52 protein-coding genes and 2 riboswitches (1 of these 54 cut by a window edge) are annotated in these 57,671 nt (G+C 37.8%); of the genes, 18 read left to right on the top strand and 34 right to left on the bottom strand.

All coding sequences use genetic code 11. The features are described from left to right. A protein-coding gene (locus MHB51_RS02660) for a 3-phenylpropionate MFS transporter (protein WP_107942755.1) crosses the window boundary here: on the bottom strand, positions 1–688 show its 5' portion. The gene continues 455 nt to the left of window position 1, outside the view; only the first 688 of its 1,143 coding nucleotides appear in the window; its start codon is at positions 686–688; the stop codon falls past the left edge of the window. 82 nt (positions 689–770) lie between these two features. Between MHB51_RS02660 and yeiL the strand changes: the two genes are divergently transcribed. Continuing rightward, positions 771–1,430, top strand: a complete 660-nt coding sequence (yeiL, locus tag MHB51_RS02655) for a transcriptional regulator YeiL (RefSeq protein ID WP_066163059.1) — start codon at positions 771–773, stop codon at positions 1,428–1,430. Positions 1,431–1,623: 193 nt separating this feature from the next. Here yeiL and MHB51_RS02650 read toward each other — a convergent pair whose 3' ends face one another. The 6 genes from MHB51_RS02650 to MHB51_RS02625 form a co-directional block, all read right to left on the bottom strand. Next, positions 1,624–1,830 carry a hypothetical protein gene (locus MHB51_RS02650; RefSeq protein ID WP_342558919.1) on the bottom strand — a complete coding sequence of 69 codons (207 nt, stop codon included), beginning with the start codon at positions 1,828–1,830 and terminating at the stop codon, positions 1,624–1,626. A 194-nt stretch (positions 1,831–2,024) separates the two neighbouring features. Further along, entirely contained in the window at positions 2,025–2,336 is a 312-nt protein-coding gene (locus tag MHB51_RS02645) for a multidrug efflux SMR transporter (protein ID WP_066163055.1), read from the bottom strand. After that, on the bottom strand, positions 2,336–2,668 hold the full coding sequence (locus MHB51_RS02640) for an SMR family transporter (RefSeq protein ID WP_066163053.1): 333 nt from the start codon (positions 2,666–2,668) through the stop codon (positions 2,336–2,338). The genes MHB51_RS02645 and MHB51_RS02640 overlap by 1 nt, the downstream gene beginning before the upstream one ends. 58 nt (positions 2,669–2,726) lie before the next feature. After that, positions 2,727–2,826: riboswitch (guanidine-I (ykkC/yxkD leader) on the bottom strand. 69 nt (positions 2,827–2,895) lie between these two features. Continuing rightward, positions 2,896–3,288, bottom strand: a complete 393-nt coding sequence (locus MHB51_RS02635) for a hypothetical protein (protein WP_066163051.1) — start codon at positions 3,286–3,288, stop codon at positions 2,896–2,898. A gap of 1 nt (position 3,289) precedes the next feature. Beyond that, positions 3,290–4,147 (bottom strand): aminoglycoside 6-adenylyltransferase, encoded by an 858-nt coding sequence (gene ant(6), locus MHB51_RS02630; RefSeq protein WP_066163049.1) that lies wholly within the window; start codon positions 4,145–4,147, stop codon positions 3,290–3,292. A gap of 42 nt (positions 4,148–4,189) precedes the next feature. Continuing rightward, the gene (locus tag MHB51_RS02625) at positions 4,190–5,170 is read right to left on the bottom strand and encodes a site-specific integrase (protein ID WP_342558918.1); all 981 of its coding nucleotides are present in this window, start codon (positions 5,168–5,170) and stop codon (positions 4,190–4,192) included. Positions 5,171–5,480: 310 nt separating this feature from the next. Here MHB51_RS02625 and MHB51_RS02620 point away from each other — a divergent pair, with 310 nt between their 5' ends. After that, entirely contained in the window at positions 5,481–6,269 is a 789-nt protein-coding gene (locus MHB51_RS02620) for an enoyl-CoA hydratase/isomerase family protein (protein WP_066163047.1), read from the top strand. A gap of 23 nt (positions 6,270–6,292) precedes the next feature. On the opposite strand, the gene MHB51_RS02615 is transcribed toward MHB51_RS02620, so the two are convergent. Beyond that, a complete protein-coding gene (locus tag MHB51_RS02615; RefSeq protein WP_066163043.1) occupies positions 6,293–7,108 on the bottom strand; it encodes a hypothetical protein in 816 nt (271 codons plus the stop codon). A 307-nt stretch (positions 7,109–7,415) separates the two neighbouring features. Here MHB51_RS02615 and MHB51_RS02610 point away from each other — a divergent pair, with 307 nt between their 5' ends. Together MHB51_RS02610 and MHB51_RS02605 are read left to right on the top strand one after the other, a co-directional pair. Then, positions 7,416–8,396 carry an S-layer homology domain-containing protein gene (locus MHB51_RS02610; RefSeq protein WP_342558917.1) on the top strand — a complete coding sequence of 327 codons (981 nt, stop codon included), beginning with the start codon at positions 7,416–7,418 and terminating at the stop codon, positions 8,394–8,396. A 174-nt stretch (positions 8,397–8,570) separates the two neighbouring features. Beyond that, positions 8,571–9,728 carry an aminotransferase class I/II-fold pyridoxal phosphate-dependent enzyme gene (locus MHB51_RS02605; protein WP_066163038.1) on the top strand — a complete coding sequence of 386 codons (1,158 nt, stop codon included), beginning with the start codon at positions 8,571–8,573 and terminating at the stop codon, positions 9,726–9,728. 103 nt (positions 9,729–9,831) lie between these two features. Here MHB51_RS02605 and MHB51_RS02600 read toward each other — a convergent pair whose 3' ends face one another. Beyond that, positions 9,832–11,037 carry an AI-2E family transporter gene (locus MHB51_RS02600; protein WP_342559458.1) on the bottom strand — a complete coding sequence of 402 codons (1,206 nt, stop codon included), beginning with the start codon at positions 11,035–11,037 and terminating at the stop codon, positions 9,832–9,834. 163 nt (positions 11,038–11,200) lie between these two features. Then, positions 11,201–12,139 (bottom strand): LCP family protein, encoded by a 939-nt coding sequence (locus MHB51_RS02595; RefSeq protein ID WP_342558916.1) that lies wholly within the window; start codon positions 12,137–12,139, stop codon positions 11,201–11,203. 583 nt (positions 12,140–12,722) lie between these two features. Here MHB51_RS02595 and msrA point away from each other — a divergent pair. The 4 genes from msrA (at position 12,723) to MHB51_RS02575 (ending at position 14,835) form a co-directional block, all read left to right on the top strand. Next, positions 12,723–13,241, top strand: a complete 519-nt coding sequence (gene msrA, locus MHB51_RS02590) for a peptide-methionine (S)-S-oxide reductase MsrA (protein ID WP_066163026.1) — start codon at positions 12,723–12,725, stop codon at positions 13,239–13,241. Between the two features lie 14 nt (positions 13,242–13,255). Beyond that, positions 13,256–13,969 (top strand): AzlC family ABC transporter permease, encoded by a 714-nt coding sequence (locus tag MHB51_RS02585; RefSeq protein WP_066163023.1) that lies wholly within the window; start codon positions 13,256–13,258, stop codon positions 13,967–13,969. Continuing rightward, complete coding sequence (locus MHB51_RS02580; protein ID WP_066163020.1) at positions 13,966–14,292, top strand: branched-chain amino acid transporter permease; 327 nt, start codon at positions 13,966–13,968, stop codon at positions 14,290–14,292. The genes MHB51_RS02585 and MHB51_RS02580 overlap by 4 nt, the downstream gene beginning before the upstream one ends. A gap of 237 nt (positions 14,293–14,529) precedes the next feature. Beyond that, positions 14,530–14,835, top strand: a complete 306-nt coding sequence (locus tag MHB51_RS02575) for a hypothetical protein (RefSeq protein ID WP_066163015.1) — start codon at positions 14,530–14,532, stop codon at positions 14,833–14,835. A 148-nt stretch (positions 14,836–14,983) separates the two neighbouring features. Here MHB51_RS02575 and recQ read toward each other — a convergent pair whose 3' ends face one another. The 3 genes from recQ to MHB51_RS02560 all read right to left on the bottom strand — a co-directional run bounded on the left by recQ (position 14,984) and on the right by MHB51_RS02560 (position 19,032). Next, entirely contained in the window at positions 14,984–16,753 is a 1,770-nt protein-coding gene (gene recQ / locus MHB51_RS02570; RefSeq protein WP_066163012.1) for a DNA helicase RecQ, read from the bottom strand. A 30-nt stretch (positions 16,754–16,783) separates the two neighbouring features. After that, positions 16,784–17,638: a hydroxymethylglutaryl-CoA lyase gene (locus tag MHB51_RS02565; RefSeq protein ID WP_342558915.1), complete on the bottom strand. Its 855-nt coding sequence runs from the start codon at positions 17,636–17,638 to the stop codon at positions 16,784–16,786. 227 nt (positions 17,639–17,865) lie between these two features. Next, positions 17,866–19,032 (bottom strand): MFS transporter, encoded by a 1,167-nt coding sequence (locus MHB51_RS02560; RefSeq protein ID WP_066163006.1) that lies wholly within the window; start codon positions 19,030–19,032, stop codon positions 17,866–17,868. A 180-nt stretch (positions 19,033–19,212) separates the two neighbouring features. Here MHB51_RS02560 and MHB51_RS02555 point away from each other — a divergent pair, with 180 nt between their 5' ends. After that, a complete protein-coding gene (locus MHB51_RS02555; RefSeq protein WP_066163003.1) occupies positions 19,213–20,817 on the top strand; it encodes an ATP-binding cassette domain-containing protein in 1,605 nt (534 codons plus the stop codon). Between the two features lie 770 nt (positions 20,818–21,587). On the opposite strand, the gene MHB51_RS02550 is transcribed toward MHB51_RS02555, so the two are convergent. Continuing rightward, complete coding sequence (locus tag MHB51_RS02550; protein ID WP_342558914.1) at positions 21,588–24,275, bottom strand: putative Ig domain-containing protein; 2,688 nt, start codon at positions 24,273–24,275, stop codon at positions 21,588–21,590. A 596-nt stretch (positions 24,276–24,871) separates the two neighbouring features. On the opposite strand from MHB51_RS02550, the gene MHB51_RS02545 reads away from it, so the two are divergent. Then, complete coding sequence (locus MHB51_RS02545) at positions 24,872–26,458, top strand: catalase (protein WP_342559457.1); 1,587 nt, start codon at positions 24,872–24,874, stop codon at positions 26,456–26,458. Positions 26,459–26,822: 364 nt separating this feature from the next. Here the strand turns inward: MHB51_RS02545 and MHB51_RS02540 are convergent, their stop codons facing one another. Together MHB51_RS02540 and MHB51_RS02535 are read right to left on the bottom strand one after the other, a co-directional pair. Continuing rightward, a complete protein-coding gene (locus MHB51_RS02540; protein WP_342558913.1) occupies positions 26,823–27,668 on the bottom strand; it encodes an MBL fold metallo-hydrolase in 846 nt (281 codons plus the stop codon). A 235-nt stretch (positions 27,669–27,903) separates the two neighbouring features. Continuing rightward, positions 27,904–28,104 (bottom strand): cold-shock protein, encoded by a 201-nt coding sequence (locus tag MHB51_RS02535; RefSeq protein WP_004225195.1) that lies wholly within the window; start codon positions 28,102–28,104, stop codon positions 27,904–27,906. A 220-nt stretch (positions 28,105–28,324) separates the two neighbouring features. Here MHB51_RS02535 and MHB51_RS02530 point away from each other — a divergent pair, with 220 nt between their 5' ends. After that, positions 28,325–28,966: a hypothetical protein gene (locus tag MHB51_RS02530; RefSeq protein WP_342558912.1), complete on the top strand. Its 642-nt coding sequence runs from the start codon at positions 28,325–28,327 to the stop codon at positions 28,964–28,966. A 245-nt stretch (positions 28,967–29,211) separates the two neighbouring features. Here MHB51_RS02530 and MHB51_RS02525 read toward each other — a convergent pair whose 3' ends face one another. From MHB51_RS02525 to MHB51_RS02505, 5 genes are all read right to left on the bottom strand, one after another. Further along, positions 29,212–29,412 (bottom strand): cold-shock protein, encoded by a 201-nt coding sequence (locus tag MHB51_RS02525; RefSeq protein ID WP_004230088.1) that lies wholly within the window; start codon positions 29,410–29,412, stop codon positions 29,212–29,214. A gap of 239 nt (positions 29,413–29,651) precedes the next feature. After that, a complete protein-coding gene (locus tag MHB51_RS02520) occupies positions 29,652–29,942 on the bottom strand; it encodes a DUF1033 family protein (protein WP_342472439.1) in 291 nt (96 codons plus the stop codon). Positions 29,943–30,027: 85 nt separating this feature from the next. After that, a complete protein-coding gene (locus MHB51_RS02515; RefSeq protein WP_342558911.1) occupies positions 30,028–31,185 on the bottom strand; it encodes an ATP-binding cassette domain-containing protein in 1,158 nt (385 codons plus the stop codon). A 534-nt stretch (positions 31,186–31,719) separates the two neighbouring features. Further along, positions 31,720–32,439 carry a hypothetical protein gene (locus tag MHB51_RS02510; protein WP_342558910.1) on the bottom strand — a complete coding sequence of 240 codons (720 nt, stop codon included), beginning with the start codon at positions 32,437–32,439 and terminating at the stop codon, positions 31,720–31,722. Then, entirely contained in the window at positions 32,432–33,142 is a 711-nt protein-coding gene (locus tag MHB51_RS02505) for a hypothetical protein (protein WP_342558909.1), read from the bottom strand. Before MHB51_RS02505 ends, MHB51_RS02510 begins: the two co-directional genes overlap by 8 nt. A 372-nt stretch (positions 33,143–33,514) precedes the next feature. Between MHB51_RS02505 and MHB51_RS02500 the strand changes: the two genes are divergently transcribed. After that, the gene (locus tag MHB51_RS02500; protein ID WP_066162972.1) at positions 33,515–34,138 is read left to right on the top strand and encodes a class I SAM-dependent methyltransferase; all 624 of its coding nucleotides are present in this window, start codon (positions 33,515–33,517) and stop codon (positions 34,136–34,138) included. Positions 34,139–34,339: 201 nt separating this feature from the next. On the opposite strand, the gene MHB51_RS02495 is transcribed toward MHB51_RS02500, so the two are convergent. After that, on the bottom strand, positions 34,340–35,035 hold the full coding sequence (locus MHB51_RS02495) for an RluA family pseudouridine synthase (protein ID WP_066162970.1): 696 nt from the start codon (positions 35,033–35,035) through the stop codon (positions 34,340–34,342). Positions 35,036–35,163: 128 nt separating this feature from the next. Continuing rightward, positions 35,164–35,709 (bottom strand): NUDIX hydrolase, encoded by a 546-nt coding sequence (locus MHB51_RS02490; protein WP_342558908.1) that lies wholly within the window; start codon positions 35,707–35,709, stop codon positions 35,164–35,166. Between the two features lie 390 nt (positions 35,710–36,099). Between MHB51_RS02490 and MHB51_RS02485 the strand changes: the two genes are divergently transcribed. The 5 genes from MHB51_RS02485 (at position 36,100) to MHB51_RS02465 (ending at position 40,794) form a co-directional block, all read left to right on the top strand. Further along, on the top strand, positions 36,100–36,360 hold the full coding sequence (locus MHB51_RS02485; RefSeq protein ID WP_342558907.1) for a hypothetical protein: 261 nt from the start codon (positions 36,100–36,102) through the stop codon (positions 36,358–36,360). Between the two features lie 389 nt (positions 36,361–36,749). After that, positions 36,750–38,465 (top strand): methyl-accepting chemotaxis protein, encoded by a 1,716-nt coding sequence (locus tag MHB51_RS02480; protein ID WP_342558906.1) that lies wholly within the window; start codon positions 36,750–36,752, stop codon positions 38,463–38,465. Positions 38,466–38,533: 68 nt separating this feature from the next. Beyond that, positions 38,534–38,812 carry an acylphosphatase gene (locus MHB51_RS02475; protein ID WP_107942780.1) on the top strand — a complete coding sequence of 93 codons (279 nt, stop codon included), beginning with the start codon at positions 38,534–38,536 and terminating at the stop codon, positions 38,810–38,812. Positions 38,813–39,094: 282 nt separating this feature from the next. Next, complete coding sequence (locus MHB51_RS02470) at positions 39,095–39,736, top strand: 5-bromo-4-chloroindolyl phosphate hydrolysis family protein (RefSeq protein ID WP_066162958.1); 642 nt, start codon at positions 39,095–39,097, stop codon at positions 39,734–39,736. A 2-nt stretch (positions 39,737–39,738) separates the two neighbouring features. Further along, a complete protein-coding gene (locus MHB51_RS02465) occupies positions 39,739–40,794 on the top strand; it encodes a toxic anion resistance protein (protein ID WP_235616024.1) in 1,056 nt (351 codons plus the stop codon). 383 nt (positions 40,795–41,177) lie between these two features. On the opposite strand, the gene MHB51_RS02460 is transcribed toward MHB51_RS02465, so the two are convergent. From MHB51_RS02460 to MHB51_RS02415, 10 genes are all read right to left on the bottom strand, one after another. Next, complete coding sequence (locus tag MHB51_RS02460) at positions 41,178–41,375, bottom strand: DUF6501 family protein (RefSeq protein ID WP_042475574.1); 198 nt, start codon at positions 41,373–41,375, stop codon at positions 41,178–41,180. Between the two features lie 547 nt (positions 41,376–41,922). Next, a complete protein-coding gene (locus MHB51_RS02455; RefSeq protein ID WP_066162952.1) occupies positions 41,923–42,657 on the bottom strand; it encodes an amino acid ABC transporter ATP-binding protein in 735 nt (244 codons plus the stop codon). Then, a complete protein-coding gene (locus MHB51_RS02450) occupies positions 42,654–43,385 on the bottom strand; it encodes an amino acid ABC transporter permease (RefSeq protein ID WP_066162949.1) in 732 nt (243 codons plus the stop codon). Before MHB51_RS02450 ends, MHB51_RS02455 begins: the two co-directional genes overlap by 4 nt. Before the next feature lie 144 nt (positions 43,386–43,529). Next, complete coding sequence (locus tag MHB51_RS02445) at positions 43,530–44,378, bottom strand: transporter substrate-binding domain-containing protein (RefSeq protein ID WP_342558905.1); 849 nt, start codon at positions 44,376–44,378, stop codon at positions 43,530–43,532. 117 nt (positions 44,379–44,495) lie between these two features. Beyond that, a riboswitch (Lysine riboswitch) is annotated at positions 44,496–44,684 on the bottom strand. 891 nt (positions 44,685–45,575) lie between these two features. Then, entirely contained in the window at positions 45,576–46,820 is a 1,245-nt protein-coding gene (gene odhB, locus MHB51_RS02440) for a 2-oxoglutarate dehydrogenase complex dihydrolipoyllysine-residue succinyltransferase (RefSeq protein ID WP_342558904.1), read from the bottom strand. A gap of 91 nt (positions 46,821–46,911) precedes the next feature. Further along, entirely contained in the window at positions 46,912–49,725 is a 2,814-nt protein-coding gene (locus MHB51_RS02435) for a 2-oxoglutarate dehydrogenase E1 component (protein WP_066162940.1), read from the bottom strand. A 414-nt stretch (positions 49,726–50,139) separates the two neighbouring features. After that, complete coding sequence (locus tag MHB51_RS02430; protein ID WP_107942783.1) at positions 50,140–51,525, bottom strand: HAMP domain-containing histidine kinase; 1,386 nt, start codon at positions 51,523–51,525, stop codon at positions 50,140–50,142. Between the two features lie 3 nt (positions 51,526–51,528). Beyond that, the gene (locus MHB51_RS02425; protein WP_082798916.1) at positions 51,529–52,197 is read right to left on the bottom strand and encodes a response regulator transcription factor; all 669 of its coding nucleotides are present in this window, start codon (positions 52,195–52,197) and stop codon (positions 51,529–51,531) included. Between the two features lie 245 nt (positions 52,198–52,442). Beyond that, positions 52,443–54,482: a diguanylate cyclase gene (locus MHB51_RS02420; protein ID WP_342558903.1), complete on the bottom strand. Its 2,040-nt coding sequence runs from the start codon at positions 54,480–54,482 to the stop codon at positions 52,443–52,445. A gap of 627 nt (positions 54,483–55,109) precedes the next feature. Then, complete coding sequence (locus MHB51_RS02415) at positions 55,110–55,295, bottom strand: hypothetical protein (RefSeq protein ID WP_342558902.1); 186 nt, start codon at positions 55,293–55,295, stop codon at positions 55,110–55,112. 88 nt (positions 55,296–55,383) lie between these two features. Between MHB51_RS02415 and MHB51_RS02410 the strand changes: the two genes are divergently transcribed. After that, positions 55,384–55,932, top strand: coding sequence for a GNAT family protein (locus MHB51_RS02410; protein WP_066162920.1), 549 nt, complete (start codon positions 55,384–55,386; stop codon positions 55,930–55,932). Positions 55,933–56,075: 143 nt separating this feature from the next. Here the strand turns inward: MHB51_RS02410 and MHB51_RS02405 are convergent, their stop codons facing one another. Further along, positions 56,076–57,155 carry an undecaprenyldiphospho-muramoylpentapeptide beta-N-acetylglucosaminyltransferase gene (locus MHB51_RS02405; protein ID WP_066162917.1) on the bottom strand — a complete coding sequence of 360 codons (1,080 nt, stop codon included), beginning with the start codon at positions 57,153–57,155 and terminating at the stop codon, positions 56,076–56,078. Positions 57,156–57,671 lie beyond the last annotated feature (516 nt).

The following is a 57,671-nucleotide window of genomic DNA, read 5'->3' as shown; positions in this document are numbered from 1 at the left end:
GCAAATAAATATAGCCATAATTATAATAAGAGGCATGTGCTCCTTGTAATAAAATTGCAATAATCAACACAATTAAAAAATTAGGGGTTTGCAATAGTTGCTTGATTGAAAATTTGCTAGCTCGACTTTCATTCGGCTTTTCTAATAATATCATCGGTGCTTGGCGCGTATTTAAAACAACAAAGAGCAGCAATCCTCCAAGCAACAGCCATACAATTGTTGTATCACCAAACTTCCCTGTGAGCAAGCTAACGATTAAAACCATTACAACAAATCCTAGTGAGCCATATGAGCGACTTTTACCATAGTGTAGTTGTCCATGCTGCACTAATACGCCTGCAACGCTATCCAAAGCCGGCATTAAAGCTGGATAAAAGAAACTAAACAATGATGTAACAATAAACAGGCTTGTAAAAGAGTTGGCTGGAACAAAAAGTAAAGCTGCTATCAGCGATACAACAGCTAATACATTTAACACTCGTTTACTGCTCCATCTACTTGCAATATAAGGGAAAGCAAACATTGTTGAAAGCCCTCTAATCACTAAGCCAAAGCTCATAATCAAGCTTGCCTCAGGTACAGTTAGCCCCTTTGCTGAAACTAAAAACCCTGTCCAATATGGTAAAAAGATGCCCCATGTCATGTAAAAAGTAAAAAATTTTTGCGACATCCAGCGCTGATTATTCATTTCGAATCCCTCCATCTGTCTTGCATCATAGCACGCTTTCTTTTAAAATAATGTGAGATATCTCATGTTTAGGTGGTTTTCTATGCAAAATTTACAAAATGAAGAGCAAAAATATTATATTAAGCACTTTCCGATTCAACATTTATTTTCTTTTGATATAACAGATTTAGTGGAGGTACATCGTTTTGCACGCGGCGAATGGATTATTAAAGAAGGTCATTTTCCACAATATTTATATTACTTAGTCGAAGGAAAAGCAAAGGTTTATATGACTCAGGAAAATGGCAAAGTTGCCTTAATTAGCTTCGCACAGCCAAACGCTTTTATTGGCGAGCTAGAGCTATTGGATGAAAATTATTATTCGAAAGGTGTGCAAACGATGACAACAACAATTTGTTTGGCACTGCCTATAGCAAAATGTAAAAGGGAGCTATTATCTGATGTCGTATTTTTACGCTATTTATGTACTTTTCTTGGTAATAAAACATCACAAATAACTGCCAAATTTTCAAAAAGCCTTGCTTATCCACTTGAAAATCGGCTAGCTGAATTTATTGTCCTTTCTGCAGATGCGGGAATTTATAAGGAAAAGCATACAGAGGTATGCGATTATTTAGGCGTGTCCTATCGCCATTTACTACATGTGCTCTCACAATTTTGTGAACAAGGCTTACTCGAAAAGCATGGACGTAGCTATATAATTACAAATATGAATGAATTACAGAGGCGAGGAATTATATAGAGAGAAGGAACTATGATTCGTCTAATTTGAAAATCAGGCTTCCATTTTGTGTTAATAAAGGTTTTCATCGCTACTTTTTGACTGTAGATAAACACCGTTAAAGCAAGTGTTCGTCACATTTTTAAAAGATACTCTCAATTTAGCTGCTGTCCAAAATGCTGTGCATAGCCCGCATTTTGGACAGCTCCATTTTCTAAATTTTTCGCTTTAATTTAAAAATCTCGTGTTCATGCCTTGCTAATTTATGCTCAAAAAACTCTAATTCTTGCATAGTAGACATCTGTTCAAAACGAGAAGTAATTTCAGCATGATATTCAGATAAGCGCCCCGTTTGCTCATAAACAATATGCAATTTTGCCTTCACACCATCTAATCGCTCATTTGTTCTTCTTTGCTCCACTTTGAATTCCCGGCATTTCCCTTTGTATCTCTCCTTGAATACCTTGTATGCTCGTCTGCATACTTGTTACCTTTTGTAGTACTGCCTCAAGAAGTTCTCGTTATGTTATGATGATTCTCTTTTTTGTAATATTTCTATTTATAGAATACTAAATTTCGGAATTTTCAGCTACATGTTTTCAATAAAGAGATAATTTACATTAATTTCAATCCGATTGTTGCGCCTAAAATCATGGAAATAAAGACGATACGTCGCCAGTCCTTCGACTCACCAAAAACAATCATGCCGAGGATTGCACCGCCAGCTGCGCCAATGCCTGTCCAAATCGCGTAGGCTGTACCCATTGGTAATGTTTCCATAGCAACTGCCAGTAATATAAAACTAAGTGCAAATGCACCAACCATATAAATAAAGGATGCGACATTGCGCTTTTGATACATGCGCCCAATCATAAAGACACCTAGCATTTCAAAAAGTCCTGCAAAAATTAATACAATCCAAGCCATTACGCATGCTCCTCCTTATCGCTAGATACAAGTTTAAGCCCAATAACACCCGCTAATAAAATGGCGATTAATAGTAGTTTACCTAACTGCACTGGTTCTCCGAATAACGCCATATCAGCTGTTACAGTTCCTGCAGTCCCTAGTCCAACAAATACTGCGTACACTGTCCCAACCGGCAGCTTACTTCCTGCCTGAATCATTAAGTAAAAGCTCACGATAATGCAAATGACTGTTGCAGTCCATTCAAGTGGCGTAGCTGCATGTTTTAATCCAATTACCCAACCTACCTCAAAAGCTGCTGCAATGATTACTTGAAGCCATGTGAAATTCATAATTAACTCCTCCTTAAAATGACAAAAAACCTGAGAGAACGGCTGTCGAAACAGCTAGTTCTCCCAGGCTTTTATCCTTCCGTGTAACACACATATATTGTGTGCGCCTTCTCTCGGACCAGGCTAGCAAATGCTACGGAACCCTAGAAAGCTTTCTGCAATTATTATCTCACAAAATGATGATTTTGCAAGTTTTTTTCAAAATCTGTGGCACTCGTTGAAAGAAGTTAAACAAAAATATTAATTGTCTGCCCTGAACGCTCGATTTTCCAATTAGATGAAACAAGTGCTGCAATTGCTTTCTCTGTTTCCTCATTTGCTGGTACGTTGTAGGCACCGAATTCTTGCAAATCATAGGTATTTTCTTCAATGCCAAAACGCATGCGCAAAATATTTTTCAAGCCATTGATTGTTAAAAATTTAACTTGATAACCTGTCGTGTATGCTTCTTTAAAAAGTTCCTTATTCGTATTGTAAAGCTGCTGTAATAATGAAAAATCCGATTTCATATCAGCAAATAATGTTAAGTCCTTTTTCTCTAGTTGCTCCGCCACTTGCTCATAGCCGTATTTTGGTCGTAAAGCTTCAATTAAATAAGCTTCCATTAATGAAATTGCCATTTCATCGTGCTCCTTTTTTGTATGTATTTTCAATCCATTTTGTAATATTTTCATCATAGTTTGGATAAGGATAGCCAAGCGCTTGTGCCACTTTACGAGAAGTTTCGCGAAACATTTCGCAGCAAAGCTCAAAAGCGGTCCATGTTTGCGCTATACTCGCCGTTGCATATGTGCTTAACAATCTTTCATATTGTTGTGCTGGTAAATGTTGATGAATAAATTTGTAGTTTTTTCCTACGCTGAAAGAAAAGCCATTTTGAATGCCGATATCCCATGATAACATGCGTAATAGCTCTTGTCTTATATTATGATGCAAATGGTCAACGGCAAATAGAAATTCATTGCGTGCAAGTCCCTTTGCCACATATGTTGCAACGCTCCAAAACTCATTGCAGCAGTCATCGAAGCTTCGAGCGCTAGGCTTAGTGAGCCAGTATTTTTCGTCCGAAGGGACTATTGCTTGCTCGATGTGTCCATCCTTATCGAGTAATACCTCTATTAAGCCATCTGATTTTTGCAAATAACTTGTTAACTCTGTTAGAGGAATCAAGCTTAAATCCACTTTAATCCCATCAGCAAAATACATAATATAAGTAAAATAATTTTCAAATTCCGCAGGGAAAAGCTCCATGTCCTCTGGCTTTTGGACGAAAATAAGCTCACCAAACGCCCGCAGCCAGTCATCATTTTTCAAATAAGAGCTCATATTCGTTACAAAAAAGCTTACATCATAGTCTTGATAACTATCTTTTGGAATAGTATTGTTTGTTCTTGACCCTTCAAGCATTGAAATTCGAATGCGCTCATCCTCTGTAGCAAAATTCGAAAAAATCTGGAACATTTCTGCCTCTGTACGCAAATTATCTCTCCTTTTTGAAAGCTTATTTTTAATTATAGCATTTTACTTGGGTTTTTCCATCCGTGCTGCTCGTTCCTGCAATACCCCTTTTCGTGCATAGCCATATTTTTCGTATAAATCCTCAATGTCTTGCAGTGTATTGTCCATATCCTGCTTAATGGCTGTGTAACGAACATTTGTCGTTGTAACAGAAAAACCTACTTGCTGTGAGACGTATGAAAATAAACGCTCAATCGTTTTAACAGTAATTGGCTCTCCTAATTTATTGCCTAAGCCAAGCCAAATATAATCTACCTCCTGTCCAATAGGAAGTTGCTTTAGCGTTTCCTCCTTATAAAACTGAAGCACATCTAATAACGCCGGCTGTAATGGCAAATCCCGATAGCTTCGTTTCGTTAAAATACGAATAAAATCATTGTGCACATGCGACCACTTCATCCGCACTATCTCACTTGATTTAATACCAAACTCAGCAATAACACGCATAATTGTATAATTGCGTAATGCCATCCAGCTTATATCCTTCTGCTCCGCTGTTTCATAGGAAGTGAGCCAAACATGTAGCGCTTGTCGAATTTGCCGTGCAGATAATGTTTGTAATTCCTTTTTCTCAAATGGCAAGGGGCTAAATAAATCATCAGCAAATAATGGGATTACTTCCCTAGCTTGTAAAAAGTGTATAAAGCTTTTTAAGCTAGCTAACTTACGATTTACACTTTGAATTGAAGTGTAATGCAGTTGTAGCCACTGCCGATATGCTTCAATAACCTCTACTGAAATGATTTCATACTTCTGTTCCTTCATAAATTTCACAAACTGTGCACAATCTAAGCTATACTGCTTCACTGTGAAATTGGATTTCGACTGACCTGCTAAAAATGCTTTAAAACGAGGGATATAAATCGAATAATCTCTCATAATCAGCTCTCCTTGTTGGATTTGGCGTAAAGTAGCTGGTGTTTTGTAAATATTTGATACGTCAAGTATATTATTTTCTATAAAAAGTGTCGTATAATATGCCATTTATGAAACACATAAACTAGACGGAATGTTTGTTCTCATTATATAAAAGGTTGCTTTATTATTCAACCATGCATATGCTACAAGCAATTACGCCTTGGCGTAGTGATTTTTGTAGAAGTAGCCTTGCTTTTCAGTATAAAAATTATTTGTCCTGCGGTTACTCGTCGCAAAAAAAATTCTACAAGACATTAATTGCAAAACCTTCGTTCAATATAACGTGTATTCATGTTTTTATGCGTTATTTCGTACTTTCCTCTTATTTTAAGCTATACTTTCATTAATTCAATATGCAGAAATGGAGGGTTGACCTATGCAAATTCAAACAGTGCGACTACATGAAGAGGACGCAAAAATTATTTATCAGGAAACAGCTGGTTTGGCTATTATTACAATCCACCGACCACAGGCCAAAAATGCACTAACAGCAAAAATGTGGCGAGAGCTAGCCTCCCTTGCCTCACAATCATTACAAAACCCTAAAAATAAAGTGCTTATATTGCGTGGGGCTGGAGAAAATTTTTCCGCTGGCTCAGACATTAAAGAATTTCATACGATGTCACTTGATGAGGCGGAGCAAGCCTTTGTCGAAATGGAGAAAACGATTTCGACTGTGGAACGTCTGCCCCTTCCCGTGCTTGGTGTTATTAATGGCCCTGCGATGGGCGCAGGCTTAGAGCTAGCACTTGCCTGTGATATCCGTATCGGCTCTGATAAGGCGAAAATGGGTATTCCTGTTGGAAAATTAGGCATTACGTTAAATAATCGCTTTGCCAAACGCCTTGTAGACTTAGTAGGTCCTTCTGCCACGAAGGATTTTGTTTTCACAGGACGTACCTATAAAGCGGAAGAAGCATTTCAGTCAGGCATGCTTAATTATTTAGTGGCTGAAAAAGATTTGACAAAATTTATGATTCGCGTAGGTAAGCTTGTTGCTGGCATGTCACCCGACTCATTGCTAGCGGTAAAACAAGCCGTTCAGCAATGCACAGAATCTACACCCGCTTTATGGCAGGACTCTACCCCATTCGTCTCACCAAATGATTTTGCTGAAGGTGTACGCGCCTTCGTGGAAAAACGTCAACCCCAATTTACACGCTAATTCTAATATGAGGCTGTCTATTTCTAGACAGCCCCAGCACCTTTTATCCCTTTTACAGCTAAAAAGATTCGCTCAGGCTCTAGCTCAAATGTTCGTTGAAAGGCTTCAACAATTTCTTGTTGCAAGCCGCGCAGCTCGGTAATGACATCATAATGAATGGGCCCCTTTAAAACGAGTGTTGCGCTAATTTTAGGAATTGACGCTATATTAAATTGAATTTTTTCCACATGTGCCACTATCGGACTTTTCCCTATAATATGCTGCAATACATCGCGATACACTTGCTTATGAATAGTTAGTGTTTCATAATGAAAATCAGGCTGAACAATCGTCGTTTCACCAACCTTAACAAGATTCCCTACAAAAATCGCACGACCTTTACGTACAAGGCGTTTAAAAAAGTTTTGCTCCACTTGCTCATACGGAATTGGCATAACATGTTGTCCTTTCGTTTGGCGAATAAAGCGGGCGATTTGAATTTCACGAGCAGACCGAATATTTTCTACATAGTAAAAATGAACAATCTGTCCAAGCTGTAATTGCTTAGCGATTTTTTTTGTCATTTTATCTGATGTACCGATAATTAACACCGATGAAAGCTTGGCATCTTTTATCGCAGCTTGTACTTCCTGTCGATGTGCTTCATCTTCAAAAATAGCCCGTCGCACTGCTGTTATTGTATTTTTTTCGAATTTTGCACTCGTTCCTGCTCGCCTTTTGCCATTTATAATAAGCAGGCCATCATCTATAATGCCTTCAATCCCTTTTGTATATGCAAAATGCAAGGCAGATGTACTTTTCCCCGTACCACTTGGTCCGCTTAAAGAGTAAACCTTCATTCGCTCTCCCCCTCCTTTAAAGAATTCTATTTCACATGAACTAAGTTCAAAACCCCCATTTCACTTTATAAAAAATATACACTATTTTTTACGATAATCAATTACGTCTTAGCTAACTCTAGACTGGATTCAATCGGTAGTGGGACACTTGCTGAAAGAAGTTAAAATCAATAGATGATAGGATTTGTAGAAAAAAAGAAAAAAAGCGTTTATTATAAATGTATTGGGCTTCTTCAACTCATATAGAAAATTACCATTTCTATCGCAGTATTTCATCTATCATTTCAATGAAGAGAGGTAATTGATTATGAAAAAAATAAACTTATTTATCAGTGCTACTATTGCAGCTACTATTGTGACAGCGCCAATACAAACAGAAGCAGCTACTAAAAAGTTTAGCGATGTTTCACCGAAAAATGATTATTATGACATCATTACAGAGATGACCGCTAAAGAAGTAATTACTGGCTATCCAGACGGAACATTCAAACCAAATGAATTGATGACGCGCAAGCATGCGGCAGCTTTAATAAGCCGTGCATTTCCAACACTTCCAGTATATTATAAAGGAATTTCTTTAACCGATGTAAGCAAGGACAATCCTTACTACAAAGATATTAGACGCGTATTAGAAGCAGATATTATTCAACATGTCGATAATTTTGATTTTAGACCGAATGATATTATTACACGAGGCGAAATGGCACGTGCATTAGCGCTAGCCTACAATCTAACAAGCAATGATAAGAAAAGCCCATTAACGGATGTTTCGCCGCAGCTCGCTTCATATGTGGATGCCTTATATGCTAATAATATTACAACAGGCTTTGAGGACAAAACATTCCGTGAAGATAAAGGGCTGACACGTGTACATTTCACTGTTTTTATGTACCGCGCAGCAGAGGCCATTGAAACGAGTGAGGCAATTACTTTTGCGGATTCTAGCAAATTTTCTAGTATGCAAGAAGCAGATTTTCAATATCCTGCAAAATATAAAAATGCGACAGAAGCAACGACAGCCTCTAAAAATTCAGCAGAAAAACTATTTACCAAAGACAAAAGCTATGAAACAGCCTCAGTTATGCTACAAAATGCCAAGGAATATAATGCGTTTATAGAACTTGCTCAAAAGTCATTCAATAAAACTGCGCAACAATTAGATGAAATACTTTATCAAGTTTATTATACTGGCATAGCCGAAAGTCTTGAAACGCAAGACAATCAGCAATGGGTGTTATGGTACGATTATAATGAGAATAAACTAATAAGAGCATTTGTAAAAGAATAACAAAGCGCTGGGCGTGCCTAATAATTCATTTTGGGGCACGCCCAGTGTTCTTCCCTTCAGCGATATATTCTCGTTTAGAAGTATATATACTATTTTCTGAATTCTCGAAATACAAAATGTCTTGTTTGTGCTACAATGAATTGAAGTTTTTAACAGGTTAAAGGAGTGTTCTTTTTGAATATTGAGCCATCATTAAAAATGTCGCTATTTACAGAGGCGATTTTTGGAAAATTAAAAGCATTTGCAGCACAGCAGCAACGAAAAGGTATGGAAATTATCGATTTAAGCTTAGGCAGTCCAGATATTCCCCCTGCTCCTATGCTGCTTGAACATATGGCACAGCTAGTAGCCAAACCACAATCGTATCGTTACACATTAACAGGTGTACAGGCTTTCAACGAGGCTGTTTGTCGCTACTATGAAAGAGTAAACGGTGTTACGCTTGATGCACAAACAGAAGTTGTACAAACGATGGGCTCACAGGAAGGATTAGTCCATTTACCAATTGCCTTTTGCAACCCTGGTGATATCGTCTTAACAACGAACCCAGCCTATGTCGCATACGATGCGGGCATTCATTTAGCAGGTGCAACGCCCTATTATATGCCACTTACAAAGGACAATGGGTATTTGCCAGACTTAGCTAGTATTCCAAACGACATTGCAGACAAAGCTAAACTACTTATTTTAAACTTACCGGGCAACCCTGTACCGGCAATGCCTTCTGAGCAATATTTTGAGCAAGTTGTGGCATTTGCTAAAAAGCACAATATCATCGTTTTACACGATGCGGCTTACTCTGAATTTTATTTCACTGGGAATGCTGCGGGAAGCTTTTTAGCAACACCGGGTGCAAAAGAGGTCGGCTTAGAAATTAATTCTTTATCAAAAAGCTTTAGCCTTGCAGGTGCACGCATTGCTTATATTGTAGGCAATGCAAATATGATTGGCATTGTTAAGCAGCTTAAATCAAATTTAGATTTTGGTATTTTCGAGCCGATTCAGCTAACTGCTGCACTCGCCCTAGACCATGCAGAGGAAATTACGGCAAGCTTACGCACGACATTTGCAGAGCGACACCGTGTATTAATGACTGGGCTTCAGCAAATTGGCTGGGAGGTAGCACCTTCCAATGGTGGAATGTTCGTCTGGGCAAAGCACCCATATAAGATGACAAGCGAAGAATTCGCCTTTAAAGCCATTGAAGAGACTGGTGTTGTGATGGTTCCTGGCACCGTATTCGGTAATGCTGGCGAGGGTTATATGCGCCTAGCACTTGTACAAGATGTTGAATTACTAGCGCAAGCTGTTGAAAAGCTTCGCGCTATCTAATTAAGGCTATCTTAAGCATGTTTTAGCGAATATTTAATATAGAAGATGGGGCTGTTCGAAAAATGTCTATTTTTTCGAACAGCCCCTTTTATGATGAAATTCGCTACTCCTCGTACATATCCTCTTTAGTCGTTTGGAAACGATTGTAGCGCTTTTTAAACACTTGATAAATATGTGTCACTAGCACTTTAATTAACGCATAAGCTGGTATCCCTAAAATAACACCTGGAACGCTGAATAAGGAGCCTGCTGTTAATAACACGAAAATAATAGTAATTGGATGGATGCTCAATGATTTGCCCATAATTTGTGGCGAAATAAACTTCCCTTCAATTAATTGTACAATCGTCCAGACAGCCGCAAGCTTTAAAATCATAAACGGTGAATCAGAGACAATAGCAATAATTGCAGCAGGTGTAATTGCGATAACAGGGCCTAAATATGGTACGACACTCGTCACCATCGCCAGTACCCCTAACAGTAATGCATAGTCTAAGCCGATAATTAGGAAACCGATTGTTACCATCGCCCCAATGCAAATAGACACTAAAATTTGCCCTTGAATATAGGAGCTAATTTGCTTGTCCATATCGTGTAATACTTCACCTACGAATTTTCGCATGCTCGGCGGAGTAAGACGCACGATAAACTTCGGCATTTTTTCGCCCTCATATAATAAATAAAACAAGATGAATGGCACTATAACAAGTGATAGCACAAGACCTGTCAAAGCAGAAACAAATCCGGTAATTCCCGATGCAACACTTGTAGCAAAGCCTGTTGCCAAATCCTTTACTTGCGTCACAATATCATCCGTCAAGCTTGTAATCATTTGATCGTAATCAAAATTAATTCTCGCAAAGTATTCATCTAGCCGTGAATTATTCAGCCATGAAACAATATTTTCAACAAATGCCATAAAATACGCTGGAAACTCATTCATTAAATTTGTGAACTGGTCGCGTAAAAATGGATAAATTAATACGATTGTTAATGCTAAAGCACCGATTGCAACTAAATAAATAATTAAAATCGCCCATATTTTAGAAATATTCCATCGCATTAATAAACGTAAAAATGGTCGTGTTAAATAATACAATATAACGCCAAGCACCCCTGGCAAAATAACGACCTCAAATAATACACGAAGTGGCTGGAAAATAAATGAGATTTTATCATAAATAAAAATAACACAGCCGACAATTAACAAGATAAGAAGTAAGAACAATAAGTTTTTTCCGCCTAAAAAGCGGATGAAACGTGTCGAAAAAAAATTCGAAGTTTCTTGCGGTAGCTGCTTATTTTGCATATTTGTTTTTCCCTGCTCCAAAAAACCACCCCTGCTAATTGTCAAATTTTAAGAAAATTGCTACAGCACAAGCTTATCCTAGATGCTGCTCAAACATTAAACATACACTTTCTTATTTTTCAAAAAAGATATATGTGCAGCTATTCTAGCATGAATTAGCTGCTTATTTCATCTGTAAAAACTCATGTAGCAAAGCTTGATTTTGCTGCTGATCGATTTCTAATACAGAGCCTGCATGCTGATACGAGTTAAATGTATATGTTCCCTCGACAGGAATCGTCATTTTTTCGATTTCTACCCCACCACCTGCTGCTATAAATAGCGCCATTTTTAACTCCTGTGCAGATGTTAAATCGGTAGTCATATAGCCTTGTGCTGCACCGATAAATTTCGGTAAATTTTTGGCATTTGCTGGTGATAATAGCTCGCTCTTTAATGCATCCATCACCTTTTGTTGACGAGCAACACGCCCAAAATCACCTTCTGCATCTTGTCTAAAGCGTGCATAGCCTAACAATTCCTTGCCATTTAGCTGCTGCGTACCTTGCTTTAATGAAACTCCAATATATGCCGACATATCCTTTTCGACATCCATCGTAATACCATTTGGCGCTAAAATATCAATTAGCGCTTCAAAACTTTTAAAATCAATGACTGCATAATGATGAATAGGCACTTCAAACATTGCATTCAACGTATCTTTTAATAATTGCACACCGCCTAAGTAGTAGGCTGTATTCAGCTTATAGGATTGATAGCCCGGAATGTCTGCATAAATATCACGCATAAATGAGACAAGCTTTATATCATTCGTGTCGTGATTCCATGATAATAGCATCATCGTATCTGTACGCGACTTCTCCTCTCCTCGACTATCGACACCTAAAATTAAAAAGTTTTCAATCTCTCCTTTTTTTACATCCGCTACAAAGTCTTGCTCAGGTAGCTTTGTTTCACTTGCAAGATTTTGTCCACTGCGATATTGCTGAACACTATAAGCAACTGCTCCTAATAGCAATGCGATAATTATTAGAAAAATAAACCTTCCTGTACGAAATTTTTTTCGTTTATGTCGTGTTTGGCGTCGTTCAAGCTGCTCCATAAAATTCTCCTTTAGAGTCGTCCGAAAAGCGAATGCTTCGCACTACTTTTTGAACGTTTTATTAATATTTCATTAAAATCACTCACTATTTAAAAAGTAAGTAACTCGTTTTAAAAGTTATAAACTCTTAAACTAACAGCATTCTTTTAAATTTCAAATAAGTGAAAGCCTTTTTCACTGAACCAAAGATGTGTTAGTCTATTCGGACAGTCCTCCCTTATTATACTGTTTCCGTACAAATTTTAACATCTTTCAGCAATTTTTTCTGCGACGAGTAAACGCAGGAGCACATTTTTTCTGCGACGAGTAACCGCAGGAGCACATCTTTTCTGCGATGAGTAAACGCAGGATAAGGAGGCAAGTACAAAATTTAAAATTTTTTAAAAAAGTTGCTAGATTCGCTGTTTTCAATCATTTCAAACAATCTATTTTCCTTTTGAAATGGTCATATTTTTAATAAAACAAAACGAATCTTCTGAAAAGAAATTTACTGTCCTCCTTTACAGACGTCCTACCAGTTCAAAAGGTTGTCGATAGTTTTTCACGCATGATACAATACAGGCTATGAGAAGGAGGAATATAGATGGAAAAAGCAACGTTTGCCGGCGGCTGTTTTTGGTGCATGGTTAAGCCTTTTGAAGAGTGGGACGGCATACATAAAGTAACAAGCGGCTATATGGGTGGTCATATTGATAATCCAACATATGAAGATGTGAAGGCTGGACAATCTGGTCATTTAGAGGTTGTTCAAATCGAATTTGATCCAAGCATATTTAGCTATGAACGACTGCTTGAAATTTACTGGATGCAAATTGATCCGACAGATGCAGGCGGGCAGTTTCATGACCGAGGTGAATCTTATTCAACAGCGATTTTTACACATAGCAAAGAGCAGCGTGAGCAGGCAGAAAATTCGAAGGCGGCTCTTGCTGCAAGCGGTCGCTTCAGCAAACCAATCGTCACAGCCATTCGAGACGCAGCAACTTTCTATGAAGCTGAGGATTATCACCAAGATTACTATAAAAAAGAATCGCAGCATTACAAGGAAGACCGCGCAAAATCAGGGCGCGATGAATTTATTAACACACATTGGCAAAAGTAAAGGATGTGGCTACTTTGAACAGCACAAACGCAACACGTGCTGCGCTAAAATTCGCGTTTCCCCAAACGGTTCCCATTTTAGCGGGCTTTTTATTTTTAGGCATCGCCTATGGAATTTTTATGAATTCTCTAGGCTTCCATGCCATTTATCCGATTTTAATGAGCCTCTTTATTTTCGCAGGCTCAATGGAGTTTGTGGCAGCGAATCTACTGCTTATTTCCTTTAATCCACTTAGCGCCTTTTTCTTAACGCTAATGGTCAATGCAAGACATTTATTTTACGGTATTTCAATGTTAGATAAATACGGTCAGTCTGGTCATAAAAAATGGTATCTCATATACGGTATGTGTGATGAATCTTTTGCTATCAATAGCACGCTGAATATTCCGAATAATCTTGATAAGGGAAAGGTCATGCTATTCGTCACACTGTTAAATCAAATTTATTGGGTGGCTGGTGCAACAATTGGGGGTGTTTTCGGTTCGTTCATTACCTTTAATACAGAGGGCTTGGAATTTGTAATGACCGCTCTATTCGTCGTTATTTTTTTAGAACATTGGTTAAATACAAAGCAGCACTATAGTGCAATGCTAGGACTCTTGCTATCGGCGATTTCGCTAGCCGTTTTCGGTGGTGAACGCTTTATCATCCCTGCAATGCTGGCGATTTTAGGTGTTTTAACACTACTTCGTCCAACATTACAAAAGGAAAAGAGGACTGCCCTATGACAATTACACAGCAAATTATAACAGTAGGGGTCGTTGTAATTGGTACGATGCTCACACGTTTTTTACCCTTTTTCATTTTCCCAGCTAATAAACCGACTCCCGTCTACATCCAATATCTTGGCAAAGTGTTACCTGCTGCCGTTATCGGTATGCTCGTTATTTATTGCTTTAAAGATGTCAGCTTTCTTTCTAATCGTCATGGATTACCTGAAATTTTAGCGGTAATTCTTGTCGTCTCCCTGCATCTTTGGAAAAGAAGCATGCTATTATCTATCGCAGCAGGCACATGCTTCTATATGGTACTTGTGCAGTATGTCTTTTAGGAGGCAGAAATCTGAAAAAGCTACAAACAGGGGAAACATTTAAAATCACTGATAGCAAGGAGCTGTCCCAAAATGACTTTTCAGACGGCTCCTTGCACTAAGAATAGTGACAGCTCTTGGTTACTACCACAAATTTAGCGAAAGGCGCTAATGTGCTAGGTACATATTAACCATAGTTGCCAGCAGTCAATTGAAGAACATTGATTGATGGCATTTTGATAAGGAGATTCTTTCATAATGAAGCTTATTAACCCTCATACCGAGCTTATGTTGAGTGCACAGAGAGCTCTATTTTTAGCCATTACCAAAAATACAAAAGCCATTTACGCTAAAATCGAAAATAACCATTTAATATGGAAAGTCTTTTTTGATGAAGAGCCTTCAGAAAATGAAAAAGACTTATTAAGTATTGCAGCGACAGAAGTAATAGCAGATTTCCCAGATATTATTTCATGTGAGGAGCATTTTCTTCATCACCCTGCACCGATTAGTTTCAAAAATGAAGTCTACTATCATTGGCCCTATGCAAGACTAAATGATTAAAATTAAAACCATATGACAGCGAATTTTCACTCGCGTCATATGGTTTTAAGTTAACATAATAATATTATTCATATAAATTTGTAATTGCAGTAGGATATGATGTTCTTATTTTAGCAGGCGTTTGGACACTAGCAGAAGCCTAAAGAAACTAAACATTCGCCGTCTCAAACATGATAATCGCTTCAATAAATTGTGCACCGTATTTTTTAAGTTTGCTCTCCCCTACGCCACTAATCGCTAAAAATTCCACTTCATTTTGCGGGCGTTTTGCACACATATCATGCAATGTTTTATCTGAAAAGACAACAAACGGTGGCACGCCTTCTTCTTTAGCAATCACCATACGTACAGCTCGGAGCTCTTCAAATAGCGGGTCTTTATCATGGGCAACTTGCACAGAGGATGCTTGTCTGCGATAAACGCGTTGCTTGCCTAGCAATACCTCTTTGCCTCGTTCTGCGACAAAAATTGTCGGAAATTGCCCGTTACTAACAGCGATTAATTGCTCTGCAATTAAAAACTCGATAAAGTTAGCCACATCCTTTGCTGACATTGCCTTTAAAATACCATATGTCGGCAATCTATCAAAGCGCAGCTCACTTACCTTTTTATTACGGGAGCCTGCTAGCACTTGTGCTGTAATTGTTTTACCAAATTTTTGCCCCATACGCACAATACAAGATAAGACCTTTTGCGCATCCTCTGTTACATCTTCTTTCGGTCGTGTATCTGCACAATTGCTACATTGCCCACAAGCTTCTGCATCTTTCTCCCCAAAATACTCGATAATATAGCCCTGTAGGCAGCTTTCTGTGTGACAATAATCGACCATTTGCTGCAGCTTTGTGAGCTCCATCGGGATGCGAGTTCTGTCCTGGGCTTGATCAATTAAAAAGCGCTGTGTCTGCTCATCACTAGAGGCATATAATAAAATGCATTCACTTGGCAAGCCATCCCGCCCTGCCCGTCCTGCCTCTTGATAATAGCTTTCCATATTTCGTGGCATTTGGTAATGTAACACGAAGCGCACATTTGTTTTATTAATCCCCATTCCAAATGCATTTGTCGCCACCATCACTTGTGCCTCATCACGTAAAAAGCGATTTTGCTCCTGCGCGCGTGAAACCTCATCCATGCCACCGTGATATTTTGCTACCCGCACGCCCATTTTTACAAGCTGCTCGTACAATGAATCAACGGATTTTCTTGTTGCGGCATAAATAATACCAGCTTCATTCCTTGCATTTTTTAAAAACTCTTTCACATACGCATCCCTGCTAATAGCAGACTGCACAGAAAAACGCAGATTATCTCTGGCAAAGCCTGTAATAAAGGTATGCTCATCCTGAATCGATAGCGTCCCTCGAATATCCTCACAAACTGCTGGCGTTGCAGTAGCAGTTAAGGCAATAACGGTTGGGCGCTCTGGCCAAAGCTGTAAAATGTTGTGGATATTGCGATAGCTCGGACGAAAATCATGCCCCCATTGCGAAATACAGTGTGCTTCATCGACAGCGATGAGCGGCACTTTAATCGTCGCTAATGTTTGACAAAAATAATCATTGTCTAGGCGCTCTGGTGCAATATAAAGCATTTTTATTCGACCATTGCGCACATCGCGTAAAACATCTTGCACTTCCTCCATCGATTGGGAGCTATTTAAAAAGGCTGCAGGTACACCACTTGCGACTAGCATATCGACCTGGTCTTTCATAAGCGAAATAAGCGGCGAGATAACGATAGTCGTTCCTTCTAAAGAAAGTGCTGGAATCTGGTAGCAAAGTGATTTTCCACCCCCTGTCGGCATCACAACGAGCGTGTCTATCCCATCCAACACTTGTGCGATTGCCTGCTCCTGACCTATGCGAAAGGATGCATAGCCAAAATATGTTTGTAAATGCTTTTTTGCTTCTTGCATCTTCAAAACTTTCAACAAACCTCCCTTAGTTTACATAATAATTTTATGTGCATATTTGCTCGTAGCAAGTAATTTCTCTTCATCAATGCCTGTTGCAATACCCATTTTATGCATAAGCTCTACTAGCTTATTTGTCGATATATTGCCTGTTGCACCTGGAGAAAACGGACAGCCACCTAACCCACCAACTGAGCTATCAAAAGCTGTAATTCCTGCCTGCAGCGCGGCAATGGTGTTGGCGTAAGCGAAGCCATTTGTATCATGGAAATGAGCGATAAATTTAGTATTCGGATAATCCTCTCGCAATCTAGTAAAGCGCTCATAGACAATTTTTGGCGTTGCTTGACCATTTGTGTCCCCAATGGAAATCTCATCAACACCATGCTGAACAAAATGGCTTACAACACGTGCTACTTGCTCGTATGAAATGGCGCCTTCATACGGACAGCTAAAGCACATCGATACATAGCCACGCACGAATAAACCTTGCTCTTTAGCTATGCGAAACATTTCTTCACATTCCTGCAAAGAATCAGCAATAGAGCGTCTAATATTGCGCTCATTAAAAGTTTCACTCGCTCCGACAAAAACGGCAATTTGCTGTACCCCTACTGCCAATGCCATTTCTAACGCTTTCATATTCGGTGTCAATACGAGAAAATCAAGACCCAAGCTTTTCGAGAAAGCAACAATTTCTTGCGCATCCGCCATTTGTGGTACAGCCCTTGGATGTACAAACGAAGCCGTTTCAATGCGTCTTACCCCTGTTTTAACAAGCTGTTCAATTAGCTTCTTTTTTTGCTCTGTCGGCACAAATTGCGCTTCATTTTGCAAGCCGTCTCTCGGTCCTACCTCAGTTATTTCTACCATTTTCGGAAAATGCATAGTTTCCCCACCCCTTATTCACATATACTATAACCTTAACCGAAAATAGGCTTTATGAAAAGTGGTGCAGCAGTTCACTTTTCATAAAGAGATTTGCCCTTATATTAGAAGGGATTTTTAAACAATTGATTTAGAGCCTTTTCGGTGTAGTAGTATCTTAATTCGCCGGATACTTTAGCCAAGCATCGTATTGGTTACAAGCGATTTATGGCGTTCTTAGAATAAAATTAAGCTTTATTGTTTCTTTTGTTGATTGCAAAAACAGTAAGTAATAATGCAGCGATTAAAATGATATAAATGGCTTTCGTATACAAATGACTTCGTGTTATATCGTAAATGAAGCCGATTAATAAAGGGATGATTGCACTCATCATAAAGCCCCCTGACATTACCATCGAGCTCCATGCATTTGCCTCCTCATTATTACGCGCTTCATTTAATGGAAGTGTTAATGCGAGTGGAAATAAACCACCTAGTGTCACTCCTAACAGCATCGCCCCTCCCCAAATCGCACTATTTGTACCGATAAATAAGCAGCTAGCCCCAATACCACCGACTGCTAGTAATATAAATAGCCAAAAAATCGTGCTTGGATATTTCGCGAGTGCGCTCGGCAATAGCGCATTGGTTGTTAGTTGAACGAGTGACATCACTGTTAAAACCGCCCCTGCTGTGACAATTGAAAATCCATGCGCTATCGCAACAGGCGCTAGCCAAGTTGTTAGTGAAAAGAATAGTGATGCTTGCAAACCAAAAAATAATAATAAAAGCCACGCTTTCTTTGTCTTCCACGGATTACGAATTTCTAACGACAGTGCAGCAAATAACGTTGCTCCCTCATCCCGCTTTATCGCAAATAACCAAAAAACGATTGCGATAATAGCAAGGATGCCCCAAATACCTAAAGCGATTGGCCATTCCTCGAAATATTTATAAAAAACAGCAGTAAAGCCTGCGCTTAATGCTGCCCCTGCCCCCATCGCCAAGGAATAAATGCTCACAACTGCAGCTACCTTATGCGGAAAGTATAATTTAATAAAGGTATTGAGCATCGGGCTAATAATGGCAATGGCGAAGCCGACTAGCAAGCTTGTTATAAGTAACATGCTGTAGCTTGCTGCAAACATACGAATAAATGTCGCAACACCAATTAAGGCAACGAGCATAGTAACCGCTAAACGATAGTCAAAGCGCCTTTGCATAGGTACGGCAAGCGGTGCAAATAATCCCATACAGAAAATAGGTATTGCCGTTAACAAGCTTACCTGTGTGCTTGAAATAGATAAATCCGTGCGAATGCTATTCAATACTGGTCCAATTGATGTAATCGAAGGGCGCAAATTTAATGCTACGATAAAAATCGCAATGATAATCAAAACATCTTTCCACTTCACTCAAATTCCTCATTTCCTTAACGACTCTCTTAGTAAGTTAAGCATAAACTTTACGTCATTTCTACTCGCTATCATTTTTACTTCTTCATTTCTTTTATTTCTAAGTTGCGTTATAATAGAAAGTATTGTGTACAAATAAGAGCATTATGCTCGCTGTTTAATTTGAAGGAGGAAGCTTACATGATTCAAGTAAGTGGTGTTGGTTTACGTTATGGCGATCGTAAACTATTTGAAGACGTAAATATTAAATTCACACCTGGGAACTGTTACGGTTTGATTGGTGCGAATGGTGCTGGAAAATCAACGTTTATAAAAATTTTAGCTGGTGATATCGAGCCGCAAGAAGGCCATGTATCAATGGGCAAGGACGAGCGTTTATCGGTATTAAAGCAAAATCATTTTGAATACGATGAATATACAGTTTTAGATACTGTCATTATGGGTAATAAACGCCTTTATGAAGTAATGAAGGAAAAAGACGCTATTTATGCAAAGGAAGAGTTTTCAGATGAAGATGGCATGCGTGCTGCGGAACTTGAAGGTGAATTTGCAGAAATGAATGGTTGGGTAGCGGAATCAGATGCGGCAACGCTATTAAATGGCTTAGGCATCGGTGACGATATTCACTATTCAAAAATGGCTGACTTAGAAGGTGCTGAAAAGGTCAAAGTGTTACTTGCACAAGCATTGTTCGGTGAGCCAGATGTTCTATTACTAGATGAGCCGACCAACCACCTTGACTTAAAGGCAATTCAATGGCTAGAGGAATTTTTAATTAACTTTGAGCATACAGTTATCGTTGTCTCGCATGACCGTCATTTCTTAAATAAAGTATGTACGCATATTGCAGACCTTGACTTTGGTAAAATCCAATTATACGTTGGTAACTATGATTTCTGGTATGAATCAAGTCAACTAGCTCAAAAAATGATGTCTGATCAAAATGCGAAAAAAGAAGAGAAAATTAAAGAATTAAAAGAGTTTATCGCTCGTTTCTCTGCAAACGCATCGAAATCGAAGCAAGCAACTTCACGTAAGAAAATGTTAGATAAAATCGAGTTAGATGATATTCGTCCATCTAGCCGAAAATATCCATTTATCAACTTCCAAATCGGACGCGACATCGGCAATGATGTGCTAACGGTTGAAGGGCTTTCTGCTTCCTTGGACGGTGAAATATTATTCAAAGACCTTCGTTTCTCAATGAATAAAGAGGACAAAATTGTCTTCCTAGGTAGCCCAAATGCCAAAACGGCATTATTTGATATTTTAACAGAAAATGCGGAGCCAGAAAGCGGTACATTCAAATGGGGTGTCACAACATCTCAAAGCTATTTTGAAAACGACCATGATAAATACTTCACTGGTACTGAAAAAACATTGGTTGATTGGTTACGCCAATACTCACCAGAGGACGAAACGGAAAGCTTCTTACGCGGCTTCCTAGGTCGTATGCTATTCTCAGGTGAAGAAGTGAAAAAATCCCCTTCTGTTTTATCAGGAGGCGAAAAAGTTCGTTGTATGCTATCAAAAATGATGCTAGCTAACTCTAATGTATTAATTTTAGATGAGCCGACGAACCATTTGGACCTTGAGTCTATTCAAGCGCTAAACGAAGGTTTAATTCGCTTTAAAGGGGCTATGTTATTCACATCACATGACCACCAATTCATCCAAACAATTGCCAACCGCGTAATTGAAATTCGCGAAGATGGGTCAATTTTAGATAAGCAATTAACATACGACGAATTCCTTGAATGGAAAGATAGCCAAGGTTTAAACTAGTCCATCTATTCATATGATAATCGCTCAAAACATTGATATAACGGCTTTTTTAAACAATTGATAATTTATTTACTATCCAAACACCTCCATATAAAATCGTTCTATTTGGGGACGAATTGGGGAGATTTTAGGGCATATCAAACGGGCAGTTATAAGGTAAAAAAGGCTTCTCTCTCAATGGAGAAGTCTTTTTTCATGAAAACAATTTCAAAAGATATCTTCCATAGTCATATTGGGTATTCGCCATTATAGTTGGGAAACCTCCCCTTCAATCTCCTTTTTAGCCAATTATAAGCATCTATAAATTTTGGATAGATAAACTCGGGCTTCCCTATCAAACAACTTTCATCCGGTATTTCCTTCCATATGTTGATTAGTGTTAACCTAAAATTATCACGTCCTGTGAGAACGGTTAACTGACCTGCATCACGTAGGCTTCCTTCTAAATTTGTGACATCCACCGAAAGCTTTCGATGTGGGCCACTCAGTCGTTATCTCAGATTGCGATGTTCTTAGACTGAGTTCCTATGATTCATTCTGACACCTATAGAGACGGGAGTCTTCTGTACCTGTCGCCTTACTATCGGTACAAATAAAATTTATCGCTACGCTTGCCGCACAAAAAACATTGCTGAAAGAAGCTAAAAAACCAAAATGTTGGGCAATGTCCTACATAAATGAAACTGTAGAAGCGATACCACTAGAAGTCTTACATTGTATTTTGCACAAAAAAACTTGAAAGAAACATCCTTTCAAGTTTTTTCTTTTTACTATTTTTGCATAATCCGATATAAAAATGTGACAAACTGTGCTCTTGTGACAGGCTCGTTTGGTCTGAAATAGCCGCTATCACCGAGTGTAATCCCTTCGCGCTCTAGCGTCGCAATATAACCAGCACTCCAATGGGAGCTAGCCACATCTACAAAGGAACTTGTGCCTTCTGGTGTTAGCTCAAGCACGCCCACAAGCACTTTAGCTAATTGCGCTCTCGTCATATTTTCTGCTGGGAGAAACGCACCATTTGCCCCGTCTATAATGCCTGCTTGTTGCAATGTTTGAATCGCCTCATAATAAGGGTGTGTGGACGGTACATCCGAGAAACCATCTGCTTCTCTCACTGCATCTAGTGAAAATACTCTTGTTAGTAGCACTGCCACATGCATACGACTAATCGGAGCATTCGGACGGAAAGTACCATCTTCAAAGCCTTGGATAATACCGAGGGCTGTTAGTTCCTCAATCATCTCTTTTGCCCAATGTCTTTCTACATCATGAAATGGTATGATTGGCTGTGCTGGCTGCGAGGGCTCAGGTTGCTCTATAGGTATTGCTGTCCATTTTGCATAGAGCGAAATATTTTCTCGCAAAATCGTTTCCTCTTCCCATCGTTTTGTCAATGCCTCATCTTGATACCAACCTTCAAAGCGATAGCCCTCCCTTATTGGCACAGGTAAATTGCCAACTTTTGTATGAGAGCTTATGTCGATTGGCGCTATCGCTGTGCCACCGTTCGTATGCAATGTAATAGTTAACGCATTGACTGCTGTTCCTGTTGAACCTGGTACATCAATAGTCGAATTATTACCATGCACCATTTTTATAGTAACTGTAATTACTTCCTCATCTGTTAATGAGCCATCACTCACCTTTACTGTAAAGGTATACTCTTTCAAGCTTTCAGTTGTTGATGGTGTCCATGTAAACACACCTGTCGTTGCGTCAATGCTTGCTCCTGTTGGTGCACCTAGTAAGCTGTACGTTAATGAATTTTCCGGTAAATCAGCATCCGTTGCGCTTGCTGTAAACGTAAGCAAGCTTCCTTCATCTACTGTTTTATTGCCGATAGCTGCTAGCACGGGCGCTGTGTTTACTTCATTCACTGTAACAGTAATACTTTCTTCGTCTGTTAACGCTCCATCACTTACTCGTACTGTGAATGTGTAACTGGCTGGACCTTGTGCTTCTGTCGGTGTCCATGTAAACACACCTGTCATTGCATTGATGCTTGCTCCCGTTGGTGCACCTACTAAGCTGTACGTTAATGAATTTTCGGGTAAATCAACATCCATCGCGCTTGCCGTAAACGTAAGCATGCTTTCTTCATCTACTGTTTTATTGCCGATAGCTACTAGCACGGGCGCTGTGTTTACTTCATTAACTGTAACAGTAATACTTTCTTCGTCTGTTAACGCTCCATCACTTACTCGTACTGCAAAGGTATAGCTTCCTGAACCTTGTGCTTCTGTCGGTGTCCATGTAAACATACCTGTCGTTGCGTCGATGCTTGCTCCCGTTGGTGCACCTACTAAGCTGTAGGTTAATGAATTTTCGGGTAAATCAGCATCCGTTGCGCTTGCTGTAAACGTAAGTATGCTTTCTTCATCTACTGCTTTATTGCCGATAGGTGCTAGCACGGGCGCTGTGTTTACTTCATTCACTGTAACAGTAATACTTTCTTCGTCTGTTAGCATCCCATCACTTACTCGTACTGCAAAGGTGTAGCTTCCTGGACCTTGTGCTTCTGTCGGTGTCCATGTAAACACACCTGTCATTGCATTGATGCTTGCTCCTGCTGGTGCACCTACTAAGCTGTAAGTCAATACAGCAGAATCTGAATCTGTTGCTGTCGCTGTAAAAGTAAGAGAAGTTCCTTCGTTGACCGTTTTATTGCCAATTGCAGCTAGTATGGGCGCTGCGTTTACTTCATTCACTGTAACAGTAATAGTTTCTGAATCTGTTAACGTCCCATCACTTACTCGTACTGCAAAAGTATAGCTTCCTGGACCTTGTGCTTCTGTCGGTGTCCATATAAACACACCTGTCATTGTATTGATGCTTGCTCCCATTGGTGGACCTAGTAAGCTGTACGTTAATGAATTTTCCGGTAAATCAACATCCGTTGCGCTTGCTGTAAAGGTAAGCATGCTTTCTTCATCTACCGTTTTATTGCCGATAGCTGCTAGCACGGGCGCTTCGTTTACTTCATTCACTGTAACAGTAATAGTTTCTGAATCTGTTAACGTCCCATCACTTACTCGTACTTCAAAGGTGTAGCTTCCTGGGCCCTGCGCTTCTGTCGGTGTCCATGTAAACACACCTGTCGTTGCGTCGATGCTTGCTCCCATTGGTGCACCCACTAAACTGTAGGTTAATACAGCAGAATCTAAATCTGTTGCTGTCGCTGTAAAAGTAAGAGGCGTTCCTTCGTTGACCGTTTTATTGCCGATTGCGGCTAGCATGGGCGCTGTATTCACTGGCACTGCGGCGTATTCGATTTCAAGCTTTGGATTAATTAGAGCTAATTGTCCTACTATAGGATTTTTCATCATTTTTCCCTCATAATAAGATTGATTAGCAAAATTTTCAATTGCCCTTGCTGGTAAACTACCAAATAACGTTTGCATAAACAAGACTGCAATCGCTATAGGAACGAGGGTTGGCTTTGTTTTTCGTTGCATACATGTTGTTCCTTTCGATTGATTTTGTTTTTACATGGATAGATTATACAGAGCAAAGGTTAAATTTAGGTTAAAAAAGTTTAATTTTTTATTTCGGAAAAATGATTGTGGAAGGTTATGAGAAGGAAATAATGGCTATTTCTTTTTCGTTTACACTTGATTTATATTTTGACAAAAATACTTCTGTTGGAAAACGCAGCTCAAGCGGATTTTGTTTCCTTTTCATAAAAATGCGCCTCCCTAATTCGGTCTATTTGTTGAATGGCAAGACTAACCTGTGTAAATGACTTTATTACCTATCTAAACAACTTTATTATTTAAAAACAGTTTTTCCCCTTTTAAAATACTCCCTTCTCGAATGTCTAGCTCATGTTTCAGAAGCTTGATTAATTTTTTCATTCGCATTAAAATTCATTGAATGGAGTCCTCTCTGTAGATATACAAGTCAATTTTCCGATTGACACTTAAGCATCATACAGGAGGGTTTTTTCAAGACCCCGAAAATATTTCTAACAAGAATGCTCCTTTTTATTCGTATGTCTAGTTTGTCCCAATAATGGACAATATAAAATTACTTACTAGAAAGGAGTTATATGATGACTAAACAAAACGATTCGAAACATCAGCAAGATACGACTTTAACAAATCGGCAAGGGCATCCTATTACGAACAATCAAAATTTACGAACTGTTGGTAATCGTGGTCCTGCTACACTTGAAAATTACGATTTTTTAGAGAAACTTAGTCATTTTGACCGCGAAAGAATTCCAGAACGTGTAGTGCATGCTCGTGGTGCTGGCGCACATGGTTATTTTGAAACATATGGTGTCGTTGGTGATGAGCCCATTTCTAAATATACACGTGCAAAAGTCTTTCAAGACAAGGGGAAGAAAACACCAGTATTTGTTCGTTTCTCAACTGTAATTCATGGAGGTCATTCCCCTGAAACATTGCGAGACCCAAGAGGCTTTGCGGTAAAATTTTATACGGAGGATGGCAACTGGGATTTAGTCGGTAATAATTTAAAAATCTTCTTTATTCGTGATGCCATCAAGTTTCCAGATATGATTCATGCCTTTAAGCCTGACCCTATTACAAATATTCAAAGTGTGGAACGCTTTTTTGATTTTTGTGCGAGCTCTCCAGAGACCTTCCATATGGTTACATTGGTATACTCACCTTGGGGCATTCCAGCGAATTATCGAATGATGCAAGGCTCTGGTGTAAACACTTATAAATGGGTAAATAGTGAAGGAAATGCTGTGCTTGTGAAATATCATTGGGAGCCACTTCAAGGCATTAAAAATTTAACACAAGAAGAGGCAGAAGAAATTCAAAAGAAAAATTTCAATCATGCGACACAGGATTTATATGATGCGATAGAACGCGGAGAATATCCTGAATGGGAGCTCTATATTCAAATTATGGAGGACGGTCCACATCCCGAGCTTGATTTTGATCCATTGGACGATACTAAACTTTGGCCAAATGACCAATTCCCGTGGCATCTCGTTGGCAAAATGGTATTAAATAAAAATCCTGAAGATTATTTTGCTGAGGTAGAGCAGGCCACTTTTGGCACTGGTGTACTTGTCGACGGCTTAGATTTTTCTGATGATAAAATGTTGCAAGGTCGCACATTCTCCTATTCTGATACACAGCGCCATCGCGTAGGGGCAAACTATTTACAACTTCCGATTAATGCACCGAAAAAGCATGTTGCAACAAATCAAGCCGGAGGGCAAATGATGTATAAACGCGATTTAGCACCTGGGCAAAATCCACATATTAATTATGAGCCTTCTATGTTAAACGGCTTAAAGGAAGCAACACAAAACGGTAAAGAGTATACGCCATATATCGAAGGAAATCTTGTTCGTGAATCAATTGACCGTCAAAACAATACAAAGCAAGCTGGTGAAACCTATCGCAACTTTGAGCAATGGGAACGCGATGAGCTGCTTGCAAATTTAATACGTGATTTATCGGTCTGTCATATTGATATTCAAAATGCCATGATTGCCTTAGCACAGGAAGCTGATGAGGAATACGGTCGTTTGCTGAAAGATGGCTTGCATAATGCACAAAACAATTCTAGTGCTTCAAAACCGCTTGGCAATATAGCAGGCACTAAAGCCCCAGAAGATGCAATTGATAAAGGTCATAATGCAGCGCCTTATTAAACCCTGCCTATCGAGCTGGGATTGATATTATCCGTTTTAGTAGTCTAAGCTTACAAACCCTTATTTTATTTGTCTAACTTAGTGTAGACTAATCAATACTTTGCATAACAAACCAGCATAATAGGAGCTGTCCAAAAAGCCGTGCATAGCCGGCATTTTAGACAGTAGCGATGATGTTTCATAAAATATTGATTCATATAAACAGAGAACGCCCCCTTTAAAAATGGGATGAACATTGGCTTTAGCAGTGTTATCCCTCAGTAAAAGGGAAGCGATGAAAACATTGATTTCAATGTGGTGTCAAAACAAAATGGACTTTTCGGTCAGCTCCTTTTCAGCTTGTATACGGAAATGTGTTACGGCTTCAATTCAAATATTTCCCTTCATTCGGTAAGGCAATTTCCTCAAAATTATTTACAAGCTTTTTAAGATTTTCTGTAAGCTCCATACCTTTCATCGGCAAACCATGACCTGTAATCGCTACAGCAGGCTTTAATGCCTCTAGCTTTTCAATAGATGCCCGAGCAGCTTGCCAATCCGTTGTTAAATAACGCGGTGGGCCACTAATTTCTTTTTGCTGTGTCAAAACTTTATAAAGCGACTCTTGCTTAACTGTTACAAATGCATCGCCAGCTAATAAAGCTCTGTCGCTCTCTCGAAACAATGATATATGCCCTGGTGCATGTCCTGGCGTATGAATCCAGCGAAAATCTGGCATAAATGGAATCGTGCCGTCAGCAGGAATAGCTTGAATATAGTTCCCTAATTGAATGGCTTCAGTCGGAAAAATAGGCGACATTTTTGCAACTAGCCCACTATCGACAGTAGGGTCAGGTGCTGGATAATTCTGCTTTCCAGTTAAATAAGGCATTTCCAATGGATGTGCATAGACAGGAATATCCCAATGCTTAACTAATTCGATAATTCCCCCAACATGATCAAAATGTCCATGTGTTAAAATGATTGCTTTCGGTCGGGCATTAAAGCCAAAGCGATTTTCAACAACAGAAATTATTTCATCGGCACTTTTAGGCATCCCCGCATCAATTAACACAAACTCATTTGTACTTGGATTGCTATAAAGCACAATATTAACAATTTGAATCGTATACTGATATAAATCAGCCAATACTTCAATACCTATACCACTCCCAACAGAAGTCGCAGGAATAAATTGATAATCCTCACCATACCTTAAATCTTTATCCATAAAATACCTTCTTCCTTTAATTTGTAGGAATCAGCCTCTTACATATCATCTTTTTCATTCACTTAAATATTAAATTATCCTGTTTATAATCATTTATACTTAAAAGCATTTTAATATTTAGGATATAAATGAAATAAAAAAATCCGAGCTATTACGAAACCTTAACTTAAAGTTTCGCATCATAGTTCGGATTTTTATTTAGCTAGAACGCTTTGGTTCTAGCCTATTTTCGCAATTAAAGTTTTACGATGTTAGCAGCTTGTGGTCCGCGTTGACCTTCTTCTACTGTGAATTCAACTTTTTGACCTTCTTCAAGTGATTTGAAGCCTTCACCTTGAATAGCTGAGAAGTGAGCGAATACGTCTTGACCGCCTTCTACTTCGATGAATCCAAAACCTTTTTCTGCGTTAAACCATTTTACTGTACCTTGTGTCATTTAGATGACCTCCATTAATTGTATTCAATAAAATCTTATTACTCGAAAAAAAATCACATATTACAAAAAGTAACTATCAAAACACGATTACCCTTTGTAATATGTGATTTCATATCTTCTTTTACAATTGACTTTATTAATTATTAGTATACAATAAAAAAAATCATTTATCAAGTGTAAAACAGAATTTATTTCTAATATGTTTACATCAAACATAAAAATGGTAAAGTATAAAAAAATTCAAAAGGAAGTGAAAAAAATGCGTTACTTCTTTTTGCTATGTACGGTGTTGTTTTTAGCAAGCTGTACGAATGATTTACCACCGTCTGAAAATCCACCTGCGGAAGATCAAGCAAATGAATTACAGTTATTTTTTAAAGAGGATGGCTCAACAGCCTTTTTCGAAGGCGAGGGCAATGAATTTGCTAGCTATACAGAGCAAACCTTTTGGCTCAACTCGAACTATGTGCATGTTCGCGTTGATAATGGCGGTGCAATTATGAATAAAGTTTATCGCATAACTAACGAGGCCATTGAATTAGTTTTTCGTGAGGTAGAGGGTGTAGCACAATTTGACCTTGCTGCACTTGATACGTACCCTGTTTTAGCGACAATTTTAAAAGTGCCAATTGAGGTAGGACAATCTGAGGACAAATGGACGATTAGAGCCATCGATGCACAGGTTGATACACCGTATAAAATGTTCGACAATGCAATTATTATTATTACAGAGGATGAAAACTCAACTGAAACAAATTATTATATCCGCGGATATGGATTAGTAAAGAGCGTAACAGAAATGATGAATGGAGACGAGGTGTATACTGTTTCTTCAACTTTAAGGCAGCTAAAAATGGAATGAAAAATGAGCGGTTGTGCGAAAAAGCTGAAAGAATTAGGAGTCAATAGAAATACGGCTTTCGCTTATTCATTATAAACTTGAAAGGGTAACAGATGTTCAAATCGAGCAAACATTATATTTCGGTTTTGCGAAATTGTTGCAAGCATTGGTTATCCCCTTCTTTTATCATACTTTACAGGTTGAAAAAAGCACTTCCTGTTATAGGAAGTGCTTTGGATTAACGAGTTTAAGTTTAATTCTAAGAATTAAAGTTTAGTTACGTTAGCAGCTTGTGGTCCGCGGTTGCCATCTACAACTTCGAATTCCACTTTTTGACCTTCGTCAAGAGTTTTAAAACCTTCGCCTTGGATTGCTGAGAAGTGTACGAATACATCGTTTTCGCCTTCTACTTCGATGAATCCGAAGCCTTTTTCTGAGTTAAACCATTTTACTGTACCTTGTTTCATTTGAGAAAACCTCCAAAAAATAAAGTGAACAATATGGAATTGTTTACCGAAATAAAAATTCACATATTACAAAGAGTACCGTCATTTACACCGATCACTCTTTGTAATATGTGAATCCATTGTATCCGGTCAAACAATTTTATTGTTATTTAAAGTATACCATGATTTTACACTATGTCAATTTATTTTCTTAAATTTTTTTAAAATTTTCCTTTATTTCTGTCAATTGCTTAAAACCTTTATATTTCAGGCTTTATTTTTATTAAACCGTGGTAAATTTGCGCATCTTCATCGCATGCCTCGCAATATTCGCATTCATTCTCAGTCCAAAAAGCGAAGTATTTTCCATTTTTTTGCCCTTCATTTTCAAATTGCGCTCGAAATGCCGTAAGCATTTCTTGAAAAGCTTTTTCTAACGCCTCTTCTGTGTCGTAAAAGTATGTCTCCTGAATTGTCTCTTCCCAGCCTTCAAATTGCCACCATGGCTCAAAATCGGCCTTCATATAAATAATATTATACAGCTTAGACACCCTTTCATGCATTCCGATAACTGTTATTTTAATGGTATTCTGCCATGTTGTCTAATAAAAAGGTTGGTCCACTTTCTTTTCCTATCTAAAAGCCATAACATGATTTGTATTGAGCTGAAATTTCGCAATTTTCATTATCAGCATTTTTCTGATGAAAAATCGATATATTTTTAGGTAAATGGATGCTATAGTTACCAGTTGTTTCAAATTGTTTTACACCTAGAATAAATTTTAATAAAGAGGATTTTCCTGCACCATTTCCTCCTTCGATAAAAAATCGGTCATTTGGATAAACGTCTATCGTAATGGGCTGAAACAGTGGTAGTCCATCCTGTATAAGCGTAAAATCTCTAAAATACAAAATCTGTTTTCTTGGCTGCAAAACATGCATTTTTAATACAGAGAGCTTTTCAATATTATCGATTAATTCTCTCTTTTCCTCAATTAAAGCTTCGGTTCGTTTCTTAATCGCCTTTGACCTTTTCATATGTTTAGCAGCAATTCGTCTTGCAGAAGCATCATTCGTACTGTTTTGTTTCTTTATCCCCCAGTTACTTACACGTCTTGCTACATTGTCTAATCTATTTATTTCATTTTTTAATTTTCCATTTATTTCCCCCATTAGTAAATCAGCATTTGCTTTTTCGTATTTCCACGTTGCAATATTACCTTTATATAAATCTATCGATTGCTTATTAATAGCGAGTACATGGTCTACAAATTCATTTAAAAAACTTTCATCATGGCTAATAACAATAAAGCCTTTCTTTCTTTTTAAATACTGTCCAACGATTTTTCTACTTTGCAAATCTAAATTATTTGTAGGTTCATCAATTAATGGAAAGGTTTGCTCATTTAAAAATAACGCTATTAATAATATTTTCGTTTGCTCGCCACCGCTTAAGACAGCAAATTGTTTATTTAAAATAGCCACTGGTAAATTCATCAAGGCTAACTCTTGCTCAATTTTCCAAATTTCCGCATCTTTAAAAAGCGTTGAAACAGTTACCTGCTCCTCTGGATACGAAGGAAAATAGTGAAACCGCAAATTTGTTTGAATGTTGCCCTCATATTCTAGCTCATTTAGCAATAGCCTGAAAAAGGTCGTTTTCCCTCGCCCATTTCTACCTACAAGCCCTAATCTCCAATGTTCATGCATATTGAAATTCAAATTTTTGAAAATTGGCTTCGTCATCGAATCGTATTGAAATGTTAGATTTTTTATAAGTATTTGATTTGTCATTATTCTGTCCACCTTTGTTGAAATTGGTGTACACGCATAAACAAAAAATCCTTCTGAAAAAAATTCAGAAGGATTAGAATTTATATTTTATCAATTACGCCTCATTTTAACCTTAATCTAGAGTTTCGAACTACGTAGAGGAAGTCGTTAACGGTTATACGACCTCGATTTACGGGCTTTCGAGCGATTTTAGACTAAGGTCCCTTTTATCAGCAAGTATTTGAACAACTACATTCATCTCTCAAATACGCTCCTACGGTTACTCGTCGCAGTAATAATTGCTGAATCAGGATAAACCTATTTTCATGTTTGATAAATGGGCATACTAATCCTATTTTAAATTGAAAATGCGTATACATTTTATCTTTAAAAATAGAATTATTTGCTCATGCTCCATCCATCATCCTTTCGAAAATACTTAAATCAATATATCATTATCAGTATGGGATTTCAAGGGGCAATAACAATTAAATTCCTATCAATATATAGCTAGAAATATTTTTAATGACTGTTGAAAAAAATCTGCAATTTTCTTTATTCTAAATCAGCTTCATTTATACTCATTACGATATGAAGCTGGCTTGTTCCATATCCTGTTGTGTAGCTAAAGCCATTGCCCCCACTTTGAAAATTTGTTTTATAATAATATTTCGCAAAAAATTGTGGTGATTCATTATGAATAATTAAATTGAAGTTTGTTTGCTGCAATTCATTGGAATAAAGGTGATGGATTGTTTTTGCAAATGTTTCAGATATATGCTGTACACCGTAATGCTTATCAATCGTAATTGTTTCTTTCAATTGAATTTTAGGACTGTAGAGCTGGCGACCTTGTGAAATGAAGTAATTACGATTTTTAATTAAGTATACATCCATTTTTTCAAGCGTTTCTTTTGGAAAATGCCAAACAAAAACGATGGAGCTTGGATCTTTTGAGTCAAGTTGCCAGCCATATATAAACTCGTTAGTCCCTATATCAATATAAGTTATTCGCCATTTTCCTTTTACCCATTGATAGTATAGGGAAAGCCGTTGTCCATCTTCAGCAGAAGCAGGAACAAAATAATGCTTGCCATCGACTTGAATTATATCCTCAATCGTTTGAACAACTATATTCGGTTCAAATTCTTTTAATTGACGTATGATTTCATTCTCATGAATAAATGCTTTCGGCTTTAAAATAGAAAGCTTATATACGACAAATAATATGGAGAGTAAAAAAATAATTACTATAAAGATTCGTTTTTTAGTCATACCCATTCACCTCACGAATAATCGAATCCTTTAAAGAGAAGTAAAATTGCTTCCCTTGAGTTGTTATGAGTAAGCCTTTTCCATTTTCCTCAACATAAATTGTAGGTCTCAAACCGCTGCCAGGCTTTGCTTGCGTATTAATTAGTAAATAAGGAAATCTCTCGTTAGTTATTGAGGATTCATTCAATACAATATCGATATACCAAACATGAACATCATACGTATCATGAGGCATCGCTTTTACTTTTCTTAAATCGTCTGGAATATCAAGCTCAATATGTTGCTTGCCTGTTGGGTGAATAGCGATTAAATCAGCACTTTCAACATCGTTCAAATAAGTTGCAAGCTCATTTTTTGGATAAAAGAAATGATTAAGTAATAGACCAATAAAAAATAGGAGGAAAAATAAATAATTTGCTAAAAAACCGAGCCATGCAAAGCGTCGATATGTATCCCAACTCCCACGTCGATTTAAAATTGCAAATAAAACCCAAACCCCGAGCGGTAAAATCGCAAATTGTACAGACCTATCGAAAATAGTTAGCGTGATTGAAAATGAAAACAAACCAACAAAAGCTGCCACAATAATTTTCCAAATAAGCCCCTTTTTTTCTTGCCTTCGATAAATAATTACCACAGCAGAAATAACAATAAGCCAGCTAATAATTGTGAGCAATGACTCAACGATATTCACTTGCAACAAAAGCGCTCACCCCATTTATTCGTAAAATTACATTGATTATACTAAACTTTAAATGAGATTAGTATATAGAGATGTAGAAAATGGAATTATTGACTTGTTTTTAGTAAACTATAGAGTGAAACTTCAATCAGTGAGAGCTTTTCCCCGCTGATTGTATAGGGCTTTTACGGATAGTTGATTTCCCACTTATCCTTAAGCCGATTTTCACTCAAGTCTTGAAGCGGGTGCCTTACTGCCCGTTAATGCGGGATAAACTAAGCTAATATTCCAAATTATCTAAACTAATCGTAGAGGAGTGTTCGAGATGATGAAAAAATTAAACACTAACTTCAATATAAATAAGAAACATGCTTATAACAGGAGGATTTTTTTATGTTAGATAAATTAGGCTTTGACCATTGGGCAGATTATTATGAAAAAACGGTGTCGGAGGCAGAATCCAGCAACCGCTATCCGTTTGCTGGCTACGAAAAGCTGCTCGAAAAAATTTGTAGAGGCATCACATCTAATCAAAATATTTTAGACATTGGCGTTGGTACAGGGTCACTTGCGAAAAGATTATATGATGCAGATAACAAAGTTACAGCTTTTGACTTTTCGCCCAAAATGGTCGCTGCTGCAAAGGAGAAAATGCCGAATGCTCATATTTTTGAATGGGATTTAACAAAAGGCATTCCGACAGAACAGCTCAACATCCAATTTGATGCTATTACTTGCACATATGTGTTACATCATTTCAATAATCAGGAAAAAATAGTTTTAATCGAAAATATGTTAAAAAAAATAACTACATCTGGAAAGTTATACATCGGTGATATTTCCTTTACAACAGAGGAGCATCTTGAAGCGTGCAAGCTCACACATTCAAATAGCTGGGACGATGATGAATTTTACTTTGTTGATAATACAATTCGACCGATATTAGATGAAAAATATAATGTACAATATGAACAAATATCCCATTGTGGTGGACTTTATATTATTTCATTGAGATAAGCAAACTATCCAAAAATTCAGTTTTGCTTTGACAAAGCATTGAGAAAAACTTCATCGATTCTCTTTTATTTAAAGTAAACACGGCTAAATCCAGTGTCCAGCACCTCTTCAAAGATAGTCTTCTCTCTTTTATTTAGCTACAAAATATTATCACTACTGTCCAAAAGCCGGCTACTGCACGGCTTGTTGGACAGCCTCTTCTTATTGAACAGAAGTAAGTAAGGGTTCATTCCAAATATTCCACGGATGCTTGTTAGGTGGTTCAGATTTAACAGTAATGCGCTCCTTTGTTACAGGGTGAATAAAGGATAATGTATGTGCCCATAAGGCTATCTGTTGTCCTTTTTTATTTACTTCTGGTCCATATTTTTGATCTCCATAAAGCGGGTGGTCGATTTGCTGGAATTGTACCCGTATTTGATGGGAACGCCCTGTCTCTAGTTTTACTTTTACTAGTGTTAAATCGCTTTGTCTAGCAACGACATGATAATGAAGAATCGCCTTTTTTGCTTCCTTATCATTTGCTTTTTTTGCAAAAACCATATTTTTCTTTTGATCCTTCCATAAATAATGGACAAGGATGTCAGCTTCTTTTTTCACTTGCCTTCGCACAACCGCTAAATAGCCACGCTCAATATCTTTTTTTCTGAATAAATCTGACATTCGTGAGGCTGCCTTAGATGTTTTGGCAAAAACGATGGCTCCACCTACTGGACGATCCAATCGATGAAGTAAGCTTAAATATACATTCCCCGGCTTGTTATAACGAGTTTTAATATCTTGCTTTAATATTGTTAATAAATCAGGATCATTTGTATCATCTTGTTGCACAGGTATATTGATTGGTTTTTCTACAATAATTAAATGATTATCTTCATACAAAATTGGTATATGCATTTCTATCTCCCTCATAAAATATGAAATCATTAACAATTATATAATAAACATTCCATATTCTAAAGGTGAAAAGCAATGATTCATTAGTGAGCTACCAATTTTAAACTCAGTACAATAAGCAATACATGCTATCTTTTTAGCCTGTTCTTCGCTAAATAATAAGCATTTACGGTAAATAACTGTGTTTTAATTTGATTTTTTTCTACTAATCTTTCAAATTCATCAAAATTGAATAAAAGGATTTCGATTTCTTCTGTTATATCTAATTGCTGATTGTCCTCTTGATACGCATCTAAAATTAAAAATGTAGCAATTTTATTTGTCTGTGTTGCAGGGTTTACAAAAAATTCTCCTAGCTTGATTGGGGGAGCACTCGAAGTATAGCCAGTTTCTTCACGTATCTCTCGTAAAATACCTTCTTCTTGCGTTTCGCCTTGTTCGATTTTCCCTGCTGGTACTTCTATGAAAAAGTCATTTGCCGCATGGCGATACTGCTTTACTAGGACGATTTCATTATTCCGCGTAATAACGACGGCATTAACCCAATCCGCATATTCGTTTACATAGTAATCTTTAATAACAAAGCCATTTGGCAGCTCACACTCATCCTTTCGAAGATTGCCAAAATCAGTTTGATAAATATAGGCTTGATTGTGTGTTGTCCATTTTTTCATGATTTCTTACCTCCAAATATTAGGGCTATCTCAAAAGCCGAATTTCTTCTCAGCGCAGTGAAAACTAGCTTTCCACTTACTTCAAATTTAAAAGAATGCCGCTAATTTCAGTGATTATTTCCTTTTCAAAGAAATACTTTTGCATCTTATCTAGTTTTTTCTTTGTTGAAACTACGCCAAAAGCGTCCTACAAGCAGGCAATGCACCGCTTTTGGGACGCCCTTCCCTCTAAATTTAAAAGCAAATTTATATTCATGCTATCATATAGCGCATGAAGTCTCCATTTGATAGGCAGACTTATGGTGGATGTTAGTTCCTGAAATTTTTTCTCTCTTTAAGGACTCTAACTATAATAGAATTGAAGACGAGCATTTTTACTTATCTGTTAATATGACAACAGGTTTTATCGAATTTTTAATGGGACCTCGAATTACGATTGCTAATTTAAAAGCATATAAAAGAAGGTCGCTTATTACGAAAGAGCAATTTCAAAGCACACTAAAAAACATCGATATAATTTTAAAATGGGCTCACGAATACGATGAAGTCGAAACCAGCGAGAAGTTCATTTACAGTCTTGCTGAGAAAAAGTCACAAAAGAAAATTGCCTGTATCAATGCCGAAACAGGCGAAATTATTTGCTATTCTTAATATGACTTTCTCTATGAATCATTTACGCCTGCACTAACTTTAATTCAAATTTTATCTAGCAAATTCAAAACCGTCACGACATATGCCTGCGTTACGCAAATTTCTGTTATATCCGCTAGAACTTTAAGCTAACATAATATTGGGCACTCTGTCGTGACGTTCTTAGGAGAAGTTCCTCCATTTTAGCGGGTCTTTAGATACCCTTGAAAGAAGTTAAACCTTTTCATTATTCTGTCTATTATTCCTCTACTTGCTATGATAAAATAGCCGTAATGTGACTTCTATCAGAGGGTCTTTTCTCACAAATTGAGTCTGCCCGAGCATGATTAATAAGTGAGAATCTTGCTGAATAAAGTTAACTTCATAAAAAGGCAATAGGAGTGATTTTTTTGTTTACAGCATTCAAACGAAAAGCAAATGTTCATGATTTCTTCATGAGAGGTACGGATTTACAGGTTACAGGACGGTTTTATGACATTCTTGCTTTTAATCATTTCTCACAGCAGGACGAACAAAATCTATTAAAGATATCTCAGCAGATAAAAGATGCTGACCCATCGTTAGAACAATTTTTAATGCGCCACTTAGATGAGATTGCACCAAGTACTGGACACTCTGTATCTACTCAGCAGATTTCGGCGTACTTACAAAGCTTTTTTAATGATAAACGTGATAATGACTATGTAAATCAGCGGATTAAATTTTTTAATATGCTACGTGAGCAACAATTTGAAATTGGTAAATTAACCGTTACTTGGAGTCAATTATCATTTTATTTACTTTCTCATGTCTTACATAAACAGCCTTCTCCAAATGAATTTTTAAAAACGATTTCTGCCACAATTAATATTGAACTACAGCTATTAACGGAAGTATGTGCAGAACGCTTTATGGAAGATGTCATTACAGAGGTGGCTACAATAACAGATGCGCATGCGCGCATTATGCATATGAAAGATTTAGTAATTAGCTTAAATAACCAAACCGAGGAAATCGCCTCCTCCTCAGCTGCAATTGAGGAGCTCACGGCTTCCATTGCTGAAGTTGCCCGCACTTCCACACGCATCGCTGAAAAAACCAATGAATCCGTTTCCTATGCCGCAAAAGGACAACAGGCGATTGAGCATGCATTACAGGAAATTTTTACAACAGAAGAAACATTTACAGCAATTGTTGAAGGTTTTACGAATTTGCAGAAATATGTTGATGATATCGAGCAAGTCGTAATATTAATTAATCAAATTGCTGACCAAACCAATTTATTAGCACTCAATGCATCGATTGAGGCAGCAAGAGCTGGCGAGCACGGTAAAGGCTTTGCGGTCGTTGCACAGGAAGTACGAAAGCTTGCAGAAGGAACAGTCTCTGCTTTAGAGGAAGTTTCCAATAATGTACATGCGTTAAAATCATATTCTAATTCTGTTTCTCAATCGATTAAAGAAACGACAACAACGATTAAAGAGGCTACATCTGAGGCAAAACAATCTTTACCACTTTTAGCATCAATTGTGGAGGCAATCGAAAGTATTGATGAAGATGTAACAAATACTGCTGCAATTTCTCAGCAACAAGCTGCGGCACTTGATGATATGTCTTCCCGAATTGTCGATATTGCGAGCATTCAGGAAGATATTCAAAGATTAAGCGATGTTACATCTCAAGATATACATTATTTAGGGAAAGAAATTAATCGATTCCGAACAGAACTTACAACTGACAGTAGTGTGACATTATCGAGCATTGCTTTGCTACAACTTTCAAAAGCTGACCATATTTTATGGAAATGGCGAGTTTACAATATGTTTTTAGGTTTAGAAAAATTACAACCAAGCGATGTATCTTCACACAAGGAATGCCGCCTTGGTAAATGGTATTCCAATGAGCAAACACAACGTCGCTTAGGCTCACATCAATCATTTATTGACTTAGACCATTATCATGAGCAAGTGCATGTATTTGCGAAACAAGCTGTAGAGGCGTACAATAATGGTAATATCCAAATTGCTGATGATTGCTTACAAAAAATTAATCACGCGTCTGAACAAGTGCTACGCTATATTAATGATTTAATTGAAATCATTGTCAAAGAGAGACAATCTATCTAAATGATGCTTCGGCTCAACTAATGCGCAGGTCAGTTAAAACTTTTATGCAAAAGGAGTGTCGACTTACGATGAAACGAGCACGTGTAATATTTTCTGGTGATGCTACAGGAACAGGTCATCGATTTTTCATTAAACAAAAAGCGCTCGAGCTTGGCTTAAAAGGACATTGTATATTGAACGAGCAAAATAATATTGAGGCAGAAGTTGAGGGTACAACCCCTGCTGTTGATGAATTTATTCATTTTGTCCAGCAAGGCGTTAGCTTACAAGCACAATCAAATCGTTTTACAATAGAAATCTTTGACGATTTAAAAGGCTTTAAAACAATGAAAACCGACATTATATAAAGTGAAACTAGCCGCTTTCCCCACTGATTGCTAGCTGAATCAATCAGGCTTTTATGGGCAGTTAATCCCCCATTTATCCTTCAGCCGATTTTCACTTAAGTCTTGAGGTAGGGTCTTACTGCCCGCTAATGCAGGATAAAAAAATCGGTGAACATGTAGGCAAAGTCATTTGGCTTTGTCTATATGTTTTTTTAGCGTAAAATAAAAGAAAAAACATATTGGTGAAACTTTTTTGCAGCTAGCTCGTATTTAGTAGTAACAATCAATATAGGAGGTACGAAAATGCTTAGCACAATGAACTTTATCAATCGACATGGACTGAGCTTAATCATTAGCTTTGCTGTATTTGTTATTACAGTTATCAATTTTGATTTAGGCATTTTTATCGTGCCGCTGTTAACGATCGCAAGCTATTATGCAAGTAATAAAGGAATTTTAGCTTTTCAAAAAGCAAAACGAAGCAAAATGCTTGGCTTAACACGCTCGGAATATAAACATATTGAACAGCATATCAAACTAGCGAAAAATGACTTAGCCTTACTTATGCAACAATATGTACGTGTACGCTCTGTACGCTCTTTTAAATTAATTAATGAAATGAATAAACTTGCCAAGCGCATCATTGGTATTGTGCAATCAAATCCGCAAAAATTTTATGCGGTTGAGGATTTCTTCTATTCTCACCTCCCTTCTGCTGTGCAGTTAATAGACAAGTACACTTTATTAACAAAAGAGCAGGTAGGCGGTACGGAAATACATTTAGCTTTAGAAGAAGCCCGCAAAACACTGAAGGAGCTATATACAACAATGGAAGACGATTTAAAGTTGGCATTAAGCTCTGATATTGAGCATTTAAAGCTTGAGCTTGATTTTGCAAAGCTTGAAAATCAAAAAAGGAAAGATCGTTTAATCGGTGGTGAATAAGCATGCAACAAAATCCATTTGAAGCATTTAAAAATACAGGGAGTCGCTTTGCTGAAATGGCAGAGGAGGAATTCCAAGTTGCGCAGGAAAGCCAATCTGTAAGTCCTCTTTATGCTGCATTAAGTCAGCAAGATAAAGGTCGAGCACTGGCATTAGCGAGCGAGCTTAAAATTAATATTTATGAAAATGTGCTTGCTTTCGGCTTACAGGCCCAGCAAGCGCTTCGTGATTTTACCGCTAATATGGCTATCCATATCGAGCGAAAGGATCATAGCAAAGTTGGCGAGGTGCTATCACAGCTTATTTCTTATTTAGAGCAAATTAATCCAGATGCGCTTATCGGGCAAGAAAAGGGCTTTTTGAGTAAGCTTTTTTCAAAGCAAAAGCAATCAACACAAGAAGTTATGACACATTATAAAAAACTAAGTAAACAAATTGACCGCCTTGCAATTCAATTAGAACATGCACAAATGGGTTTATTGCGTGATTTTAAGCTATTAAATGATTTATATGCCTTGAATGAGCAATATTTCGCAGAGATTAACATCTTTATTGCAGCTGGCGAGCTTAAGCTTGCTGATGTCAAAAATAAGCTTCCCGCCGTCCAGCCGATTGACCCAATGGAATTGCAGAAATTAAATGATCAAAAAATGGCGATTGAATGGCTTGACCGACGTCTTTATGATATGCAAATTTCGAGGGAAATAGCTATTCAAGCCGCACCACAAATTCGTTTAATGCAACAAACGAATCAATTATTAATCGATAAAATACAGGCATCTGTTATGACAACAATCCCTATGTGGCAAACACAAATTTCTACACTACTGACAATGAATCAACAGCGTCGTGTAGCAGAGGCACAGGATAAATTAATGCGTGCCTCTGATGAATTGGCCCGCAAAAACGGCAAAATGTTGCAAATGAAATCAAAGCAAGCTGGTATCTCACATGCTGACATAGATCAATTCAAACAAACACAGCTAAAATTACTACAAGATATCGAAGAAACACTCCGTGTACACGCGAAAACAACTGATGTATACGAGTCCATTTAAAAGATGAAGAGAGCGTCCAAAAAGCGGTGAAGTTGCCAGCATTTTGGACGCTTTCGTTGATATTTTTTAAAGAATTCACTGATGATTCTTTAAAAATAGGAGAAACACAAGGTTTAGCGGATTTTCCTTCGTATGAAAGTAAAAATTGAATTTTGATTGTCTACGCAAGAAGAGATTGCCTCATAAGTCCCCAAAATAAAGTGAAGCTATCCGAAAAGTGTACATTTTTTCGGACAACCCCCTGCCCTGCTTCTATATCTAAAGATACTTACCTTTGCGGTGGTAAATTATCACTATCCGTGGCAAAGGGAGCGTCTCAAAATGACTTTTCAGACGCCCCCTTCTCTTTTGGCAGTTGTATCATACCCGCTTCTTATACTATATTACTCAAAATAATCTTTATAATAGCCGCCAACTTTTCCTGTGTTGTCAACTACAAAAAGAAATTCCTCTGTTTCATTTTTAACTTCGTATTCTTTGCCAACTGTTAATACATTCGATACTAAGTATTTTGCGGCATTTGTATGCACACATTTCACTGTACGAATTGTAGGCGCATCTTTCCATTTTAAATGTAACATTTGTGTAACCTCTCTTTTAGCCTGTTTCCTTATATTTTATACGATTTCCCTTAAGAATGGTAGTTTTTCAAAGCATTTAGCAAAAAATTGTTAGATATAGGCGTACAAAAAGACGTATATTGCCGCCATTTCGCACATTCCTGGTAGTATTTCGGGAAAATATTTACTTATGAAAATAGAGGGTGCTTTCTTTGGTTTAAAAAAAGACGTTACTTCTTCAATCGCACTTCTTTGAATTCAAAATGAAGAGTAAACCATTGCCGCCCACTTATAGGACATGATAAAATGGCGTGTGAGGTGAAAGTTTATGTCAAGTATACCAAGCTGGTTTTGGGCATTAGCCATCGCTTTTGCTATTATTTTTATTGTCGTTTCTGAATGGAATTCAAGACGTTAGAGGAGCTTTTTTCGTACATATTAAGGTGAAGTTACCTTTACTATTTTAAATGAGCGAATTAGGTCATTTATCTAAGCTAAACAAATCTAGAACAATATTAAAAAAAGATTGTCTGAAAGCGTTGCGTTAGCTTACTTCCAGACAATCTTTTTATTTCAGTGTGCGTTTTAAAAATTCTTTCGTACGCTCATGCTGCGGATTGACTAGCACCTGTTCTGGATGCCCTTCTTCCACAATAACACCTTTATCCATAAAAACAATGCGGTCTGCTACTTCACGAGCAAACTCCATCTCATGTGTTACGATGAGCATCGTATTGCCTTGATTCGCTAAAGTACGCATGACTTTTAATACTTCTCCTACCATTTCAGGGTCTAGTGCTGATGTTGGCTCGTCAAATAGCATAACATCCGGATCCATCGCTAATGCGCGCGCAATCGCAACGCGTTGCTTTTGTCCACCAGATAGCTGGCGCGGCTTTGCGTTTTTGTATTTTGCCATTCCGACAATTTCTAAATACTTCATTGCTTTTTCGACAGCTTCTACTTTATTGCGTTTTAACACTTTTTGTTGGCCCACTGTGCAATTTCCGATAACATCTAAATTATTAAATAAATTGAATTGCTGAAACACCATACCCAAATGTGTTCGATATTGCTCTACATTATGTTTGCCAGTTAAAATATTTTCACCATTATAAATAATGCTGCCGCCTGAAGGTGTTTCTAATAAATTAACACAGCGTAAGAGCGTTGATTTCCCTGAACCTGACGAGCCAATTAAACAAACAACCTCGCCCTTTTTTACTGAAAAATTCACATCGCGCAACACTTCATGAGAGCCAAATGATTTACGTAAGTTTTTAATTTCAATCATTGTTGTCATTGCATTTGCCCCTCTCTCTCCTTATCGACCTGATACGCATCAGGACCATCTAGCTTGCGCTCCATTAAACGTAAAATTCGCGTTGCTGTAAATGTCATTATAAGATACATGATACATGCAATTAAAAATGACTCCGCAAACTTAAAATTTGCCCCCGCAACAGATTTTGTTTGGAAGAATAGCTCTGTTACACTAATTACACTCAATACTGCTGAATCTTTAATATTCATTACAAGCTGATTTCCTGTTGCTGGTAAAATATTTCGTGCTACTTGTGGTAAAACAACAAAAATCATCGTTTGTAAATGATTCATACCAACTGCTTGTGCCGCCTCATATTGCCCTTTATCAACCGATACAATACCACCGCGCACAATTTCAGCCATATAAGCACCTGTATTTAAACCGACAACTACTAACGCCGCTACAAATCGATCTAGCTCAAGACCGTATGCGTACAAACCATAATACACAACCATTGCCTGTACAATCATTGGTGTACCACGGAAAATTTCTACATAGCAAGTAAGCAAGAAGTTTACTATTTTTAATAAAATACTTTTAAAAGATTTTGTTTTAACAGGAATCGTATGCATGATACCGATGAAAAATCCGATAAACGCACCAATAATTGTACTAATAATTGCAATTGCAAGCGTCATATATGCGCCACGTAAAAACATCGGCCAGTTGTTTTCCAAAATTGCCATGATTGTTTCGAAACTCATAAAAATCCCCCTAACAGCAGGCTGTCTTTATCTTATAAAGGGAGCCAGCCATTTTGAGATGGCTCCTTGTGCCAAGGATTATTCCTTGAAAATATAGAAGCTAGGGCTGTCCGAGAAAGTTCGGACAGCCCCTTACTTTATCAACTACTCAGCAGATGCTGGTTGATTTGCAATCGCTTCTTCCATTAACTTTTGGCGATCATCCTCTGAAATTCCCTCTAAAATCTCACTCATTTTATCAGTAAGTTCATAGTCTTTACGTACACCAATTGCAACTGCTGTATCACCAGGATCTGTATCAAAGCCGTCCTCCAACACTGCGTAGGCAAAATTATTATTGGCCATTGCTGCTGAAATTGCTTCTGGACGCTCGGCAACATAGCCATCAATTGCGCCTGATTCAATTGCAACTCGCATTGCTGGGAAGCTATCCATTGCTACTTCCTTTTTCACACCGGGAATTTGATCAATTACTAAATAGTTTGACGTATTTAGCTGTGATGTAATTTTTGCACCAGAAAAATCTGCTAACGTTTTGGCACTTTCATATGGGCTACCTTTTTTCACAACGATGACGAAATCAGATGTATAGTAATTTGATGTGAAATCAATTGATTTTTTACGTTCTTCCGTTGGACTCATCCCTGCGATAATAGCATCTACCACACCAGATTGTAATGCAGGTACTAAACCATCCCATTCAATTTTCACGACTTCGAGCTCCATACCAAGTCCATCAGCAATTTTTTTCGCTATTTGTACATCGTAGCCACCTGCATATTCAGCAGAGCCACTAATTTTCACAGCACCATTTGCATCTGTTTGCTGCGTCCAGTTAAACGGTGCATAGCCCGCTTCCATACCAACCTTTAATACTTTTTTTCCTTCACCATCTTCCGTGGAGGATGAACCCTGTTTTTCTCCAGTGCCACATGCTGCCAACATAATAACGGTTAACATAGTAACTAACATAAACAGCCATTTTCTCTTCATGTAAAATTTCCCCTTTTCTTATTTATTTTGGGCTTTATCTTATACAAAAAAGCGACCTAAAGAATTTTAGGTCGCTGCCATTTAATAAAATAAAAGCCCAAATCCTCTAAGTTCCATTGATGAGATAGCACAACTTGAGTAAGCTGGAAAGAAATACTCAAGACAGTCCTGCAATTATTCACTGCAAGCCCAGCATATCGAATTACGAGCTTTCCGATACACTTCGGCGATATTTCCTTCTTCTTCATTTCACTGTTGCTCAAAACTCCATGAAAAACTATTAAATATCGCGCCTCTACCCCACTAGAACGTGAGGTATTTCTTATAAAGTTATTTAGCTAAATCATATACTACCAAATGCTCATTGTCAAGTGGCTTCGAAAAGTCATACATTATTTAGGATGCTACTAATAAATTTTTCCACGGGCATCTCTGCAAGTGAAAGTGACACAGCAAAATCAAACTTTTACTACACTAGCAAAACGAGGTTGTCTTTTCTTCAAATTAATTTCCAATCTTTCACCTTTAACACCGCTTTCGTGCGCGTATTAACCTCCAATAAACTATAAGTATGGTCTAATTTTATCAGTTAGTGCTGATGAAGCTAGTAAAATTCAAAAAGTTTTAGCTGCTGGTGGAGGTGTTGCTGGTCTAGCCGCTATCGCTGGTCTCTCTCCTGCTTTTGCTGCAGTGATATTTGCCTTATATGGGGTAGGAGAAGTTTGCAATTGGAACAATAATGGCTATTATATTCACCATGTTACATTAGGTATAATCCCTCCCCCTCTACCAAAGTTCTGGTATGTCCCAAAATAGTTTTGTTTTCCTGCCTTGTACAAAGCTACAGCCTTCAATCAACATTTATCGATTGAAGGCTGTTTTTAATGTATGTAGTAAGAATCTTCTAAAAGACGAAAGGGAATTTTGGAATAAATTTGGTGAAGGGGCTTTTATTTTGTTTTGACAGCGCATAGAAATAAAGGTTTTCATCGCTCTATTTTTACTGAGAGAGATTGCTAAAGCCAATGTTCACCCATTTTTAAAAGAGGCGTTTCCTATTTAGACAAGTCAATATTTTGTAAAACATCATTACTACTGTTCAAAACGCCGGCTACTGCACGGCTTTTGGGACAAGCCGACATCACAAAAAGCGCCCAAAATGCCGGCTACTGCACGGCTTTTTGGACGCCCTCCCCATTAAGAATTTAATAATAAATCTTCTGGATTTTCGATTAGCTCTTTTACTGTTTTTAGGAAGCCTACTGAATCTTTACCATCAATAATACGGTGGTCATATGATAATGCAACGTACATCATTGGACGGATTTCGATTTCACCGTTAATCGCTACTGGACGTTGAACGATTGAGTGCATACCTAGAATACCAGCTTGTGTACCATTCATAATTGGTGTAGACATTAATGAACCGAACACACCACCATTCGTAATTGTGAATGAACCGCCTGCCATATCATTTAAGCCTAATTTTTTATCACGTGCTTTTTTCGCTAATTCAGCGATATCTTTTTCGATTTCTGCAAAGTTTTTGCTATTTGCATCGCGTACTACAGGTACAACTAAACCTTCTTCAGTAGACACGGCAATACCGATATCAAAGAAGTTATTTAAGTGAATTTCATCACCGCTGATTTGTGCATTCACATAAGGATATTTCTTAAGTGCTGCTACAACTGCTTTTGTGAAGAATGACATAAAGCCTAGTTTAATATCGTTATCTTTAACGAATTGCTCTTGCTTACGTTTACGCAATGCCATAATATTTGTCATATCAATTTCGTTAAATGTTGTTAACATAGCTGTTGATTGCTTCACTTCTAATAGGCGCTTAGCAATTGTTTGACGGCGACGAGACATTTTCTCGATTGTTACACGATTAGTTTCTGCAGCAGGAGCAAATACAACAGGACCGTTTGTTGTTGCAATTGGCGCTACTGCAACTGGTGCTGTACCGTGAGCTGCTACGTCTTGAACACGAACGCGACCTTGTGGGTCCACTGGAGATACTGCCGCTAAATCGATACCTTTTTCACGTGCTAATTTGCGTGCTGCTGGGCTTGCTACTACACGCTCATTTGAAGTTGTTTCAGCAACTGGCGTTGGAGCTGCAGGAGCCTTTGGGACTTCCTGTGCTGGTGCTGCTTGTGCCGGTGCTGCTTCCTCAGCCGCTGGTGCTGGCGCTGCGCCTTCCCCAGCCTCCACTACTGCGATTACTTGTCCAACAAGTACAGTATCGCCTTCTGCAGCCAGTATTTGTGTTAATACGCCTGCCTCTTCAGAAATAATTTCTGCATTTACTTTATCTGTTTCTAACTCAACGATAAACTCGCCTTTTTCAACTTGATCTCCAACTTTTTTCACCCACTGGGCAATTGTTCCTTCTGTAATCGATTCTGCTAATTCAGGGACTTTAATTTCAGCCACTTTCATTTCCTCCTTTAAATTAAACAACATATAGAAAGGCTACTGCACATAAGGCTGGTAGCCTTTTCATGCATCCAACAACATTATACTATTATTTTACTTTAACTGCCTCTGTTACGGCTTCCGCTATAATTGCTGCTTGCGCTTCCTTATGAGCATCCGCATCACCTTCAGATGTTGAACTCATTGAAGGGCGACCTACATAACGTAGTTTTTTACCTTCTGAAAGCTCGTATAAGCTTTCAAGCGCGTAATTCCATACACCTTGGTTTTTCGGCTCCTCTTGCACCCAAACAACTTCCTTAGCATTTGGATACTTCGCAATAATATTAGCGATTTGCGCACTCGGGAATGGATATAATTGCTCTACACGAATGATGTGTAAGTGGTCAAAGCCTTCACCATCTTTCACGCGATCCGCTAAATCAATCATTACTTTCCCTGTACCTAATACGATGCGCTCTACCGCCTCCGCCTTAGTACCTAGACCAGGTTGTTCAATGATTTCTTGGAATGAGCCCTCTGCCAGTTGCTCTGCATTTGCAGCGGCCAATGGGTGACGCAATAAATACTTCGGTGAAGCCACGACTAATGGACGTACACCCTCTGTTCCTAACATTGCTGCTTGACGACGCAATAAATGGTAATAGTTTCCTGCGTTTGAGCAGTTCGCAATAAACCAGTTATTTTCCGCAGCCATTTGTAAATAACGCTCAATTCGGCTTGATGAATGCTCAGGGCCTTGACCTTCATAGCCATGAGGTAATAGAATAACTAAGCCTGATTTTTGTCCCCACTTTGCACGAGCGCCTGAAATGAAGTTATCAAACATTGCTTGTGCCATATTGGCAAAGTCACCAAATTGTGCTTCCCAAATCGTTAAAACATTCTCATTTTCCAAAGTATAGCCGTATTCAAAGCCAACTACCCCTGCCTCTGTTAGTGGCGAGTTATAAACTGTGAATGATGCATTTGCATTTTGAATATGATGTAATGGCGTATATTCGCTGCCATTATTTTTATCGTGCAGTACTAAATGTCGCTGAGCAAACGTACCACGCTGTGCATCTTGACCAGTGAAGCGAATTGGCGTGCCATCTTGAAGCATTGTAGCAAATGCTAATGTTTCTGCATGTCCCCAATCGATTTTACCTGTAGCGAATGCATCACGGCGTTTTTCCAGAATTTTACCAAGCTTGTTTTGCGGCTCAAAACCTTCTGTAAATACTAATAAATCTTCATTAATTGCCTGCAAACGCTCTACACTTGTCGTTGTATCAATTTGTGGAAAATCCACTTTTAATTCTTCTGGCATTTCAAGTTGCTTATGCTCATCTTTTTCTGCCATTTCCTTCACATGATCATACGCAGCTTGCATTTCTGCATACGCAGCGCTATCAAGTGCCTTCACTTGTTCTTCCGTTACAAGACCTTCAGCAACTAATTTTGCACCATAAAGCACACGTACTGGGTCGTGTTTCGATACTATTTTATAAGTTTCAGGGTTTGTCACTGTTGGGTCGTCTGTTTCATTATGACCGTGACGACGGTAACCAACTAAATCGATAATAATATCTTTGCCGAATTTTTGACGATATTCTGTTGCAAAGCGCCCAACTTGCACTACTGCCTCTGGGTGGTCTGCATTGACATGGATAACAGGAATATCATAGCCTTTCGCAGGGTCTGATGAATAAGTTGATGAACGAGAATCATACAGTTCTGTTGTGAAGCCAATCATATTATTTGCGATAATATGAATTGTCCCTCCAGTTGTAAATCCTTCTGTTTTTGCAAAGTTCATCACTTCTGTCACGATACCTTGCCCCGGGAATGCCGCATCACCATGCACCAAAATACCTAAACCTAAAGTAGCGTCATGCTGAGCATACCCATTTACTGATACATTGTCTTGCGCCGCGCGAGTCGAACCTAGCACTACTGGGTTACCAATTTCCAAGTGAGACGGGTTGTAAGCAAGTTTTACGTTCATACCTGATTCGCGCACATACGTCGCACCCATATGGTATTTTACATCACCAGTCCAACCTTTTGTAATTTGTAAACGCCCATGCTCCGGTATAAATAAATCGTTTGAAACATGTGCAAAATCAGAGAACATCATATCATATGGCTTATTCAAAATATGCGTTAACACGTTTAAACGCCCACGGTGTGCCATACCGATTCGTACATTTTTCACATTTCTTGCTTCAGCAGTTTTTAAAATTTCATCAAATAAGACAATTTGTGTGTCTAACCCTTCTCCGGAGAAGCGCTTTTGACCTACGAATGTTTTATGAATAAATTTTTCAAAGTTTTCAACATGTGTTAAGCGGTCTAATAGCGCTTTCTTTTCATCTGTAGAAACAGCTACTGATAACGCCCCTGATTCGATTTGAGATTGGAACCATTCACGCTCCTCAACTGTGCCTACATGGTTGTATTCAAACGCAATCTTATCCGTATAAACAGCTTTTAAATAAGCAATTGCATCGCGACCGTTTTGGATACCCGCCGGTACATTTTTAAAGAATACTGTAGCCGGAATTTCAGCTAAATCAGCTTGACTCAAGCCAAATGCGCTTTCTTCGACTTTCGCAGTAGCAAGTGCACGGTTTTTTAACGGGTAAATATCGGCAGCTAAATGACCATAAACCCGGATTGATTCTGCTAATTTTACAGCTGCTAACACTTTGCTAAAATCAACTTGTGAAGTAACTGTGCCTCCAGTTACAGCAACTTCACCTTCAACAGGCGCTCCAAATTGTTGGAACAATTCAACTAAAGCTGGTTCTACTTCTTCGGGAGATTGTAGAAATAAGTCGTATTGCTCCATGACGTAACCTAAGTTAGGGCCTGCAAACGCTGACCAAGGTGAACCATGTAATACATTGTTCGACATGAAAATAACCTCCAAATTTTGCCTGCATGGCAGTTCCATTTTAAAATAAACATTTTTGAGCTCTCTACTATGTATCTTGGCTAACTTTAGTCCAGATTTTGAGGTGCTGTTAGAAGTTAATCACGACACATGCCCTTAGAGTTAACCGACCTGCTTCAAGCAAGCCTCACTCCAAATTCCGCGACATCCGCCTAGGTCTTTATTTTGATATAATGTGCTTCTAAACACAAACCGCATCAAGATAACATAGCTGAGCCTATTTATTTTTTGTATACTCATATTCTCTATTATTGAACAGAGAACATTTTTCCACTTCAATCTTACTACTCTCTACAAAAAATACAACTATTTTTCAATAAATAAGTCAAATTTTTAGCTAACTATAGAAAAACAAAACCTTCCGACCGAAATTCCTCACTTTTTCAAAGGGATTTTTAACAAAAATGTTGTTCCTTGTTGGATTTTGCTTTGTACTTCGAGCACAACATGATATTTCGTTGCAAGCATTTTTGTAATACTTAAACCGAGTCCAGTTCCCCCTCCATTTTGCTGACGTGATTCATCCACTCGGTAAAAACGGTCAAAAATAAAAGGCAAGTGCTCCTCAGCAATCCCTATACCATTATCCTTCAATTCAATATAAAAGCAATCATCCAATCGAGCTGTTGAAATTGTAATTTCAGGAACAGCTTTATTATATCTTATTCCGTTTTCAATAATGTTGCGCAATATTTGTGCAAGTGCTTCAGGTGAAATTGGAAGTAAATCGGTTTGCTTAATTTCCTCTATTTGAAATATAGCATGCGGGTATACCGCTTTTAATTCATTTATTACTTGACTTATTACTAAAACAACATCAGCTTGTGCGGCTCCCCCTTGCTCTCGTCTTGCAAGCTGCAATAACTCTTCAATCATTTTTTTCATTCTTTTCACTTCATTAAGCGAGCTTTCGATAGATTCATTTAGGATTTGTGGGTCGTCCTTCCCCCAGCGTGCTAACAAGGATAGATGCCCTTCGACAGCTTGAATGGGTGTGCGTAGTTCATGAGAGGCATCTGCGACAAATTGCTGTTGCTGTGTAAAAGAAATCTTTAGCTCCTCTAACATCGAATCGTACATTTTTAGCAAATCGCCAATTTCATCGTCTGCATGATAAGTAAAAGCCTCACGCTCTGTTAAACCTTTATCTCGTACTAATCGCATTGAATCCCTAAGCTGTTGAAGTGGTCGAACTAAACGATTTGCTAAATAATAACTAATAAAAGCGACAAGCAATAATGCACCTATTCCTACAATCGTCATTGTTGTTAAAACATATTGCATCATTTTTTCGAAGGTTGTAAGTGGGTGAATTAATTGCATATAACCTTGAAATGACCCAATTTGTACAATGCGCTCGATAATATAGGCATCTGTCCCTTGAATATCTGACTTGCGAACGACCGTTCTCAAAAGCTCCTCATAGGTCGTCGCTGTTGGTGCTGCGGGCAATACGTCATTGCCAAAATGAAGAAGCTCTATCCCATCAAAATTCATAATCCGCACTGTTTGCTCTTGATGAATAATTGATTTTAAGTCTGGATCACGTTGCAATAGCTGGATTGTAATTGCCGGCGTTTCAAAAAACACGCTAATATCATCCGCTGTTCTTAGAGCATTGCGCTCCTCATTATTTAAGAGCCACGTGTGCAATGATATATATAAAATCACGCAAATAACCGCATAACTAATAAAAATGGTGACAGCGGTTGAAAGCATCCATTTCTCTTTTAGTGACAATTGATTATATAGTTGTTTCATTGCTTAGCCTCTCATTACATAGCCGACGCCGCGTACCGTTTCTATATAGGGCTGCTCCTCCGTCTTCAACTTGGTGCGCAAATGGCGTATATAAACATCTACGACATTCGTCTCCACCTCACTATCAAAGCCCCAAACAGCTTCCAAAATGCGTTCACGCGTACAGACTTTATTTATATTTTGTGCTAAAAACACTAATAAATCATATTCTGTCTTTGTCAAATCTAGTTTTTTATTTTCAAAAGCTACTTCGTAAGCTTCTAAATCAATTTCTAAACTGCGGCATACGAGCAAATTTTCTGTAGCTTGCTTGCTAACACGTCGCATAATAGAACGAATGCGAGCTAGTAGCTCCTCAATCGCAAATGGCTTGACGATATAATCATCCGCCCCTGCATCCAGTCCAGCAACACGGTCCATTACCGCGTCACGAGCCGTCAGCAAAATAATCGGGACATTAGACTGCTGACGAACCCGTCTACATACTTCAATCCCATTTAATTGTGGTAACATTACATCTAGCAATAGACAATCATAATTATCCGTAAGCGCCTCTGATAAGCCTTCTCGTCCATCGAATACACACTTTACGTCAAATTGCTCATGCCTCAATTCTAATTCAATAAATCGTGAAATGTTTTTTTCGTCTTCCACTAACAGTATTTTTTTCATCTGTATCACCATCTTATTTATTTCTACAGAAATATATATTCATGCTCGACTGTTCTCACTTCGGAGACCTTAAAAATGCTCTAATAACTTTACAAAAGTTTTTAAGGCGGTTGTATTTTCATTCAATGAGATAAATATAGCCTCTGGCAGAAGCCGTAGTTAACGACAATTCATTTTTAGTAAATAGCTAGGGCTGTCCAAAAAGGGCTCCCCCTTTTCGGACAGCCCCGAATCAACCTCTAACCTTATTGTACGTCATCATAAATTTTGAAGCCATTTTTTTCTACCATTTTCGCCTTGTATAATGCCTTATCAGCATTTTCTAATAACGTTTCTAATGTTGTAGCATGGTCAGGGTAATAGCTAGCACCAATTGATACGGTTGGCTTAAAATGATTCCCTTGAATAATTGCACCGAGCAGCAGGTTTTCTTGAATGCGGGCGATAATGTCATTAATCACCTTTTTCCGCTCATTTTCTATAATAGATAGATCCGCTAAAATTACAACAAATTCATCCCCGCCCACTCGCACAACAAAATCACTAGCTCTAATACTTGCTGCAATGCGCTCACCTGTCAATTTAATAAATTCATCCCCAACATCATGACCGTATCGATCATTAATCGCCTTAAAATTATCACCATCAATATATAAAACTGCGATGGAGCGGGCATTTTCCTTTGCAAAATTAAGAACACGTGGAAATTCCTCTTCTAAATACCTTCTATTCGGAAGCTGTGTTAGATTATCATGATAGGCCATAAAACGCAGAGAATTTTCAAGCTTTTTACGTTCTGTAATTTCGCGTGATACCATAATGATTTGATAGGCATTTTCTTTTCGCTCATCTTTTGCAGCCTTATATTTCCCTTCCGTCCAAATAATACGACCTTTTTTTGTTTGCAATGCTAGCTCAATTGTCATTTCATTGCGTTCCACATTCTTCAATTCTGATAGCCATGTTGCTTCACTTTCTCTTGTTAAAAAGGAAGAATAGCTTTTGCCAATTAACTCTTCCTCTACATATTCAAAAGTGTGAGCATATGATGGTGAAGCGTATTCAATAACACCGTTTTCATCCATTATGACAATGAAATCATTCATATTTTCAGTAATTATACGGAAAGTCCGCTCAATGTTTTGGAGCTCTGCCATCAAGCGCCTTTTATCAGACGAATCATAATTAACCGAAAAATAGCTATCAATCTCACCATCTGCATTTACTAAAGGAATAATGGTTGTTTCTACCCAATATAATTCACCTTGCTTTGAACGATTGCATATTTCACCTTGCCATATATCACCTTGGCGTAGCGCATCCCACATTTTTTCACCAAATTCAGGTGGGTGATAGCCAGAATCTAATATATCATGTGTTTGACCAATTAATTCCTCCCTTGTATAGCCAGTACGGGCACTAAAGCGGTCATTGAGGTCAATAATTTTTCTGTCGTTATCAATAATAGATAATTCTACAGCGTTATTAATCGCATTTTTTATTATGGCTAAACCATGCGATGTTTCTCGCAGCTTTTTTTGTTGCTCAATAAAGTCTGTAATTTCTTGCAAAATTAAAAAGATCGCAATAACGCTGCCATTTTCATTTGCTAGCGGTGAAAATGTCGCAGTAAAGCTTCTTATTTTATTTTCTTTATCTATGAATTTAACAATCTTTGAAGTAAAATTATCGCCGCTTTGCGCATCTGTTAAGTAGCTCTGCCACTCAGCTACGTAAGGCTCTCTAATTAGAGGGAGACTTAGAAATGGTTGACCTTGCATACTTTTTGCACAAATGCCAAAATCATCAATAAAACGCTCATTTGCCTCTAAAAACATCAAATCATTCGATATTAAAACAGTTGATAAAAATGTTTTAAAGAACACCGAGCGCATAAATAAGTATTTATCTTGCAAATCACGATCAAAGGCGATTTCCTTTGATATTGCTAAAATGAAGATTTCATCATGAACAAAAATCGGAAAAACCGTCGTTTCATGCTTCCTCACTTCGTTCGTGTAATAATCATAGTCCTGAAAATTTTGCTGTACTTTTGTTTCAACAGCTAAATGATAATAATGCAAAATTGTTTTTGCTAAGTGTTTGGGCATGATTTCAGCAACTGTTTTTCCGCATGGAGCAACATCAAAAAGACGACTTGCAGCAGTATTTGTATATACGTACTCAAAATCCTCGTCCTTTTTCTTCATAAAAAAGACCATATCTTTGCTATCTTTAAACATTATATTAAATTGCACTTCTGAAAGAAATGGTTGCACCATCATTCGTGACACCTGCCCTATATCCATTATGCTATAGAAAATTCAAGCTTTAATTTTCTAAGCGAGTTTATGAAATTTTATTTTCAATTAAGCCTTGGCTAACTCTAGTCCAGAGCTTTTCAAAATCTGTGACATCAGCCAGAGCTTAGACCAACATAATATTGGTCACCGAGTCGTTACCCACATATGTGGTATTCTTCGACTAAGTTCCTCTTTGTCAGCGGTTATTTTGATGTTCACCGAATTGAGCCTAATATACGACCGCCTATTGAGGGAGACTTTTTCTAAAGGAAGTTAAACTAGAATGAATATATCATATTCCTATTTACCCACGCCTTTTTTACTAAAATTTACATTTAAAAAAATGTTTGAAAATCGATAAAAAAGGCAATAAGTATAAATATAAAATGCATTTTTGTTATATATTATAGCAATTTTCATCGCCTTAATAAAATAATTATTTATGGAAAAAACAGTGTGAATTTACTGTTATTTAATATTAACAATTCTCACATATCTGAATATTCAGAGTAGAAAATCTTACTTAAGTTATTTTTATTTTTTCGAGAAAAATGCTTGCAGAAACAACCTATAGTATTATATGATATTTTCACGAAAATATCTCTTTTGTTAGCAAGTATACATATGCTTGCAGCAGCAAAAGATAGCCTTTGGCACATATTTTGGATGTCCATAACCGTTGGTGATTTTATAACGGTTATTTTTCAACTTTTTTTTTAACATTGAAAATTCTGCCGCGGCAACATTAATCGTAATTTCATATGCAAAGTAGCGAGTAACTAAAGGTTGTAACATAGTACGATGTCTAGGTTATATAGGAGTTAAGTTCGAAATGCATGCCTTGTGATTTTTTACCTATCCCCTATTAAAGGAGGCGTTTCGCATGTTGAAACCCCGTGATGTACATGAAGCAACTGAACTCTATCAACTATTAAGCCATCCATCTGTTTTTCCTTATGTCCGCCAAAAAGCAGCATCGGCTGAGGAATATTTGTTTATGACAAAGCAGCTTATCGAGGAAGAACAGAATGGTATTACGATTTCCCGAACAATAGTAGATGATTGGGGGCAGCCAATCGGAACAATTAGCATTTATGATATTCAAGACGGTGCGGGCTTCCTAGGCACTTGGATTGGGCAGCCATTTCAAGGAATGGGCTACAATCAAAAAGCCAAATTATTGTTTTTACAAGAGCTTTTTTTCCAATATGATTTCCATACAGTTTTTTTACGTATTCGGAAAGAAAACAGCCGTTCAAAGGCGGCGGCACTTAAGCTACCATATGTAGCCTGTGCAGAGGAATCACACCCTGCACTTTTTGAGCAAATTAATCGCGGTGAAGCTCAATTCGATTTATTTAAAATTCCAAAAGATTTATTTTATTTAACAACTGCCCATGCACAAATTGATTCTGAAGAGCAAGCAATGTGAATATAAGGCTGACATAGTTTGCAAAACTTGTCAGCTTTTTTAATTTATATTTCCCCAACAGTGTGTAATAATCTCATACAATAAAAATAAGCAAATGGCTGTAGAAAAAGCAGGCTTGTGCCTGCGTCTCTACAGCCTTTGCATTATTTTTCATACTGTGTAATCAGCACAACCATTTCATCTGGTGTTTTAGGTCGCTCAGCATCAGCCATCGCATCAATCATTTCACTTTCATGCTCGACTACATAGTTTAGTGCATCGATAAATGATTGCTTCGTTAAAGCCTCTTCCTCCAACACATGGGCAAATTTTTGTTTTTTAAATAAATTTGCATTTAATATTTGGTCACCACGACTTTTACTTGCGGATAACGGAATAAGTAACATCGGCTTTTGTAGTGCTAGAAATTCAAAAATAGAGTTTGAACCTGCACGAGAAACAACATAGTCTGCTGCATGCAATAAATTAGGCAACTCCGTTGTCACATATTCGAATTGCTTATAGCCTTTTAGAGATGTTAATGATGCATCAACATTTCCCTTACCACATAAATGTATAATATGATAGCGCTCTAGCAGATTGGATAAATTCATGCGCAATGCATCATTCAAAACAACTGAGCCCAAGCTTCCTCCCATAACGAGCAATACTTTTTTCGCTGTTTGCTCGAATTGACAGAGCTCTAACCCTTTTTCTCTAGACCCTTCAAACAATTGCTGTCTAATAATTGAACCTGTGCATGTAGCTTTATCGCTTGGTAAATGCTGCATTGTTTCTTTAAATACAGTAAAAACATGTGAGGCAAACGGTAAAGCTAGCTTATTTGCTAAACCTGGTGTTACATCAGATTCATGTACAACGACAGGAATGTTTGCTAATTTCGCTGCCATTACGACAGGAACAGAAACAAAGCCTCCTTTTGAAAAAATAACAGTAGGTTTTACTTTTCGAATAATCGAAAAGGCTTGCGTGATACCATATAAAACACGAAATGGGTCTGTAAAGTTTTTGACGGAAAAATAGCGACGCAATTTCCCACTTGAAATGCTATGATACTTTATTTCAGGGAAATTACTGCCAATTAACTCTTTTTCTATACCGTCGTAAGAACCAATATAATGAACTTCATATCCCTCTTTCATTAACGAAGGAATAATTGCTTCATTAAGCGACACATGCCCCGCGGTCCCTCCACCTGTTAAAATAATTGTTTGTTGTTTCACATCAATTCCCCTATTCTTTCAAACTTATATTGAATCAATTATACCTTGGCTAGCTCTATTCTGAATTCAGCTTTAGACATACGTTATAGGTCAACCAGTCATTATTGCACGATATGACACTTTTAGACTTTTTAAGAGCTCCTCACTGAATTCCTGCCATCTGCCAGAGGCTTTAACTTCACTTTTCATCCAGTACAATGATTTACAACACCTTATTGTACTATATGCAGCGGAAAAGATATAGATGATATAGGAAATTCAAGGAGTAAATACGGTCAACAAAAGTAAAATAAGAGCCTCTATAGCCATCAAATTTAAAGAAAACCTGTGATTTTTAGATTTGTTCAAATGGCTATGCCCCCTAACTGAAACAATAAGACCGCCTAGAATAAATTATCTTCTAGGCGGCCTTATAATGTAAAACATATTGCGTTAATTTAAAGTTATTTCTAATTTGCGAACATTAGCTAATCGGCGTTGAACAAGTGCCGGCTAAAATTCCCACTAATTTAAGCT

The organism is Metasolibacillus sp. FSL K6-0083, from assembly GCF_038630865.1.
GTDB classification, from domain to species: Bacteria; Bacillota; Bacilli; order Bacillales_A; family Planococcaceae; genus Metasolibacillus; species Metasolibacillus fluoroglycofenilyticus.
This window is presented reverse-complemented; position numbering and strand designations above follow the sequence as displayed.

What these genes read in the sequence shown, in the direction of transcription:
- MHB51_RS02425 (WP_082798916.1), bottom strand. Translation starts at nt 52,197, where the DNA reads ATGAAAAAAATACTGTTAGTGGAAGACGAAAAAAACATTTCACGATTT.
- MHB51_RS02500 (WP_066162972.1), top strand. Translation starts at nt 33,515, where the DNA reads ATGTTAGATAAATTAGGCTTTGACCATTGGGCAGATTATTATGAAAAA.
- MHB51_RS02540 (WP_342558913.1), bottom strand. Translation starts at nt 27,668, where the DNA reads ATGGATAAAGATTTAAGGTATGGTGAGGATTATCAATTTATTCCTGCG.
- recQ (WP_066163012.1), bottom strand. Translation starts at nt 16,753, where the DNA reads ATGCAAGAAGCAAAAAAGCATTTACAAACATATTTTGGCTATGCATCC.
- MHB51_RS02530 (WP_342558912.1), top strand. Translation starts at nt 28,325, where the DNA reads ATGGTAAAGTATAAAAAAATTCAAAAGGAAGTGAAAAAAATGCGTTAC.
- MHB51_RS02435 (WP_066162940.1), bottom strand. Translation starts at nt 49,725, where the DNA reads ATGTCGAACAATGTATTACATGGTTCACCTTGGTCAGCGTTTGCAGGC.
- MHB51_RS02535 (WP_004225195.1), bottom strand. Translation starts at nt 28,104, where the DNA reads ATGACACAAGGTACAGTAAAATGGTTTAACGCAGAAAAAGGTTTTGGA.
- MHB51_RS02575 (WP_066163015.1), top strand. Translation starts at nt 14,530, where the DNA reads ATGAAGCTTATTAACCCTCATACCGAGCTTATGTTGAGTGCACAGAGA.
- MHB51_RS02635 (WP_066163051.1), bottom strand. Translation starts at nt 3,288, where the DNA reads ATGGCAATTTCATTAATGGAAGCTTATTTAATTGAAGCTTTACGACCA.
- MHB51_RS02455 (WP_066162952.1), bottom strand. Translation starts at nt 42,657, where the DNA reads ATGACAACAATGATTGAAATTAAAAACTTACGTAAATCATTTGGCTCT.
- MHB51_RS02645 (WP_066163055.1), bottom strand. Translation starts at nt 2,336, where the DNA reads ATGGCTTGGATTGTATTAATTTTTGCAGGACTTTTTGAAATGCTAGGT.
- MHB51_RS02640 (WP_066163053.1), bottom strand. Translation starts at nt 2,668, where the DNA reads ATGAATTTCACATGGCTTCAAGTAATCATTGCAGCAGCTTTTGAGGTA.
- MHB51_RS02510 (WP_342558910.1), bottom strand. Translation starts at nt 32,439, where the DNA reads ATGACTAAAAAACGAATCTTTATAGTAATTATTTTTTTACTCTCCATA.
- MHB51_RS02410 (WP_066162920.1), top strand. Translation starts at nt 55,384, where the DNA reads ATGTTGAAACCCCGTGATGTACATGAAGCAACTGAACTCTATCAACTA.
- MHB51_RS02445 (WP_342558905.1), bottom strand. Translation starts at nt 44,378, where the DNA reads ATGAAGAGAAAATGGCTGTTTATGTTAGTTACTATGTTAACCGTTATT.
- MHB51_RS02420 (WP_342558903.1), bottom strand. Translation starts at nt 54,482, where the DNA reads ATGATGGTGCAACCATTTCTTTCAGAAGTGCAATTTAATATAATGTTT.
- MHB51_RS02430 (WP_107942783.1), bottom strand. Translation starts at nt 51,525, where the DNA reads ATGAAACAACTATATAATCAATTGTCACTAAAAGAGAAATGGATGCTT.
- MHB51_RS02475 (WP_107942780.1), top strand. Translation starts at nt 38,534, where the DNA reads ATGAAACGAGCACGTGTAATATTTTCTGGTGATGCTACAGGAACAGGT.
- MHB51_RS02550 (WP_342558914.1), bottom strand. Translation starts at nt 24,275, where the DNA reads ATGCAACGAAAAACAAAGCCAACCCTCGTTCCTATAGCGATTGCAGTC.
- MHB51_RS02460 (WP_042475574.1), bottom strand. Translation starts at nt 41,375, where the DNA reads ATGTTACATTTAAAATGGAAAGATGCGCCTACAATTCGTACAGTGAAA.
- MHB51_RS02555 (WP_066163003.1), top strand. Translation starts at nt 19,213, where the DNA reads ATGATTCAAGTAAGTGGTGTTGGTTTACGTTATGGCGATCGTAAACTA.
- MHB51_RS02465 (WP_235616024.1), top strand. Translation starts at nt 39,739, where the DNA reads ATGCAACAAAATCCATTTGAAGCATTTAAAAATACAGGGAGTCGCTTT.
- MHB51_RS02625 (WP_342558918.1), bottom strand. Translation starts at nt 5,170, where the DNA reads ATGGCATATTATACGACACTTTTTATAGAAAATAATATACTTGACGTA.
- MHB51_RS02600 (WP_342559458.1), bottom strand. Translation starts at nt 11,037, where the DNA reads ATGCAAAATAAGCAGCTACCGCAAGAAACTTCGAATTTTTTTTCGACA.
- MHB51_RS02620 (WP_066163047.1), top strand. Translation starts at nt 5,481, where the DNA reads ATGCAAATTCAAACAGTGCGACTACATGAAGAGGACGCAAAAATTATT.
- MHB51_RS02515 (WP_342558911.1), bottom strand. Translation starts at nt 31,185, where the DNA reads ATGACAAATCAAATACTTATAAAAAATCTAACATTTCAATACGATTCG.
- MHB51_RS02595 (WP_342558916.1), bottom strand. Translation starts at nt 12,139, where the DNA reads ATGGAGCAGCTTGAACGACGCCAAACACGACATAAACGAAAAAAATTT.
- MHB51_RS02610 (WP_342558917.1), top strand. Translation starts at nt 7,416, where the DNA reads ATGAAAAAAATAAACTTATTTATCAGTGCTACTATTGCAGCTACTATT.
- yeiL (WP_066163059.1), top strand. Translation starts at nt 771, where the DNA reads ATGCAAAATTTACAAAATGAAGAGCAAAAATATTATATTAAGCACTTT.
- MHB51_RS02495 (WP_066162970.1), bottom strand. Translation starts at nt 35,035, where the DNA reads ATGCATATACCAATTTTGTATGAAGATAATCATTTAATTATTGTAGAA.
- MHB51_RS02485 (WP_342558907.1), top strand. Translation starts at nt 36,100, where the DNA reads ATGACAACAGGTTTTATCGAATTTTTAATGGGACCTCGAATTACGATT.
- MHB51_RS02615 (WP_066163043.1), bottom strand. Translation starts at nt 7,108, where the DNA reads ATGAAGGTTTACTCTTTAAGCGGACCAAGTGGTACGGGGAAAAGTACA.
- MHB51_RS02545 (WP_342559457.1), top strand. Translation starts at nt 24,872, where the DNA reads ATGACTAAACAAAACGATTCGAAACATCAGCAAGATACGACTTTAACA.
- msrA (WP_066163026.1), top strand. Translation starts at nt 12,723, where the DNA reads ATGGAAAAAGCAACGTTTGCCGGCGGCTGTTTTTGGTGCATGGTTAAG.
- MHB51_RS02580 (WP_066163020.1), top strand. Translation starts at nt 13,966, where the DNA reads ATGACAATTACACAGCAAATTATAACAGTAGGGGTCGTTGTAATTGGT.
- MHB51_RS02470 (WP_066162958.1), top strand. Translation starts at nt 39,095, where the DNA reads ATGCTTAGCACAATGAACTTTATCAATCGACATGGACTGAGCTTAATC.
- MHB51_RS02525 (WP_004230088.1), bottom strand. Translation starts at nt 29,412, where the DNA reads ATGAAACAAGGTACAGTAAAATGGTTTAACTCAGAAAAAGGCTTCGGA.
- MHB51_RS02415 (WP_342558902.1), bottom strand. Translation starts at nt 55,295, where the DNA reads ATGTTACAACCTTTAGTTACTCGCTACTTTGCATATGAAATTACGATT.
- MHB51_RS02450 (WP_066162949.1), bottom strand. Translation starts at nt 43,385, where the DNA reads ATGAGTTTCGAAACAATCATGGCAATTTTGGAAAACAACTGGCCGATG.
- MHB51_RS02490 (WP_342558908.1), bottom strand. Translation starts at nt 35,709, where the DNA reads ATGAAAAAATGGACAACACACAATCAAGCCTATATTTATCAAACTGAT.
- MHB51_RS02565 (WP_342558915.1), bottom strand. Translation starts at nt 17,638, where the DNA reads ATGCATTTTCCGAAAATGGTAGAAATAACTGAGGTAGGACCGAGAGAC.